The organism is Plantactinospora endophytica (assembly GCF_016862915.1).
GTDB classification, from domain to species: Bacteria; Actinomycetota; Actinomycetes; order Mycobacteriales; family Micromonosporaceae; genus Plantactinospora; species Plantactinospora endophytica.
Map to the genome: position 1 here is coordinate 517,815 of NZ_BONW01000016.1, position 57,039 is coordinate 574,853.

The 57,039-nt window shown below is 70.7% G+C and carries 51 protein-coding genes (1 of these 51 cut by a window edge); 23 read left to right on the forward strand and 28 right to left on the reverse strand.

The features are described from left to right. On the forward strand, nucleotides 1-2,525 hold the final stretch of the coding sequence (locus Pen02_RS18130) for an RHS repeat-associated core domain-containing protein (protein ID WP_203867223.1). It extends 3,802 nt beyond the left edge of the window; the window shows 2,525 of its 6,327 coding nt (coding positions 3,803-6,327); its start codon lies beyond the left edge, outside the window; the stop codon is at nucleotides 2,523-2,525. Here Pen02_RS18130 and Pen02_RS18135 read toward each other — a convergent pair. Further along, nucleotides 2,516-5,446, reverse strand: a complete 2,931-nt coding sequence (locus tag Pen02_RS18135; RefSeq protein ID WP_203867224.1) for an AfsR/SARP family transcriptional regulator — start codon at nucleotides 5,444-5,446, stop codon at nucleotides 2,516-2,518. The genes Pen02_RS18130 and Pen02_RS18135 overlap by 10 nt on opposite strands. A gap of 151 nt (nucleotides 5,447-5,597) precedes the next feature. On the opposite strand from Pen02_RS18135, the gene Pen02_RS18140 reads away from it, so the two are divergent. Next, nucleotides 5,598-6,464: an AfsR/SARP family transcriptional regulator gene (locus Pen02_RS18140; protein ID WP_203867225.1), complete on the forward strand. Its 867-nt coding sequence runs from the start codon at nucleotides 5,598-5,600 to the stop codon at nucleotides 6,462-6,464. A 188-nt stretch (nucleotides 6,465-6,652) separates the two neighbouring features. Beyond that, a complete protein-coding gene (locus Pen02_RS18145) occupies nucleotides 6,653-6,862 on the forward strand; it encodes a hypothetical protein (RefSeq protein WP_203867226.1) in 210 nt (69 codons plus the stop codon). 33 nt (nucleotides 6,863-6,895) lie between these two features. Here the strand turns inward: Pen02_RS18145 and Pen02_RS18150 are convergent, their stop codons facing one another. Together Pen02_RS18150 and Pen02_RS18155 are read right to left on the reverse strand one after the other, a co-directional pair. Next, complete coding sequence (locus Pen02_RS18150) at nucleotides 6,896-7,099, reverse strand: DUF397 domain-containing protein (protein WP_203867227.1); 204 nt, start codon at nucleotides 7,097-7,099, stop codon at nucleotides 6,896-6,898. Continuing rightward, a complete protein-coding gene (locus Pen02_RS18155; RefSeq protein ID WP_239140935.1) occupies nucleotides 7,092-7,778 on the reverse strand; it encodes a DUF5753 domain-containing protein in 687 nt (228 codons plus the stop codon). The genes Pen02_RS18150 and Pen02_RS18155 overlap by 8 nt, the downstream gene beginning before the upstream one ends. Here Pen02_RS18155 and Pen02_RS18160 point away from each other — a divergent pair. Together Pen02_RS18160 and Pen02_RS18165 are read left to right on the forward strand one after the other, a co-directional pair. Next, nucleotides 7,707-8,906, forward strand: a complete 1,200-nt coding sequence (locus Pen02_RS18160; protein WP_203867228.1) for a zinc finger-like domain-containing protein — start codon at nucleotides 7,707-7,709, stop codon at nucleotides 8,904-8,906. The genes Pen02_RS18155 and Pen02_RS18160 overlap by 72 nt on opposite strands. Before the next feature lie 125 nt (nucleotides 8,907-9,031). Continuing rightward, nucleotides 9,032-9,439 (forward strand): GntR family transcriptional regulator, encoded by a 408-nt coding sequence (locus tag Pen02_RS18165; protein WP_203867229.1) that lies wholly within the window; start codon nucleotides 9,032-9,034, stop codon nucleotides 9,437-9,439. A 105-nt stretch (nucleotides 9,440-9,544) separates the two neighbouring features. Here the strand turns inward: Pen02_RS18165 and Pen02_RS18170 are convergent, their stop codons facing one another. The 7 genes from Pen02_RS18170 to Pen02_RS18200 form a co-directional block, all read right to left on the reverse strand. Next, entirely contained in the window at nucleotides 9,545-10,756 is a 1,212-nt protein-coding gene (locus tag Pen02_RS18170; protein ID WP_203867230.1) for a S8 family peptidase, read from the reverse strand. Between the two features lie 251 nt (nucleotides 10,757-11,007). Further along, nucleotides 11,008-11,802 (reverse strand): ABC transporter ATP-binding protein, encoded by a 795-nt coding sequence (locus Pen02_RS18175; protein WP_203867231.1) that lies wholly within the window; start codon nucleotides 11,800-11,802, stop codon nucleotides 11,008-11,010. Further along, on the reverse strand, nucleotides 11,799-12,605 hold the full coding sequence (locus Pen02_RS18180; protein WP_203867232.1) for an ATP-binding cassette domain-containing protein: 807 nt from the start codon (nucleotides 12,603-12,605) through the stop codon (nucleotides 11,799-11,801). The genes Pen02_RS18175 and Pen02_RS18180 overlap by 4 nt, the downstream gene beginning before the upstream one ends. Beyond that, nucleotides 12,602-13,417: an ABC transporter permease gene (locus Pen02_RS18185; RefSeq protein WP_203867233.1), complete on the reverse strand. Its 816-nt coding sequence runs from the start codon at nucleotides 13,415-13,417 to the stop codon at nucleotides 12,602-12,604. Before Pen02_RS18185 ends, Pen02_RS18180 begins: the two co-directional genes overlap by 4 nt. Continuing rightward, nucleotides 13,414-14,379 (reverse strand): ABC transporter permease, encoded by a 966-nt coding sequence (locus Pen02_RS18190; protein ID WP_203867234.1) that lies wholly within the window; start codon nucleotides 14,377-14,379, stop codon nucleotides 13,414-13,416. The genes Pen02_RS18185 and Pen02_RS18190 overlap by 4 nt, the downstream gene beginning before the upstream one ends. A gap of 10 nt (nucleotides 14,380-14,389) precedes the next feature. Then, on the reverse strand, nucleotides 14,390-15,889 hold the full coding sequence (locus Pen02_RS18195) for an ABC transporter substrate-binding protein (RefSeq protein WP_203867235.1): 1,500 nt from the start codon (nucleotides 15,887-15,889) through the stop codon (nucleotides 14,390-14,392). 34 nt (nucleotides 15,890-15,923) lie between these two features. Further along, nucleotides 15,924-16,631 carry a DUF1684 domain-containing protein gene (locus Pen02_RS18200; RefSeq protein ID WP_203867236.1) on the reverse strand — a complete coding sequence of 236 codons (708 nt, stop codon included), beginning with the start codon at nucleotides 16,629-16,631 and terminating at the stop codon, nucleotides 15,924-15,926. Between the two features lie 603 nt (nucleotides 16,632-17,234). Between Pen02_RS18200 and Pen02_RS18205 the strand changes: the two genes are divergently transcribed. Further along, a complete protein-coding gene (locus Pen02_RS18205) occupies nucleotides 17,235-18,482 on the forward strand; it encodes an FAD-dependent oxidoreductase (RefSeq protein ID WP_203867237.1) in 1,248 nt (415 codons plus the stop codon). An 8-nt stretch (nucleotides 18,483-18,490) separates the two neighbouring features. Next, the gene (locus tag Pen02_RS18210; RefSeq protein WP_239140917.1) at nucleotides 18,491-18,979 is read left to right on the forward strand and encodes a MarR family transcriptional regulator; all 489 of its coding nucleotides are present in this window, start codon (nucleotides 18,491-18,493) and stop codon (nucleotides 18,977-18,979) included. A gap of 209 nt (nucleotides 18,980-19,188) precedes the next feature. On the opposite strand, the gene Pen02_RS18215 is transcribed toward Pen02_RS18210, so the two are convergent. Then, nucleotides 19,189-19,869, reverse strand: a complete 681-nt coding sequence (locus tag Pen02_RS18215; RefSeq protein ID WP_203867239.1) for a hypothetical protein — start codon at nucleotides 19,867-19,869, stop codon at nucleotides 19,189-19,191. 157 nt (nucleotides 19,870-20,026) lie between these two features. Between Pen02_RS18215 and Pen02_RS18220 the strand changes: the two genes are divergently transcribed. Beyond that, a complete protein-coding gene (locus tag Pen02_RS18220) occupies nucleotides 20,027-22,102 on the forward strand; it encodes a hypothetical protein (protein WP_203867240.1) in 2,076 nt (691 codons plus the stop codon). 60 nt (nucleotides 22,103-22,162) lie between these two features. Here Pen02_RS18220 and Pen02_RS18225 read toward each other — a convergent pair whose 3' ends face one another. Beyond that, complete coding sequence (locus Pen02_RS18225) at nucleotides 22,163-22,768, reverse strand: YdeI/OmpD-associated family protein (protein ID WP_203867241.1); 606 nt, start codon at nucleotides 22,766-22,768, stop codon at nucleotides 22,163-22,165. Nucleotides 22,769-22,956: 188 nt separating this feature from the next. Between Pen02_RS18225 and Pen02_RS18230 the strand changes: the two genes are divergently transcribed. Both Pen02_RS18230 and Pen02_RS18235 read left to right on the forward strand, forming a co-directional pair. Then, nucleotides 22,957-23,232: a hypothetical protein gene (locus Pen02_RS18230; protein WP_203867242.1), complete on the forward strand. Its 276-nt coding sequence runs from the start codon at nucleotides 22,957-22,959 to the stop codon at nucleotides 23,230-23,232. Nucleotides 23,233-23,579: 347 nt separating this feature from the next. Further along, entirely contained in the window at nucleotides 23,580-23,999 is a 420-nt protein-coding gene (locus tag Pen02_RS18235) for a hypothetical protein (RefSeq protein WP_203867243.1), read from the forward strand. Nucleotides 24,000-24,204: 205 nt separating this feature from the next. On the opposite strand, the gene Pen02_RS18240 is transcribed toward Pen02_RS18235, so the two are convergent. From Pen02_RS18240 to Pen02_RS18260, 5 genes are all read right to left on the reverse strand, one after another. Beyond that, entirely contained in the window at nucleotides 24,205-25,089 is an 885-nt protein-coding gene (locus Pen02_RS18240; protein ID WP_239140918.1) for a DinB family protein, read from the reverse strand. A 236-nt stretch (nucleotides 25,090-25,325) separates the two neighbouring features. Beyond that, the gene (locus Pen02_RS18245; RefSeq protein ID WP_203867244.1) at nucleotides 25,326-28,202 is read right to left on the reverse strand and encodes a tetratricopeptide repeat protein; all 2,877 of its coding nucleotides are present in this window, start codon (nucleotides 28,200-28,202) and stop codon (nucleotides 25,326-25,328) included. Further along, nucleotides 28,199-28,615: a hypothetical protein gene (locus tag Pen02_RS18250; protein WP_203867245.1), complete on the reverse strand. Its 417-nt coding sequence runs from the start codon at nucleotides 28,613-28,615 to the stop codon at nucleotides 28,199-28,201. Before Pen02_RS18250 ends, Pen02_RS18245 begins: the two co-directional genes overlap by 4 nt. A 254-nt stretch (nucleotides 28,616-28,869) precedes the next feature. Beyond that, nucleotides 28,870-29,580 carry a DUF6193 family natural product biosynthesis protein gene (locus tag Pen02_RS18255; protein ID WP_203867246.1) on the reverse strand — a complete coding sequence of 237 codons (711 nt, stop codon included), beginning with the start codon at nucleotides 29,578-29,580 and terminating at the stop codon, nucleotides 28,870-28,872. Nucleotides 29,581-29,744: 164 nt separating this feature from the next. Next, on the reverse strand, nucleotides 29,745-30,485 hold the full coding sequence (locus Pen02_RS18260; RefSeq protein ID WP_203867247.1) for an SDR family NAD(P)-dependent oxidoreductase: 741 nt from the start codon (nucleotides 30,483-30,485) through the stop codon (nucleotides 29,745-29,747). A 70-nt stretch (nucleotides 30,486-30,555) separates the two neighbouring features. Between Pen02_RS18260 and Pen02_RS18265 the strand changes: the two genes are divergently transcribed. Continuing rightward, on the forward strand, nucleotides 30,556-31,479 hold the full coding sequence (locus tag Pen02_RS18265) for a LysR family transcriptional regulator (protein WP_307837720.1): 924 nt from the start codon (nucleotides 30,556-30,558) through the stop codon (nucleotides 31,477-31,479). 90 nt (nucleotides 31,480-31,569) lie between these two features. On the opposite strand, the gene Pen02_RS18270 is transcribed toward Pen02_RS18265, so the two are convergent. Further along, the gene (locus tag Pen02_RS18270; protein WP_203867248.1) at nucleotides 31,570-32,163 is read right to left on the reverse strand and encodes a hypothetical protein; all 594 of its coding nucleotides are present in this window, start codon (nucleotides 32,161-32,163) and stop codon (nucleotides 31,570-31,572) included. 130 nt (nucleotides 32,164-32,293) lie between these two features. On the opposite strand from Pen02_RS18270, the gene Pen02_RS18275 reads away from it, so the two are divergent. After that, a complete protein-coding gene (locus Pen02_RS18275; RefSeq protein ID WP_203867249.1) occupies nucleotides 32,294-32,503 on the forward strand; it encodes a hypothetical protein in 210 nt (69 codons plus the stop codon). Nucleotides 32,504-32,815: 312 nt separating this feature from the next. Continuing rightward, entirely contained in the window at nucleotides 32,816-33,076 is a 261-nt protein-coding gene (locus Pen02_RS18280) for a hypothetical protein (RefSeq protein WP_203867250.1), read from the forward strand. 129 nt (nucleotides 33,077-33,205) lie between these two features. On the opposite strand, the gene Pen02_RS18285 is transcribed toward Pen02_RS18280, so the two are convergent. Next, entirely contained in the window at nucleotides 33,206-34,105 is a 900-nt protein-coding gene (locus Pen02_RS18285) for an SDR family NAD(P)-dependent oxidoreductase (protein WP_203867251.1), read from the reverse strand. Between the two features lie 261 nt (nucleotides 34,106-34,366). On the opposite strand from Pen02_RS18285, the gene Pen02_RS18290 reads away from it, so the two are divergent. After that, nucleotides 34,367-34,792, forward strand: coding sequence for a hypothetical protein (locus Pen02_RS18290; protein ID WP_203867252.1), 426 nt, complete (start codon nucleotides 34,367-34,369; stop codon nucleotides 34,790-34,792). A 6-nt stretch (nucleotides 34,793-34,798) separates the two neighbouring features. Here the strand turns inward: Pen02_RS18290 and Pen02_RS18295 are convergent, their stop codons facing one another. Continuing rightward, nucleotides 34,799-35,662, reverse strand: a complete 864-nt coding sequence (locus Pen02_RS18295; protein WP_203867253.1) for an SDR family NAD(P)-dependent oxidoreductase — start codon at nucleotides 35,660-35,662, stop codon at nucleotides 34,799-34,801. Nucleotides 35,663-35,842: 180 nt separating this feature from the next. Here Pen02_RS18295 and Pen02_RS18300 point away from each other — a divergent pair, with 180 nt between their 5' ends. Beyond that, on the forward strand, nucleotides 35,843-36,847 hold the full coding sequence (locus tag Pen02_RS18300) for a ketoacyl-ACP synthase III family protein (protein WP_203867254.1): 1,005 nt from the start codon (nucleotides 35,843-35,845) through the stop codon (nucleotides 36,845-36,847). 59 nt (nucleotides 36,848-36,906) lie between these two features. Here Pen02_RS18300 and Pen02_RS18305 read toward each other — a convergent pair whose 3' ends face one another. After that, a complete protein-coding gene (locus Pen02_RS18305; RefSeq protein ID WP_203867255.1) occupies nucleotides 36,907-38,331 on the reverse strand; it encodes an FAD-binding oxidoreductase in 1,425 nt (474 codons plus the stop codon). Beyond that, nucleotides 38,331-38,756, reverse strand: a complete 426-nt coding sequence (locus Pen02_RS18310) for a hypothetical protein (protein WP_203867256.1) — start codon at nucleotides 38,754-38,756, stop codon at nucleotides 38,331-38,333. Before Pen02_RS18310 ends, Pen02_RS18305 begins: the two co-directional genes overlap by 1 nt. A gap of 314 nt (nucleotides 38,757-39,070) precedes the next feature. Between Pen02_RS18310 and Pen02_RS18315 the strand changes: the two genes are divergently transcribed. From Pen02_RS18315 to Pen02_RS18350, 8 genes are all read left to right on the forward strand, one after another. After that, nucleotides 39,071-40,696, forward strand: a complete 1,626-nt coding sequence (locus tag Pen02_RS18315; RefSeq protein WP_203867257.1) for an ABC transporter substrate-binding protein — start codon at nucleotides 39,071-39,073, stop codon at nucleotides 40,694-40,696. Beyond that, entirely contained in the window at nucleotides 40,693-41,649 is a 957-nt protein-coding gene (locus tag Pen02_RS18320; protein WP_203867258.1) for an ABC transporter permease, read from the forward strand. The genes Pen02_RS18315 and Pen02_RS18320 overlap by 4 nt, the downstream gene beginning before the upstream one ends. A gap of 3 nt (nucleotides 41,650-41,652) precedes the next feature. Then, nucleotides 41,653-42,513 (forward strand): ABC transporter permease, encoded by an 861-nt coding sequence (locus Pen02_RS18325; RefSeq protein WP_203867259.1) that lies wholly within the window; start codon nucleotides 41,653-41,655, stop codon nucleotides 42,511-42,513. Continuing rightward, complete coding sequence (locus Pen02_RS18330) at nucleotides 42,510-44,135, forward strand: dipeptide ABC transporter ATP-binding protein (RefSeq protein ID WP_203867260.1); 1,626 nt, start codon at nucleotides 42,510-42,512, stop codon at nucleotides 44,133-44,135. Before Pen02_RS18325 ends, Pen02_RS18330 begins: the two co-directional genes overlap by 4 nt. 93 nt (nucleotides 44,136-44,228) lie before the next feature. Continuing rightward, on the forward strand, nucleotides 44,229-44,849 hold the full coding sequence (locus Pen02_RS18335) for an NADPH-dependent FMN reductase (protein WP_203867261.1): 621 nt from the start codon (nucleotides 44,229-44,231) through the stop codon (nucleotides 44,847-44,849). A gap of 99 nt (nucleotides 44,850-44,948) precedes the next feature. After that, nucleotides 44,949-45,494 (forward strand): hypothetical protein, encoded by a 546-nt coding sequence (locus Pen02_RS18340; RefSeq protein WP_203867262.1) that lies wholly within the window; start codon nucleotides 44,949-44,951, stop codon nucleotides 45,492-45,494. Between the two features lie 168 nt (nucleotides 45,495-45,662). Continuing rightward, nucleotides 45,663-46,490, forward strand: coding sequence for an SAM-dependent methyltransferase (locus Pen02_RS18345; protein ID WP_203867263.1), 828 nt, complete (start codon nucleotides 45,663-45,665; stop codon nucleotides 46,488-46,490). Nucleotides 46,491-46,981: 491 nt separating this feature from the next. Continuing rightward, nucleotides 46,982-49,783, forward strand: a complete 2,802-nt coding sequence (locus Pen02_RS18350; RefSeq protein WP_275413587.1) for a LuxR family transcriptional regulator — start codon at nucleotides 46,982-46,984, stop codon at nucleotides 49,781-49,783. A gap of 48 nt (nucleotides 49,784-49,831) precedes the next feature. Here Pen02_RS18350 and dpgD read toward each other — a convergent pair whose 3' ends face one another. The 6 genes from dpgD to dpgA all read right to left on the reverse strand — a co-directional run bounded on the left by dpgD (nucleotide 49,832) and on the right by dpgA (nucleotide 57,009). Beyond that, nucleotides 49,832-50,629 carry an enoyl-CoA-hydratase DpgD gene (dpgD, locus tag Pen02_RS18355; RefSeq protein WP_203867265.1) on the reverse strand — a complete coding sequence of 266 codons (798 nt, stop codon included), beginning with the start codon at nucleotides 50,627-50,629 and terminating at the stop codon, nucleotides 49,832-49,834. Between the two features lie 13 nt (nucleotides 50,630-50,642). Then, the gene (locus Pen02_RS18360; RefSeq protein WP_203867266.1) at nucleotides 50,643-52,085 is read right to left on the reverse strand and encodes an aldehyde dehydrogenase family protein; all 1,443 of its coding nucleotides are present in this window, start codon (nucleotides 52,083-52,085) and stop codon (nucleotides 50,643-50,645) included. 48 nt (nucleotides 52,086-52,133) lie between these two features. Further along, the gene (locus tag Pen02_RS18365; protein ID WP_203867267.1) at nucleotides 52,134-53,762 is read right to left on the reverse strand and encodes a thiamine pyrophosphate-binding protein; all 1,629 of its coding nucleotides are present in this window, start codon (nucleotides 53,760-53,762) and stop codon (nucleotides 52,134-52,136) included. Further along, complete coding sequence (gene dpgC, locus Pen02_RS18370) at nucleotides 53,759-55,078, reverse strand: (3,5-dihydroxyphenyl)acetyl-CoA 1,2-dioxygenase DpgC (RefSeq protein ID WP_203867268.1); 1,320 nt, start codon at nucleotides 55,076-55,078, stop codon at nucleotides 53,759-53,761. The genes Pen02_RS18365 and dpgC overlap by 4 nt, the downstream gene beginning before the upstream one ends. Continuing rightward, a complete protein-coding gene (gene dpgB, locus Pen02_RS18375; RefSeq protein ID WP_203867269.1) occupies nucleotides 55,075-55,758 on the reverse strand; it encodes an enoyl-CoA-hydratase DpgB in 684 nt (227 codons plus the stop codon). The genes dpgC and dpgB overlap by 4 nt, the downstream gene beginning before the upstream one ends. A gap of 153 nt (nucleotides 55,759-55,911) precedes the next feature. Further along, entirely contained in the window at nucleotides 55,912-57,009 is a 1,098-nt protein-coding gene (dpgA, locus tag Pen02_RS18380) for a 3,5-dihydroxyphenylacetyl-CoA synthase DpgA (RefSeq protein WP_203867270.1), read from the reverse strand. Nucleotides 57,010-57,039: the final 30 nt, after the last annotated feature.

Here is a 57,039-nt window from a genome sequence, read left to right on the forward strand (position 1 = left end):
TCCTCGACGTCGAGGGGAAGATGGTCGAGTTGCGCCAGTACTCCGGCGGGGCGCCGACCGGGGCGTACGACGCCACCCGCTACACCTACACCAGGGCCGGGCAGCTCTCCTCGGTGACCGACCCGGCCGGCAACGTCTGGCGGTACGGCTACGACCTGCGCGGCCGGAAGATCCGTACCGAGGATCCGGACGCCGGCACGGTCACCTACACCTACGACGAGGACGACCGGCTGGTCTCCACCACCGACGGGCGCGGCCAGACGGTCGCCTACGCCTTCGACGCCGTCGGCCGCAAGACCGGCGCTTACGCCGGCAGCCTCGACGGGACCCGGCTGGCGTCGTGGAGTTACGACACCGCCCCGGGCGGGGTGGGCCTGCCCGCGACCAGCACCCGCTACGTCGACGGGCACGCCTACACCACGGAGGTGCTCGGCTACGACCAGGCGGGTCGGCCGACCGGCACCGCCGTGACCGTCCCGGCGGTCGAGAACGGGCTCGCCGGCCGGTACGAGAACCAGCTCACCTACAACGACGCCGGCCAGGTCGCCACGGTACGTATGCCGTTCGTGGCGGGCCGCGGCAGCCTCGGCGGGCTGCCCGACGAGACGCTGACCTTCGGCTACACCTCGCTCGGACTCTCCGCCACGCTGACCGGGCTGGGTAGTTACGTGGCCGGATCCCGCTACACGGAGCTTTCTGAGCCGCTGGAGCAGACGTTCGGCGCGGCCGGGTCGCAGGTGTGGCAGACGTTCGGCTACGACGCCGCGACCCGGCGGGTGGTGCGGGCGCAGGTGACCCGGCAGACGGCGAGCGAGCAGTCGGTCGCCGACCGCCGCTACGAGTACGACCAGTCCGGCAACCTGCGCTCGGTCGCCGACACCCCGGCCGGCGGCACGGCGGACACCCAGTGCTTCCGCTACGACCACCTGCGCCGGCTGGTGTCGGCCTGGACCCCGACCGGTGGCTGTGCCGCCGCGCCGAGCACCGCCGCGCTCGGCGGCCCGGCGCCGTACTGGCACGACTACAGCTACGACGTGGCCGGGAACCGGCTGTCCGAGGTGCGGCACGCGACCGGCGGCGACAGCACCGCGAGCTACACCTATCCGGCGGCCGGCACCGCGCAGCCGCACACGGTACGCACGGTCACCCGGACCGGTCCCGGCGACCCGGGTACCGACTCCTACTCGTACGACGCCGCCGGCAACACCACCGCTCGACCGGGGCAGGTGTTGACCTGGGACGCCGAGGGGCACCTGGCCACGGTGACCGCAGGCAGCGCGACGACCAGCTTCGTCTACGACGCCGACGGCAACCGGCTGCTCCGCCGCGACCCGGGCGGCACCACGCTCTATCTCGACGGGATGGAGTTGCGCGCGGACTCGGGCACCGGTGCGGTCACCGGCACCCGGCAGTACCGGTTCGGCGGCGAGACGGTCGCCGTGCGTACCCCGGCGGGGTTGAGCTGGATCGCCACCGACCTGCACGGCACCGCAGACCTGGCGATCAACGCGACGACGCTGGCCGTGACCGTGCGCCGGCAGCTGCCGTTCGGGGCGCCGCGCGGGGCGACCCCGACGACCTGGCCGGACGAGCGCGGCTTCGTCGGCGGTCAGCGCGACCCGTCGATCGGGCTGACCCATCTCGGTGCCCGCGAATACGATCCGACGATCGGCCGGTTCATCTCCGCCGACCCGGTCACCGACGTCGAGGATCCGCAACAGCTCCAGGGCTACGCGTACGCGGAGAACAACCCGACCTCGTTCAGCGACGCGGACGGGCGCAAGACGAAGAAGCAGCAGCAGACGCAGGTCCTGGCCGAGCTGAAGAAGCTGACGAAGCAGGCGTTCCGTGACCCGGACGGGCTCTACGAAATCCTGCTGAAGCTGGTCGACCTGCTGAAGAAGGACCCGTACAGCAAGGAGGTCCGCACTCAGCTCACCGAGATAGCGAACATCATCAACGCCGAGGTCGACGACATCTACAAGGAACTGGGCGCGAAGTCGCTGAGCAGCCAGGCCAAGGAGGGGCTCAAGGCGCGGATCCAGACCCTGGCGAACTTCATCACCTCGCTCGGCGAGCTGGTGCAGACGGTGCTCGGCAAGCAGTTCGCCAACTGGCGGGCCCGGCAGAACACGGAAGCCAGCATCGCCGGCCGCATCGAGGCGGGGACCGGTGCCGACTGTCAGAAGACGAACGGCGGGTTGGTGGTCTGCGGCGGCGTGAAGATCACGTTCAAGGGGCGGGAGTACACCCACGGGAACGTCTTCCTGACAAAGCGGCCTACCAAGGACGTGCTCAAGGACAAGCTGCTGCTGGCGCACGAGGTCCGGCACGCCACCCAGTGGGCGCTGTTCGGCAAGTTCTGGTTCCCGATCCTCTACGGAAAGATGGACGCCCTGTCGCAGCGGGCGTACGCGGTGTTCGGCCCGCGCGTGCTCGGCAAGCAGCGGTGCACGAGTCCTGGCGCCTGCTACAACCCGTTCGAGATGGACGCGAACCTGTTCAACGGCGGGTACTACAAGTGACGTGGGGCCGGGGCGGGGCCGGGGCGGGCGTCGAGCTTGCCCCGGACCGCCTCGGCCTCCGGTCGACCCAGCCGGTCGAGGATGGCCAGCGCCTCCTGCCAGGACCGGCCGGCGTCGGTGACCGCCCCGGCGGCGTACAGCGCGTCACCGAGATGGTGCAGCGACTCCGCCTCCTGGGTCCACCGGCCGAGTTCCCGGCACAGCGCGACCGACTGCCGCAGGTAGCCGATCGCCGCCATGTGGTCGCCGAGCAGGTGGTGGGCGTAGCCGAGGCTGTCCAGGGCACTGGCCTCACCGCCCCGGTTGCCGTTCTTGCGGTGCAGCAGGAGTGACTGCTCGCAGTGGTCGACCGCCTCCGGATAGTGGCCGAGCAGGGCGTGGCACCAGCCGACCGAGTTCAGCGCACTGGCCTGGCCGTCCAGGTGGCCGGCCGTGCGGAAGAGACGCAGCGCCTCCAGGTCGCTGCGCAACGCGCTCTCCGGATCGCCCTGACGCTCGGCCAACCAGCCCAGACTGCGGTGCGTGAACGCCTCCCCGACGGTGTCGTCGAGTTCGCCGAAGCGACGCAGCGCCCGCCGGTACTCCGCCCGCGCGTCGTCGTACCGCTCCAACCGCACGTACGCGGCACCGCGCAGGCGGTGGGCGTGCGCCTGGGCGGACCGGTCACCGAGGCGATCGAGCGCCGGCAGCACCCGCCCGATGGTGGCCGCCCAGTCGTCCCAGTGTCCCCGCTGGTCGAAGAAGTTCACCAGGGTCCAGGCGAGCTGCCAGGCGGAGGCGTCGAAACCGGTGTCGGCCGCCTGCGCGACCACGTCGATGAGTACGGCGTGCTCGGTGGCGAACCAGGCCAGCGCCGCGTGCTGGTCGACGAACTGCTCGGGGACCACACCGTCGCGGGGCGGCGCAATGGCGATCGGATCCCGCTGCGGCCAGAGCAGCCGGTCAGCGGCGCGGGCGGTGTGCAGGTAGTGGTCGAGCAGCCGGTGCGTGGCCGCCCGCCGTTCCCCTTCCGGATCCTCGCCGGCCAGCTCGATCGCGTAGGCCCGCAGCAGGTCGTGGCAGGCGTACCGGCCGGGGAACACCTCGGCGACCAGGTGGGCACCGGCCAGCTCGGCGAGGACCGGGCGCAGCCGGTCGGCCGGCTCGGCGGCGAGGCTGGCCGCCGCCGGCACCGTGACGCTGGGCCCGGGATGCAGGGCGAGCAGCCGGAACAGCCGCGCCGCCGCCGGGGTCAGGGTGTGGTAGGACCAGGAGAAGACGGTACGGATGTTGGTCGCCGGAGTGGTCGCCCGGAACCCGTCCAGGCCCTGCTCGGCGTGGTGCAGCTCGTCCGCGAAGGAGCCGAGCGGAAAGCGCGGGTTGGTGGCCGCCCGGGCGGCGACGATCGCCAGCGCCAGCGGTAGCCGGCTGCACCGGCTGACGATGTCCGCCACCGCGCCGGGCTCACCGGCCACCCGCTCGTCGCCGAGCCGGCGGGCCAGCAACTGCCGGGACTCGGCGACGGAGAGCAGGTCCAGGCCCAGCGGATGCGCCCCCTCCGTGGCGACCAGGTCGGCGAGCTGGTTCCGGCTGGTGACCAGCACGGCACAGCCCGGCGATCCGACCAGCAGCGGCCGGACCTGGTCGGCGTCGCGGGCGTTGTCCAGCACCACCAGCATCCGGCGGCCGGCGAGGGCGGCGCGGTAGAGGCCGGCCTGGGCCGCCTCGGTGAGCGGGATCTGCTGCTGCGGTACGGCCAGCGCGTCGAGGAAGCCGCGGATCGCCTCACCGGGGCTCAGCGCCGGACCGGTCTGGTCGAAGCCGCGCAGGTTGACGTACAACTGGCCGTCGGGAAACTGGTCCGCGACCGCGTGCCCGGCCCGGATCGCGAGGCTGGACTTGCCCACTCCCGGTGGACCGGTGATCACCACGGTCTCGGAGCGGCCGGTGAGGTCGCGCAGCCGCTCGCGGATGTCGTACAGCTCCACCTCGCGGCCGACGAAGCGGGCCTGGTCGGGCGGCAGCAGGTGCGGCACGACAGGTTCGGGGGGCGGCGGTGCGGCGATGCCGGTGGCGGGAGCTGCCGGGGTGCCGGGCGCCGGTGGCGCTGCGCCGGTGGCGCGGTCCGGGCCGGCCGCAGCGGCGCCGCCCGTCGTGACCGGCGGCTGGTTCAGGGGTACGTCCCGTTGCAGGATACGGCGCTGCAACTGTTGCAGTTCGGGGGCGTCGATGCCGCGCTCGCGCAACAGGACCAGCCCGGTACGGCAGAGCTGGGCAGCCTCGTCGACCCGCTGCTCGGCGTAGAGGGCGACGGCGAGCAGTCGGCGCAGCGCCTCGTCGTACGGCTCCTCGGCCAGCGCACCGGAGAGCGCGATGACCACCTCGCCGTACCGGCCGAGCGAACTCAGCGCCTCGGCGTGGGCGAGCCGGGCCGAGCGGTGCAGTGCGGTGAGCCGGGCAACCTCGTTCAGCGCGAACGGGCGGTGGGCCACGTCGGCGAAGGCCGGTCCACGCCAGAGTTCCAGGGCGTCGTGCAGCACAGTGACCGCCCGGGTTGTCTCGTCCGTCCCGCCCGCCTGCGCCAGTTGCAGGGCCTGCCGGTACTCCTGCTCGAACCGGTACGCGTCGACCTGCTCCGGGGCCAGGTCCAGCCGGTACCCCCGCCCGGACGGATTGCCGGCGCCACTGATGATGATGGCGGCGCCGGGGGAGTCCTGTCGCAGTGCCCGGCGGACGTGCGACACGTGACTACGCAGCGTCGCAGCGGCGGCGTCCGGGGCCGCACCGTCGCCCCAGAGCAGGTTCACCATCCGGTTCGCCGGCACCGACGTACCCCGGTTGAGCAGGAGGATCGACAGCACCTCGACCTGTCGCGGACCCAGCCGGACCGGGACGCCGTCGCGGAGCACCCGCACCGGGCCCAGCACCGAAACCAGCAGCATTCACCCTCCCACTTCGAAGCCCTGTCCGCCGCGACAGTGGAACCCCACGATGTTACCGATGCATCATCCACGGTCCTTCCACGCTTCTTCCACATCGGACGTGTGACCCTGGGGACACGGTGCTCCGGGGAGCGGGGAGGGAGCGGTCGCGATGGAACTCGCGGTCGGACTGTTGGGACCCTTCGACATCCGTCAGGACGGCATGTCGGTCGTGGCGCCGATCGGCAACCGACGCCGCATTCTCGCCCTGATGCTGCTCGACGGCGGTGCCGTGTCGCGTACCAGGTTGGTGGCCGAACTGTGGGGACGGGAGGCACCACCGTCGGCACCGGCCAACCTGCGCACCTACCTGTCCGGGCTGCGGGCGTGGTTGGCCGACCGCGCCGACCTGGTACGCGACGGCTCCGGGTGGCGGCTCGTACCACCGCCTCCGGTGCGGTTCACGGTCGACGTGACCGGCTTCCAGGCCGCGTTGGCGCAGGGGCGGCGGGCGGTGCAGGGTGGCGACCTGGCGGGGGCGGGTCGCCACCTGCGCCACGCACTCGGGTACTGGCGGGGAGCGCCGTTACAGGACGTGCCGCAGGGAGGGCCACTGGCCGCCCGAGCCGCCGTCCTGGAGGCGGAACGGTTCGCCGCCACCGAGGAGTACGCCGATGTGCTGGTGAACCTGGGGGAGTACGAGGCGGCTCGGGCGATGCTGCACGAGTTCCTCGGCGACCATCCGCACCGGGAGCGGGCCTGGGGGCAGTTGATGGTGGCGTGTTACCGGGGCGGTGACCTGGCGGGGGCGCTGGCGGCGTACCGGAGCGCGCGGGTCGCGCTGATCACCGGGTACGGGATGGAGCCGGGGGCCGAACTGACGGCCCTGCACCGGGCGATCCTGCAACGCAAACTGCCCGTCGAGCCGGTGCGGGCGACCCGGTATCCGCCCGAGCAGATGCCGCAACGACTTCTGGTGCGCGCGCCGGCCCGGACCGTACGCCGCCGGGAGGCGGCCGGCTCTGCGGAGCGCACGTGATCCCGGTCGCGTCGAAGTCCCCGCCCACCCTGAGCCGCGAGCAGTTGGTGCCCTCACGAACGAGAAGGAGAAACAGCATGGTTCGACGGCGTCTTGTCGCGGCTGCGGTCACCTCACTCGGGTTGGTGGCCGGAGCCCTCACGACCAGCTCCTCGGCCGCCTCGGCGGACGCGGTACAGGCTCAGCCCATGTGCTATGTCTGGGAAGACCACAACACCCACGGGGAGTTGTGCGAGGGATGGGGCAGCGGCTCGGAGTTCCGTGCCACGGCCAGGTGCAAGAACGGCCAGATGGCCTACGGGAACTGGTACGCCGCCGACACGTTCTACGGTACCTGGTCCTATGCCTACTGCTCCGCCAAGGGCGGGCTGGCCGACGGCTGGTTTCAATTACGCTGAGCTAGCCGACGGACATCTGTCGAGACGCGTCGGTCAGCGAGGAGCCGTCGTGTTCCGGACTCCGGCGACGAAGGCGGCCCAGGCGCACGGCGAAAAGGCGAGCGCCGGGCCGCCGTGGTCCTTGCTGTCGCGTACGGCGACGACGCCAGGCAGGTTGTCAGCGACCTCGACACAGTCGCCACCGTTGTCGCCGCTGCGGGTGCTCTTGCGCCACTGGGCGCCAGTCAGGTTAACCATGGTGGACCTCCGCGACGATCTTCTCGATCATGTGCCTCGATTGTCCCTCATCCAGAGCGAGCGCGGTTAGCCCCGCCCAGACGTTTTCGTAGGCGGCCAGTTCGCTCGGCCGATCGAGGTAGAGTGCCCCGGTCAGCGACTCGCAGTAGACAATTGGCGGCTCCGGAGTGTTCCGGTTGCCGGGCGGGAAGCTCAGCAGGACAAACGTCCCTGCGACCGCGCCGTAGTGCAGGCCAGTGGCTAGCGGCAGCACCCGGATCGAGAGGTTGGGTAGAGCGCCGATCTCCAGCATGTGGCGTAGCTGGGCGGCCATCGTCGCGCTGTCGCCAACGGTCCTCAACAGGGCTGCTTCGTGGATGATCACCTCAAGCCTAGGTGCGGCAGGCAAGCGTCTCGTCAGCAGGGATTGACGTTGGAGTCGGACCTCGACCAGGCGGTTCCGCTCCTCCTCGCTCATGGCCGATCGATGCTGGTATACCGCTAACGCGTAGCCCCTCGTCTGGAGCAGTCCGGGCACCAGGGCTTCGTCGTACCGCCGCTGCCGCGAGGCGCCGGACTCCAGGCCGACGTACAGCTCGAACCACTCGGGGATGGCGTCGCCGTACGCGTGCCACCAGCCCGCACCGGGGAGCCGCTGCCCGGCGCCTGCGCGATCTGGCGCGACGGCCACTGGTGGCACAGCAGCCTGCGCGTCGCCGGCTGGACCGAACGCCTCGTCGAGCAGGAAACCGGTCAACTGCTGCGCCGCCGCACCCAACTGTTGCGTCGCGGCTGGGAGCCGCCCGACCCATCCTGGCTCGGCGACGCCATCCCGCACACCCCGTGCCCCGACTGCGACCCGGCCAACGGCCGGCGGGCCTGCACCTGCGCCGTCGACACTTCCACGATCGACTCCGACTGCGGTAGATGCGGCGGCACCGGCCTGCGCCCCGGGCCGTCGACCTGCCACACCTGCCTGGACAGCCACCGGATCCACCAGGGACTGGTCGTCACCCTCACCGACCTCGACCATCAGGTCGTACACCTCAACTGGCGGGCCGGCGACGCGGCGTCCGCGCCGCCGGTCGGCACCGACCCCGACGGCACGCCGGTGGTCCGGCTTCCCGAGCGCTTCAGGTTGGAGACCCACGCCAGGACCCTCGGCGTACGTCCGGAGGACCTCACCGAAGCCGACGGCGGCTGGCCGGTCGACCAGCATCTCCGGCAGGGGTACGTCATCCTGCCCGCGACCGGCGTCGAGCCGCTGGCCCAGCAGCTCGCCCAGGCCGGCCGGGGTCGACCCGCCGCCCGGCTGATCGTGCTCGCCGCCCCGCCCGAGGTCGCCACGCTGCCGCAACTGATCCGGCTCGCCCACGCCCTCAACCTCGCGGTCGACGTCTCCGTACGCGACAACCGCCGGCACCACACCGCCGACCCGCGCCCGGACCACGACATCTCCTGGTACGTCGAGATCACCGTCGCCGCCCCGGCACAGCCGGCGCAGGCGGTCGACGTCCCGAGCCGACCCACCCTGGCCGGGGCGATCGCCTACGCCCTCGACTACCTGCCGAGTGTGCTCGCCGAGGCGACGCCGGACGACCCCGTCCAGCCGATCGCGACGCCACGGGCGCCGATGTCGGAACCGATCGCCGATCCGGAACCGATGCTGCTCCGGCTCGGCGCACACCATCCGGGCCAGTGGGTGACCGTTCGCGTCGCCCCCGGTGGCTGTCGCATCGACCTGCACGAGCGGGAAGGCGCCCGCCCCCTGAGTACCAGCACCGATCTGGCTGCCGCGCTCACGGCTCTCGGCGGGACAGCGGCCTGACGCCTCGTCGTACCGGTCAGCCGGTGTAGGCCTCCGGGTCGAAGCGCCTCCCGCCGGCAACCGATCCGGGGAGGAAGAATATGGCGGATCATGCGGGGACAGGGCTCACTACCCGAGGAGGGGGCATGGCGGGAAGAGGTTCGTCGGGTGCGGGTGCGGGGATCGTCATCGACGCGGCCTCGCCGGTGCCGCCGTTCGAGCAGCTCCGGGTGCAGCTCGCCCGGCAGATCCAGGCCCGCACGCTGGCCGTGGGTACCAGGCTGCCGCCGATCCGCCAGTTCGCGACCGAACTCGGTCTGGCCGCCAACACGGTGGCCCGGACGTACCGGGAGTTGGAGGAGGCGGGGCTGATCGAGACCCGTGGCCGGGCGGGGTCCTTCGTGTCGGCGGCCGGCGAGCAGGGGCGTGAGCGGGCGCGTCGCGCCGCCGCCGAGTACGCGGCCGTGGTCGCCAGTGTCGGCATCGATCCGGACGAGGCCGTCCGCATCGTCCGGGCAGCCCTGACCTCGGGGACGGGCGCACCCGACCGATGACCCCTCCGGTACCGGTCGACACGACAACCGCCGCCCGCGCGGACGTGGCCCGTACCCGGGGGAGCGGGACGGGCCACGCCCGCGAGGGGCGCCCGGTTGTCGGTGTCAGCTGCCGAGGGTGTTGATGTAGAGGAGGCGGTTGGGGGAACTGGCGCCTGGGTTGGTCACCACGTTGGGGGTGCTGGCGGCGATGACGGCGGCGTTCACGGTGGCCGGGCTCGCGCCGGGGTTGTTGCGGAGGTAGATCGCCGCGGCTCCGGCCACGTGTGGTGCGGAGAAGGAGGTGCCGCTGCCGGTGTACGTGGCGGCGTTGCTGGTCCGCCAGGCCGAGGTGATGTCCACGCCGGGGGCGAAGAGGTCCAGGGCGGTGCCGTAGTTCGACCAGCTTGCCCGGGTGTCGGTGCGGTTCGTGGCGCCGACGGTCAGCGCCTCGGTGACCCGGGCCGGGGAGGTGCCGGTGGCCGGCACGCCCGAGTTGCCCGCCGCGATGGTGTAGGTGATGCCGGCGTTGATCGATCGGCGGACGGCGGCGTCCAGGGTCGAACTCGCGCCGCCGCCGAGGCTGAGGTTGGCCACTGCCGGCCGTACCGCGTTCGCCGTGACCCAGTCGATGCCGGCGATCACTCCGGCGGTGGTGCCGGAGCCACTGTTGTTGAGTACCCGGACGCCGACGATGCTGGCGTTCTTGGCGACCCCGTACGCCGTGCCGGCGGCGACCCCGGCGACGAAGGTACCGTGACCGTTGCCGTCGTCGCTGTTGTAGTCGTTGTCGACGGCGTCGTAGCCGTGCGACGCGCGACCGCCGAAGTCCTGGTGGCTGATGCGTACCCCGGTGTCGATCACGTAGATCCGGACTCCGGTGCTCGTGCCGTAGGTGAAGGACTGGTTGAGCGGCAGGCTTCGCTGGTCGATCCGGTCCAGGCCCCAGGAGGGCGGGTTCGACTGGGTGGCCACGGCGTGGATCGCCTGGTCCTGTTCCAGGTAGCTGACCGCCGGGTCGGCGGCCAGCCGTCGGGCCGCCGATTCGCTGAGCGTGGCGGAGTAGCCGTGCACCGACCGGCCGAAGACACGGGTGACCTTGCCGCCGTAACGGGAGGTCAGGCTGCCGGCGGTGGCGGGATCGAGTTGTTGGCCGTCCTTGAGTACGACGATGTAGCTGCCGGCGACGGCGGTCGGGCTGGCCGCGCCGAGGATCGTGCCGGTTGCCGGAACCGCTGCGCCGGCCGGGATCGCCACGGCGACGGACATCGTGCCGGCGAGGGCGACGGCGCCCAGGGTGGTGAGGATCCGACGGCGGGTGGGGGGACTGGAACTCATTGCTGCTCCTCCTTCGACCGTGCCGGTCGCCGCGGTTTCGGGCGACCGGCACGGCTCGCGTCGTCCGTCGGCGCTGTGCGATCGCCGAGGACCGTGTGGTGACTGCGCCTGGTTGGGCGCGGCAATGACGTTAGGGAGGCACCGTCGATCGATGGTTTACGATCCTTGATATGTCTGTTATCAGGCGGGGTCAAACGTAATCTGAAACGTTTTCGCCTTGACTCCGGTCACCGCTGTAACAAATCCCGGGCTCACGCCGGCCCGGCTCGTCCCGGCGCAGGCGACTGCGGCACGCTGGCCGGCGCCGGCAACCGTGGCACGCTGGCCACCAGCCGGCGGGTGTACGGATGGGTGGGGGAGCCGAGCACCGAGGCGGTGTCCCCGCGTTCGACGACGCGGCCCTCGGAGAGCACCACCGTCTCCTGGCACAACAGCGCGGCCACGGCGAGGTCGTGGGTCACCATGACCACCGTCAGGTTGCGGGTTTCGCGCAGTTCGGCGAGCAGGTCGACGATCCGGACCCGGGTGGTGACGTCGAGCGCGCTGACCGGTTCGTCGGCGAGCAGCAGCCGTGGACGGCACACGATGGCCCGGGCGATGGCGATGCGTTGGCGTTGACCGCCGGAGAACTCGTGCGGGTACCGGCGTACCACGTCCTCGGGCAGGCCGACCTCGCGGAGCGCGTCCACCACCCGTTCCGGTGCGGCGTCCAGGCCCAGCGACCGCAGAGGTTCGGCGACGATCCGCCCCACCCGCTGACGCGGGTCCAGCGACGAGTACGGGTCCTGGAAGACGGTCTGCACGCCGCGCCGGAACCGCCGCATCAGCGCCCGGTCGCCGAGCCGGAGCGGCGCCCCGTCGAAGAGCACCTCGCCGGCGGTGGGTCGGAGCAGCCCGAGCAGGATCCGCAGCAGGGTGGTCTTGCCTGCCCCGGACTCGCCGACCAGGGCGACGCCGCGTCCGGCGGTGACGCCGACGTCGATGCCGTCGAGCACGGCACGTCCACGGGGATATGTGAAGCCGACCTCGCGCGCCTCCAGGATCATGGCTGCCTCCCGTCCAGGGCCGCGTCGAGTTGCCGCGCGCTGCTCAGCAGGGCGCGGGTGACCGGATGGTCGGGCGCGGTGACCACCTCCGTGACGGTGCCGGACTCGACGGCGACTCCCTGGGCGAGTACCAGTACCCGTTCGGCGACCCGGGCCACCACCGCCAGGTCGTGACTGATGAACAGCAGCGCCATGCCACGGTCGGCGACGAGCCGGTCGAGCAGCGCCAGCACGTCCGCCTGGACGGTGACGTCCAGCGCGGTGGTGGGCTCGTCGGCGATCAGCAGCGCCGGCCGGCAGGCCACGGCGGCGGCGATGGCCGCACGCTGGCGCTGCCCGCCCGAAACCTCGTGCGGGTAGGCGCGGGCGATGCGGTCGTCCAGACCGACCTCGGCGAGCGCGGACAGGACGGCGTCGCGCAGCGCAGATCCGCGCAGTCCCCGGGTACGCCGGATGGCCCAACCGACCTGGTTGCCGATTCGCATCAGCGGATCCAGCGCGGTCAACGGCTCCTGGAAGACCACGGTCGCCACCCGGCCGCGCAGCCGCCGCAACGTACGGTCCGCCGCGCCGACGACCTCGGTGGGCTCGCCACCGGCCGGCTGGAGGCGGATGCTGCCCGACGCACGCAGCCCGGCGGGCAGCAGCCCGAGTACGGCCAGGGCGGTCAGCGACTTTCCGGAGCCGGACTCCCCGATCAGTCCCAGCCGCTCGCCCGGGGAGAGTGCGAACGAGAGCTCGGAGACGAGAGCCCGACCGTCCGTGCCGGAAATCGTGAGCATGTCGACGGTGAGTAGGTTCATGACGCCCGCCCGGCCAGCGGATCGGCGACCTCGCGCAGGCCGTCGGCGACCAGGTTGGCGCCGACGACGAGGACCACCAGGGCCAGACCCGGCGCGACGAGGCCGGCCGGTGCGGTGAGCACCGTCGACTGCGCCTCCTGGAGCATCCGGCCCCAGGACTGGTTCGGCGGCGGCGGGCCCAGCCCGAGGTAGGACAGACTCGCCTCGGCCAGCACCGCGAGACCGAACTGGAGTGCCAGGTTGACCACCAGGGTCGGCCAGACGTTGGGTAGCACGTGCTCGGCGACCACCCGTGGCCACGACGTGCCCGAGGTACGCGCCGCGGTCACGAAGTCCAGTGCCAGTACGCGTTTGACGAGGATCCGGGTCAGCCGGGCGACCACCGCCGACATGGCCAGCCCCAGCGCCAGTACCGCCGAGCCGAGCGAGGCGCCCCGGGCCGCGACGACGAGCATCGCCAGCAGCAGGGTCGGGAACGCGATGACGACGTCCAGCGTCGCGGCGATCCCGTCGTCCAGCCAGCGCTGGGCGAACCCGGCCGCGAGCCCGGCGGCGAGGCCCAGCGTGCCGCCGATCGCCACGGCACCCAGCCCGGTCAGCAGTGCGATCCGGGCGCCGACCATCAGTTGGGTCGCCAGGTCGCGGCCGAGTCGATCGGTGCCCAACAGGTGCGCCCCGCCGGGCGGCGCGAGGCGGCCCCCGGAGGTGTCCGAGACCGCGAACGGGGTCCACAGCAGGGAGAGCAGTGCGACGGCGCCGAGGAGCCCCACGAGGACGGCTCCGGCGACCAGGGACCGGCGGCGTCGGGTCACCGCGACCTCCCGGACGAGGCGCGGCGCAGCCGTGGATCGAGGAGGCGCTGGGCCAGGTCGGCCAGGAATCCGATGACGAGCACGGTGACCGTGCTGACGAAGAGAACGCCCTGGATCACCGGGTAGTCGTGCTGCATGATGCCCTTCACCAGCATGCTGCCGAGCCCCGGCAGCGCGAAGACGCTCTCCACCACCACCGTGCCGAGGAACGTGGTGGCGAGTTCGATGCCGAGGATGGAGACGACCGGTCCGGCGGCGTTGCGCAGCCCGTGTCGCCACATGGCCTCGGCGGACGAGGCGCCCAACGCACGGGCGGTGCGCAGGTAGTCGCTGTGGAGTACGTCGAGCGTGGCCGAGCGCACGTAGCGGATCAGCGACGCCGACATCACCAGCGCCACGGTCAGCACCGGCAACGTCAGGGCGGTCAGCGCCGCCCCGGGGTCCGCCCAACCGGCTCGGGGGAACCCGCCGGAGGGGAACACCCGCAGCCGCAGCGCGAAGACGAAGACCAGCAGCATGCCGACCCAGAACACCGGCACCGCGATCCCGAGCTGGGACAGCGCGGAGATGGTGGCGCCGTACCAGGTACGGGACCAGCGGGCACAGAGATAGCCGACCGGCACCGCGATGACGATCGCGAGCGCGAAGGCGGTCAGGGCCAACGGCACCGTGACCGCCAGCCGGTCGGTGATCTCCGGGCCGACGGGCAGGGTGGAGACGAACGAGCGACCGAGGTCGAGGCGTACCAACTGGCCGAGCCAGGTGACGAACTGCTCCGGCAGCGGTCGGTCCGAGCCGACCTGCCGCCGGGCGGCCTCGATCTGCTCCGGCGTCGCGTCCACGGTGAGCAACGCGTTCGCCGGATCGCCGGGCAGCACCCGCAGCAGCAGGAACAGCGCGACGCTGGCGAACAGCAGCGAGGCGACCAGTAGGCCGCCCCGCCGCACCAGGTACCTGACCATGTGGTGCCGGTCAGCCTTCCTGCTTGGTGATGCCGTAGACGTAGAACTGGGAGTTCAGGCCGTTGACGGGATATCCCGACAGGTCGGCGGAGGCGACCACGATCTGCGGGTAGAGGTAGAGCCAGACGCTCGCCGCGTCCTCGGCGATCTGCCGGTTCACCTGCTTGAGCAGCGAGGTCTGCTCGTCGGCCGTGGTCGCCTGCTCGGCCTGGGTGACCCACTGCGTCACCTGCGGGTTGCGGTAGCCCCAGTAGAAGTCGGGGTTGCCGTACCAGACCACGTCGCGGTCGTTGACGTGCTCCTGGAGCGTCGCGGTGAAGTCGCGCTTCTGGAACACCTTCGTGTACCACTCGTCGGCGGTGATCACGTTGATGTTGACCGTGATGCCGACCTTGGCCAGCTCGGACTTGAGGAACGTGGCGACGGTCGGGTGCGGGTCGTAGTTCGGGGTGTCCAGCGTGAAGCTGAACCCGTTGCCATGCCCGGCCTCGGTCAGCAGGCGCTTGGCCAGCTCCACGTCGTACGGGTTGGTCTCGGCGAGGTCCTCGAACCACGGGTCCTTCGGCGGCACCATCGACCCGATCAGCTTGCCGTACGTGCCCCAGATCGACTCGAGCAGCTTCTTCCGGTCGACGGCCGAGTAGACCGCCTTGCGCACCTTGACGTTGTCGAAGGGCGCCACCCGGTCGTTGAAGGCCAGCAGCAGCTTGGTCGTCGACGCGCCGTCGTTGACCTTGTACTCCGGGTTGCCGGTGAACTGGCTCAGCGCGTCCGGGCTCTGCTGACTGGTGATGATGTCGATCTGGTTGGTCAGCAGCGCGTTGTTGAGCGCACTGGCGTCGGTGAAGTAGTGGAACACCACCTCCTTGTTCGACGCCCTGGTGCCCCAGTACCCGTCGAACCGGGCGAGGCTCAACGTCGACCCGCGCTTCCACTCGGTGAACCGGTACGGGCCGGTGCCGTCGGCGGTCGTGGTCGGGCTCTGGTTCTGCGAGTTGACGATCCAGACGTAGCTCAGGTTGTAGACGAAGGAGATGGAGCGGGTCTTCAGCGTGACCACCAGAGTGCTGTCGTCCGGTGCGGTGATGCCGCTGACCGGTCCGAAGCTGCTCTTGCGGGCCGACTTCGAGTCGGGCGCGATGACCTTTTCGAGGCTGTACTTGGCGTCCGCCGCGGTGAGCGCCTTGCCCGAGTGGAACGTGACCCCGGTACGCAGCTTGAAGGTGTAGGTGAGGCCGTCGCCGCTGACGGTGTAGTCGGTCGCCAGCAGGTTCTCGGTCTTGCCGTCGTCGGTGAGCCGGAACAGCCCTTCGTAGACGTTGCCGTTGAGGGCCTCGGTGACGCCCTGGCCACCGCCACCGGTGTTGTCCAGGTTCTGCGGCTCGTACAGCGAGCCGACGCCGATCGTCGCGTCGGCGCCGGCTGCCGCCGACGGGGTGTCGTCGGCGCCGCAGGCGGCCAGGCTCAGCCCGAGTGCGACGGTGACGGCGGCGGTCAGTATTTTCCTCACGGGGATGTGCTCCTTGACAGGGTGCTGGATGTCCTCATTCGACGGTGAAGCCGTCGCGGAAGACGGGCAGTCGTTCGCCGGCTTCGACGGCGAACGGGAAGCGGTTCTGCGGTGGCGGAAGCGGGCAGTTGAAGTGGGCCGAGAAGCCGCACGGTGGGGTGTGGGCCCGGTTGAAGTCGAGGACGGTGCGGTCGGAGCCGGACGGTCGGGGCACGAAGAGGAACCGTCCACCGCCGTACGTCTGGCGGCCGTTCGTGAGGTCCCCGAAGACGAGCAACAGGGTGCCCTCGTCGTCGAACGCGTGCACGGTGTACTCGGTGCCCGCGATGGTCACCTCGATGTGTCCGGGCACCGGCAGGTCACGCGTGGCGCCGTTGTCCCGGCGGTGCGCGAACGGGACGCGGTGGTCCAGCCCGGCCGGCACGAAGCGGGCCGGCACCACCCACCCCGGGTCGTACGGGTACGGGTCGGTGCCCACGAAGTGCGTGATGGCGGCCGAGCGCGGGTCCCAGCGGCGGATGCCGTGCCGGGGCCGTCCGGTGACGGGGTCGACCTGGCGGATCGTGGTCGTGAGTACCCCGTTCCCCTCCGGCTCCGGCGGCGGTTCTTCGCCCTCGGCGAGCCAGCGGGTCTCGACGAGGGCGAGCTTGCCGGTCGGCGTGGTCAGCGCCGCCTCGCGGGCCTGGTGCCAGGCATTCCACTCGTCCTGGGCCGCGTCCTCGGCGGCCAGTTGAGATGACATCGCAAGCTATCCGATCGGGTTTGTAGGGATTTGGTCGCCGGTATTCCGATTCCCGCTCCCGGAGCGATGGATCGGTGGGGTGCGACGTAAGGGGCGCTAGGGTCCGATCGGTGTCGCCCGCGCCACAGCGCCGGGCTTCGTCGGCCTCGGACCCGCCACGACGCCGCCAGGTGAGGCGGGGGCGCTCAGCGGACGGAGGTGCCCGGACAGGCCGCGCTGACGGCACGGCCGAAGTCGATGTGCCGGCGCATCCGCAGCATGACGGCGCCGCTGTCGGTCCGCACGCCGTCACCTCCCAGTCATCGGACGGGCCTTACAGTCCAGCGCAGTCTAGGCACCGCCGCGGCGGCCGGACAAGCGAGCGCCGAGGAGATCCGCATCATGTCGGCCGGTCCGGCCTGCCCGTCTGCACCGTGCCGCTGCTCGTCCTGCTCGTCCTGCTGGTGTGCGGGCTGCTGCTCGCCCTGCTGGCTACCGGGGACCGGGACCGCGTCCAGGACGCGATAATGCGGCGAACCGCACCGAGGTGGCCGGCCGGGCGCTTGGCGGACCGTGACGTGCCGGCGGCCTTGCCCAAATCATCTTAGTCATTAAGATAATCGCATGGGCATATCGACTGACTTCTCGGTGGCAATCGCCGGCGCCGGCCTCTCCGGCCTCTGCCTCGCCCAGTACCTGGTGCGCGCCGGCATCGACGTGCACGTATACGAGCGGGACCCGGGCCCCTTCGTCCGGCGGCAGGGCTACCGGATCATCCTCGACCGGTACGGGCTGGAGGCGCTGCGCAGGAGCCTGCCCCGCCCGCTGTACCGTCTGGCGCTGACCACCGGCGACGAGCCCGGCGGGCACCTGCGCTTCACCGACAGCCGGCTGCGGGACGCATTCACCATCACCTTCAAGGACGAGCCGCACGCGACCCGCCAGGTCGACCGGCTGACCCTGCGGTCGATCCTCCAGTCCGGGCTGGACGGGCGCATCCACTACGGCAAGGCCGCCGTCGCGGTGGACAGCGGCGGCCCGGCCGGGCTGCGGCTGCGGTTCTCCGACGGCAGGGCAGCCACGGCAACCGTCGTCGTGGGCGCGGACGGCGTCGGCTCGGCGCTGCGCGCGCAGCTCATGCCGGACGCGGACCCGGCGAGCACCCCGATGGCGGGCATCTACGGCCGGTCACCCCTGCGGCGCAACGGCGAGAGCGTCATCCCGGACGCGCTGCGTACCAGCGGGGTCCTGGCCATCGCCGACCGGCCGGGCCGCGCTTTCTTCTTCACCTCGATGCGGTTCGGCGAGAACCCACGGGAGGCGTTCGCGCGCCTGGCACCCGGCAGCTATGCGCCCACCGGCGACGACTACGTCATGTGGGGACTGCTGCTCCGGCAGGAGGAGGTGGCCGTCGGCGTGCGCGGGAACCCACTGGCGCTGTGGAAACTGGCCACCCGGATGAGTGCGGACTTCCACCCGCTCGTCCGGCGGCTGGTCGACACGGCCGAGCTGGACGCCACGGTGCTCAACCTCTTCGCCAGCGGCCGGCGTCCGCGCCGGTGGGCGGTGCCCCGGGCCACCCTGATGGGTGACGCCGTGCACGTCATGCCGCCGTTCGGCGCTCACGGCGGCAACACCGCGCTCCGTGACGCCGCCCTGCTCGGCCACCGGCTGGTCGAGGCCCGGACGAGCGGCGCGCCGGTGGAGGAGGCGATCGCCGGCTACCAGGACGAGATGGTGCCCTACGCCTTCCGCGCCGTCGACACCGCCGCCGGGCTGATGCGCCGCCTCACCGGGGCCGCGACCGCACCGCACTGGGTGCTGACCCGCGTGTTACCTCGGCTGCACCGGGTCACCGTACCGGAGGCATGATTGCCGACATGCCCCACGAGCCGGCCAGGGCGTCCGCGATCGCCGACCTCATGCACGCCGGGCGGGAGACGTCGCGGCTGTCCATGGTGTTCCGGTACGCCATCGCGGAGCGGCTGGGCCTCACCGTGAGCGACCTGGAGTGCCTGGACCAGCTGGCGGACGTCGGATCCGCCACCGCAGGGCAGATCGCCGAGCGGACCAACCTCACCACCGGGGCGGTGACCAGCATGCTCCGCCGGCTCCAACAGGCAGGCTACGTCACGGCCGAGCGCGATCCGGCGGACCGGCGGCGGGTGATCGTCACCCTGCGGCCGGAGCGGATCGCCGAGTTGGAGCGACCGTACGAGCGGTTCGCCGAGCGGGCGGAACAGCTCATCGAGGGCTACAGCGTCGAGGAAATCATGCTGCTGGTCCGGCACTATGACCGCATGCAGGCGATGTACCTCGCCGAACTGGACCGCCTCCGCAGCGGCGACACCGCGCAGCCGTCCGCCTGAGTGCCGATTCGATCCGCCCGACCGGGTTGGCGGAATAACGGCCGGCAGGGATGCCGCGTTCAGCATGGCACCCTTGCCAACACGACGTGCTCCCGGCGAACTGCGCCGACCATGGCGAATTCGGATGCGCCAGCCCACAGGTACAGGTGGCGCCACCCGAGTCGGACGAAGGTGCCACCCGTTGGGCTGCGCTGAGCGTCGTCACCCGTTCAGTGCGGCTGGGCTCCGTCGTGCAGGCCGGCCGCTCGGCGCCAGCGGGCGACTTCGGCTCCGTGTCCACCGGTGGCGGTCGCGGTCCTGACCGCCACCGGATCTGCCTTGCCGGTCAGTAGGGCCAGGGGCCAGGTCGGCACACCGCCCGCACCGTCGTAGGCGGCCCAGGTCCACGGACCGTCGAAGCGCCACGCCCGCCCGCCGGCGTCGGCGACGTCGTCGCCGGGCTCCAGGAAGGCGTACGGCCGGAAGAGCGGTTCGAGCGTGAACGGCACACCGGCGTCGGGTTCGATGCTGGTGCCCTGGAACTCTGCCGCGGGGTCCGGTGCCTCACCGACGGGCAGTACGAGCAGGCTCAGACTGGGGCGGGGCAGCCAGCCCGTCTCCTGCGGCGGGTCGTACCTGTGGACGTTGACGACGTGGATGACCCGTGCCGGGATGCCGACCCGGCAGGCCTCGCCGGGTACGAGGTCGAGGGCGGGTGGGTCGCTGGCGTACAGTTCGCCCGGGTCGGTGCGGTCCAGGGCTACATTGCCGTTCCAGCGCAGTCCTTCCGCGTCCGGGTCGATCTCCCACCAGGGCCATCGCACCGTGAGGTAGAAATCGTCGATGCTGGTGACGACGGTCGGCGTGAACGGGCAGGAGATACGCAGCACGTCTCCGACGCGATAGGCCATGAGCGGCAAGGCTAGCGCGAGTGCCGGGCATCACGTCCGGCCGTACGGTGGTCGACCGGTACGCGACGCTCCGTCGCGGGGGTGGCGGCATGAGGTCGTTGCTGGGCAGCGGGCCGACTCGCCCAAACTGTCGGTGGGGCCGGGCATAGTGCCGCGCATGTTCAGCGGGATTCGCGATGTCGACTGGGCGTCGATGTCTCATGCGTACGGTTCAGCCAAAGAGGTGCCGGCGCTCCTGGAAGCACTGCGGTCTCCGGATGCCGAGGAACGGGGCGCGGCGCTGCGCGACTTCTACGGCAAGGTTCACCACCAGGGTGACGTCTACCCCAGCACGACGGCGAGCCTGCCGTTCCTGCTCGAGCTTGCCGGTGACCCGGCGACACCGGACCGTGACAGGATCGTCGCGCTGCTGGTCAGCATCGGCGAGGAGGCGGTCGGGCGATGCGAGGTCGACTACGTCGACGCGGACTATGTGGACTACGCGGGCGCTGCGGCGTTCCTACGGGCACACGCAGAGGCGTTCGTTGACCTTGCCGGGGATGCGACCTGCCGGGTGCGTCAGGCTGCCATTCCCAGCCTTGGCCTGTTTCTCGACGATGCCAGCCGGGCCTTCGACCTGCTTCAAGACCGGGCGGCGATGGAATTCTGCTTGCTCGAACGCCTCCTGGTGACGCAGACGGCGGTTACGTTGGCCCGACGACTTCCGGTGACCATGCCGGCGGCGGAAGCGTGGCTCGCCGGCCTGGCTGCGGACCCGGCCGGTGAACCGGAGTTCCGGCTCGCGGCGCTTATCCACCGGGCCGGGTGCGCCCCGGATGCGATCAGCGACGATCTCGTACCAGCGGTGGTCGGGCTGTTGCGCGAGATCGCCGACGCGGCACCGCCGGAGCAGCCGTGGCCGGAGCCGCCGCCGGTCGCTCCGCCGGCTCCGAATGTGCCGCCGTTCGTCGCCGCCGCGTTCGAGGATCTGGACCGCGTCAACCGGCGGTACGCAGTGACCACGGAACTGTTGCGAACGCTGCACACACTGCTGGACGCGCGGGTTCGGCAGCGTACCGACCTGCTGGTCGAGCAACTGGCCAGTCCTGATCCCGGCGTCCGGCTGGACGCGATCCGGATGGCAGACGATCTCGTCGGAGCCTGGCGTGGTGACCACAGCGCCCTGATCCGGCTGGTCGCCGCCCAACTCGGCGCAAGCAACCTCGAAGTCGCTGCGGAGGCGGCAACGCTGCTGGAGAAGGACTGCGCGATCGCAGAGTCGGCCCGGGAAACCATGGCCGCCCTACTTACCGATCACGGGCCGGACGGTTGGACCAGTCCGCGCCGGCATGTGCGCCGGCTGCACCAGAAGACGGGCATGGCGTTGGCCCGGCTCGGGGACGTACGGGCACTGCCCAGCCTGCTGACGGCGTTGGACAGCGACGTCGACGCCTGGCTCGCCGTCCAGGTGGCGGGAGCGCTGCCGCAGGCTGCGGATCAGTTGGTCCCTCGCCTCCGTGACCGGCTGAGCCGCGCCGACCTGTCCGCGCAGTGGCCGTCCAACGCAGGAGGCATCCTGTCCGCTCTAGCCAAGCTCGGCGACCCCAGCGCACTGCCAACAATCACCGAGACGCTCGCTGCCGCCGCCGAGCGGCAGAACTGGGACGTGGTGAAAGCGGCTCTGACGGCGCTGCGGGCGTTCGGGCCGGCGGCGGCACCCGCGCTCGCCGCGATCAGGTCGTTGGTCGCCGTCGACGATACGTGGACCAGGTCCGAGGCTGTCGGCACGCTCTGGGCGGTCGGCGGCGACCGCGACGAGGTACTGCCGCTCGCTCTCGCGCTGCTCGACACCTTCGCGCTGCGGGAGGCGGCCGAGGTACTGGGCCAGATCGGTTCGCCTGCCGCGACTGCCCTTCCGCGCCTACGCGAACTGTTGACCGACAGGTACGAGTGGAATCGCGTGTACGCCGCCGCGGCGATCTGGGACATCGCCGGCGAGCTGGAAGCCCCAGTCGTGCTGAACACCCTCCTTCAGGCATGGCAGCGAAACCCGGCGACGGGAAACCGTGTCGCGGCCTGCCTGAAACGGATGGGCTCTGCCGCCGCACCAGCGTTGCCACATATCCGCGCAGAGTTCGCCCGTGCCGAGCGGGGCGGCCGGTTCGGGAGCGCCGCCAACGACCAGGAGATGCTGCGGCATCTCGCCGAGGTACTGCCACGCGCCGACGCCGAACTGACGCAGCGTGACCCGTGAGCGAGGTCGTAGATGCCCGGTCGCCAGCATGTTGGTGCACGTAATCATGAGAATGTTCGATTACGGCGACTGCTGAGGCTTGGCCTTCTGTGGGTAGATCGTTTCGTGGCGGGCCAGCATGGCGACGAACTCGCCGATCTTCCGCTCACGGGTCTGCGCCCGTTTGACGGCGTTGACGCGGTGGATGAGCGCGAACCGGTTGGTCTTGGTGAGTACGTCGAACATGGCCTGGGCGGCGGGGTCGGCGGCGATGGCGGCGAGAAGATCCGCCGGCACCTCGGCCTCCGACGGCGGGGCGTACGCAGCCGCCCATCGTCCGTCCGCTTTCGCGGCTTCGACCGCAGCGTAGCCCGGGGGCAGCATCCTTCCCTCGGTTTCGAGGCGGGCCACGTGGGCGACGTTGCGTTGTGACCAGGAACTGCGGGGCCTGCGGGGCGTGAACCGGATCCAGGAGGTTTCCTGATCCCTTTTTCGGGCCTGCCCGTCGATCCAGCCGAAGCACAGGGCCTCGTCGACCGCCTGCTGCCAGGTCAGGGTGGTGATCGTGCCGCCCTTTCTGGTCAGGGCGAGCCAGACGCCGGGCGAGGTGGCGTGGTTGGCCGACAACCACTCGCGCAGCGCGTTTGCGTCCGCGACGATCAACTCATCCAGTTCGGTGCTTGCCATGACGGCAGGCTAGCCGCTGTGCCGTGGCCGCAGCCTCTGCCTGTTGGCCCGACTCGCCGGGCTGCCGGCACGCCGATCGGTCCGCGGACCGTCGGGGGCAGGACCTCGCTGCTTGGGACGGCTGACGTTGGTGCCCGGTTCGTCAACTTCTCGCCCTGGCCGTCCGACGTCGGCCGTAGCATCGGGCGATGACCACCTCCGCTGACGCGGTCACCCACGCCATCGCCCTGGTCACCCTCGCAATCGAGGCCGGCGCCGACGGCGACGCGCTCGCTGACCGCATCGCGCCCCTCATCAACGAACGTACGGCCGGTACCTCCATCAGTGGCCTGATCGTTCTGGCTACCCTGCTTGCCCAACTCGCCGCCAACCGTGGCGGCGACACTCCAGCGGAGGTCCTGGAGGAGGTGGGCATGGCCGTTGCGGTGCACGATTCCGAGCGCGGCCCCAACTCGGGGGACTGACCGCCGGGCGTCCGATTCGAGTACTCCAGGAGCAGGCTCCCGTGTTCGCACAGGCCCGCAGGTCCAGGGGCGAATCGGAGCCACAGTGACCCACGATGAACATGATCGGTCTCAAGGGCATGATCGGCCGGCTCGTCGGCACGTGCACGCTCTCTCGCGGCCGGCTGACGTCAGACGACAGCGTTTACGGAAGGTGCCGAGGGTTGCCGCCCGGGCGCCCGCAGTGCGGCGGACACGGAGCCAGGTCCGGACGTCGCTGACGCCGAAGGTGGTGACGGAGCGTGGCGGTGGTGGCGTGCACGGTCGGCGGTAGCTGAGTGCACTGCGACCGGAGGCATACTGATGAGGTGAGATCGCGGTTCGACCAAGCATCGGCGGAAGCGGCCGAAGCGCGCGATGACTGGGCTACGGCGATCGCCACGGTCAGTGAGTTCGCCCAGTGTTACAGCCGTGACCCTCACCGGCACAACGCGCACCTGTGGCACATGGATCTCCTCGTCAAGGCCGGACTGCTGCGCGAGTTGGTCGATCGAGCCGAGATCGACGTGCACGCACGACGCAGGCTGGACCGGTTTCTGTACGAGGAAGGCCGCGACGGTGAACTACGTGAGCGTGCCCAGCGCGGTGACAAGAGCGCCCTGTACTTCCTGGTGCGCCTGCTCTCCGAGCGAGACGGGTATGCGGCCGCTATGCGTGCGGTCAGCGACATCGATATGACCGACACCTACGCCATCGAGGTGGCACATCGGGCGCCAGCGAACGGGTAGTTCGGAGCCGCATTCTCGGCAGCAGGCCGCACAACGCACCGACCTCGGCACGTCCGCGCTGTCTGCCCTCACGATCGGTGACGTTCGTTCGGCGACGAATCCGTGCATGTGACCTTGGCTTCGGGCTGCGACGCCGCTGGCAGGACGCAAACGGGATCTCAGCCGGATGGGACAGCATTGGCCGGTTGCGCAACGAACCGCGTCCTCAGGCGAACTCGCGCGCGGTGGATTCCAGCCTCTCGCGGTAGGCGGCCCACCAGGCCTCGTCGCCCTCGACCACGTCGTCGCCGGGCCGCCGCCAGCCGACCTGGCCGTCGACCAGTTCACGCACGATGTCGGCGTGCCCGGCGTGCCGGTTCAGTTCGGCGAGCACGTGCACGAGGATGAGATGCAGCGTCACCGGCGTGTGTCCCCACCACCGCACCGAGCCGGGCGCGTCGATCGGGAGCGTTTCGATCGTGGCGTCCGCGTGTGCCCAGACGCGGTGCCACAGGCCGATGATGTCGTCGCGGGACTCGTCGGCCGTGGCCCACATGTCCGCGTTCGGCTCGGCGTCCTCGTCCAGACCCGCGACGGGTTCGGGATAGGGCCGGTCGAACACCTCGCCGAAGTACCCGGCGGTCACCGAGGCCACGTGCTTGACCAGCCCGAGCAGGTTCGTTCCGGTCGGCACGAGCGGGCGCCGCACGTCGTACTCCGACAACCCCTCGAGCTTTCCGAGCAGCGCCTCGCGCGCCTCCCGCAGGTAGCGATGGAGATTCGCCTTGGCGTCGAGGTCTCTCATGCCACCCAGGATCTCACTGACCCGCCCGTCGGGATGTCCTGTACGTCCGCGTCGGAACCGTGGCTCTGTGGCGGTCACGTGATCGCGATCCCGTGACAATGCCGTGCCGATGCGTCGATGCGGGTGGTAACGGTGGGTAGCGCGCGAGTTGCGACAGATCCGGTCGTCCCATGCGCTGAGCGGATCTCCGCTGTAGATGCCCTCGTCGAAGTAGCCGACCCAGATGGTGCCCGGCTCGTCGACGGCAAGACAGTGAACCGCCGACCCCCGTCCTTCCGCAACATCGGACGCGCGCGTCGTCGGCACCGCTGGATAGCAGGTCTCCGAGGGCGGCTGTATACCGAGCGTGGCGGCTCTTCGCCTGCTTGCGCCCACGGCCTGCGGCAGATCCGTACGTCTGATCTTGCTGCCGGGTGATCACTGACATACGAGTTGGTGTTGCTCTATCACACCTTGTGGAGGTCACATCTCTAGCGGCAACGACACACCCACGCGGCCACTATTGATCGGTGGATACGGGCCGAGTTGATCGGTTTGGCAGGCTAGTCGTTGATTTCGGTGGCCAAGGTTTTGGCTTCGAAACTACCCAGGCGTTGGAAGATTGACAGCGCGCGTCTGAGGTCGTCCTGTCCGTCGGCGGAATTCGTAGCTTCGGCGCATCGGCCCAGACCTGCGAGAGCGCGCGCCTCTTCCAATGGATTGCGCACCTCGCGGGCGAGGTCGAGGGCGAGGCGGTGGTGTTCGCGTCCCTGCCCTGGATCGCCAGAACTCAGAAGCATGGACCCGTAGTGATTGAGGACCTCGGACTCGCCATTGCGGTCGCCGATATCCCGGAAAATAGCCAATGCCTGTTCCAGCAGAGTTCTGGCCAGCGGGTAATCGCCTGTAGCAGACCGCACGGCGCCTAGCTCGCCGAGCGCAGTGGCCCTTCCCAGTTCGGCGCCGAGGTCCTGGAAGACTTCTATGGCCTGCTCCAGCAACTCAGTGGCCTGCGCGTAGTCATCCGTTAGGCGGTGCAGGTTGCCCAATCCAGCGAGGGTGTAGGCCACGCCGCCGCGGTCACCCAGATCGCGCCGGATGGTCAGGGTCTGCTCCAGTAGAGCAGCAGCCTGCGCGAAGTCGCCGGTCACTGCGCGAACATGTCCGAGTTGGCCGAGGCTGTAGGCCTCGCCGTGGCGATCACCGAGCTGGCGCCGGATGACCAGCGATTGCTCCAGCAGCTCGATTGCCAGCGGGTAGTCCCCGGTCTGCCGCCGTAGGTACCCGAGCTCAGCGAGGGCCCATGCCTGGCCAACGCGTTCGCCGAGTTCCCGGCGGATGCTGAGCGACAGTTCCAGCAGCTCGATAGCCAGCCGGTAGTCGCCGATCAGACGCCGCAGGACGCCCAGCTCCCAGAGGGTGTATGCCTCGCCGGTTCGATCGCCGACGTCTCGGCGGATCGCAAGGGCGCGCTCTTGTAGTGCAGTGGCCTCGGGGTACCTGCCGGTGGCACGGCGCAGAGCGCCCAGTTCGCCGAGCGTGGTCGCCTCGCCGTTGTGGTCCCGGAGTTCCTCGAAGATGGAGAGAGCCCGTTCCAGCAACGCGCTGGCCTGCGGGTAATCGCCGGTCCTCAACCGCACGGTGCCGATTTCGCCGAGCGTGTAGGCCTCGCGGCTGCGGTCTCCGAGGACGCGGAAGATGGCCAGCGCCTGTTCGTGGAGGGCAGTGGCCCCTTGATAGTCGCCGATGCGTCGCCGGAGCGTGCCAAGTTCGCCGAGTGCTGCGGCCTCGCCGCTCTGGTCTCCGAGGGCGCGGAAGGCGGCAAGTGCCTGTTCCTGGAGGCGAGTAGCTTGCGGATAGTCGCCAGTGACCAGTCGAAGGGCGCCGAGTTCGGCGAGGTTCCAGGCCTCGCCGCGTCGATCCCCGAGTTCCCGCCGGACGGCCACGGCCTGTTCCAGGAGGCTGGCCGCATCCGTCCAGGGGCCATCTCGGCGCAGGAGTGTGGCAAGACTGGCGGCGAGGTCGACCAGTCGGGTGCGCTGCTCGGTTCGCTGGGCGTGTTGCAGGCAGGCGACGAGGTTGGCGCGTTCGGAGCGAAGCCACGTCATCGCGGCGGCGCTGCCGGGCAGGTCGGGGATGTGGATAGCCCCTGCCGGCTCGTGGGCGCGTGGTGGGGGCGCATTGCGGCGGGGTAGCTGAGCATCCGCCAAGGCGGCGGTGTACTGGTAGTAGTCCAGCAGCCGGGCGAGCGCCTCATCGCGTTCGGCTGAGGTGGTGTGAGTACGTACGTAAGCGGCGACCAGATCGTGCAGTTGGTAGCGGCCATGCGCGGGTTGGTCTATCAGACGGTAGGTATGTAGGTGGTGCAGATGCCGCCGTACGACGTCCGGGCGCAGGTCGGTTAGCGCCGCAGCGCCATAGACATCGATATCGGCCCCCGGAGTCAGGCTGAGCAGCCGCAGCACGCGTTGTTCGCTGACGTCAAGGCGCTGATAGGACAGATCGAACGAAGCGACGACTCCCGGGTCGGGGCCGTCGACGTATGCATCGATGCCGGCCAGCCGGTCCTGGCTTGCCTCCAGTTCGGCGAGCAGTTCGGCGATGCTGATGCCGTCGTCTGGGTCCATACCCGCGGCCACGATGGCGATGGCAAGCGGCAGGTATCCGCACAAACGGACCAGTCCCACCACCGCCGGCTGCTCGTGGGTGGCTAGGGCGCGGGGGCATACGCGTGCGAACAAGGCCACCGCGTCGGGCTCAGGCAGGAGCCCGAGGAGCATCATGGTGGCGCCGTAGTCGCGTCGCAGGCGGGTCAGCCGGCGCCGGCTGGTAACCAGGACCAGGCAACTGGCCGATCCGGGCAGCAGTGGGGCGACCTGGTCTGCGGTAGCGGCATTGTCCAGCACCATCAGGAACCGCTTGTCGGATGTCCGGTCACGCCATTTCGTGGCCCGTTCTTCCAGGCCGTCGGGGATCTGGTCGGCGGTCATCCCGGTAGCTGACAACAGGGTGGCCAGGGCATCGGCCGGATCGACGGGGGCGTGAGCTGGCGTGTGGGCATGTAGATCGACGAACAGTTGCCCATCGGGAAAGCGGTCGGCAACCTTGTGTCCGACGTGGACGGCCAGCGCCGTTTTGCCCACTCCCGGCATGCCGTCGACCGCATGAATGGCCACGACCCCACCACCACCGTCACGGCCGATTACGGTATCGGCTATCCCTCGAATCTGGTCTTGCCGGCCGGTGAAAGTGGCGATGTCCGCCCGCAGCGCACGCGCGACTCTCACTGGCGCCGCGACCGGCAGGGCGATGATCTGCACCGTTTGGTTGAACTGGTCACCAACGAACTGATTGAAGGTGCTGGCGCCGTGAGAGGCTCCGTGCAGGTGCGTGCTGCCGCGCGGGTCGCGCGGCTCGGCCGATGCGGGCGACTCGGTCAAGGTCGGATGGTGTTGTGTTGGTCGCCGACGAACTGGTTGAAGGTACTATTATCGCGAGATTCACCACTCATCGTGATCTGTCCGATACGCGCCCGGTCGGCGGGCGCCAGCATCGGGAGTAGCGTCTCGTTCAGGATCCGCTGCAGCTCAGCGGCGAGAGTCGGGTCGTCGAACAGCAGTTCTTGCAGCCGGCCCTGCCACACTGCGGCCAACGCCCGCTCGCCATCGGTCCGGTCCGCCTCGCGGGCGTCAAGGATGCGCTGGCGCAATGTCACCAACTCGCCGTCGATGGCCTCCGCCCCGGAGTTGCGCCGCCGCCAGAGTTCGGCAACCGCGGTGCGGGCCCATTGCCACGTGTCAGTCGCCATGGCCGCGACCAGGGCCGAACCGAACGCCGCAACGACTGGATCCATGAGCGGTCCCTCTCATCCGGACAAGCATGGTGCCCAGAACGATAGTGGGCTACACCAAGGCGCGACCATGCTCCGTCCGGCGGTCTGTCTCGATACGACCGGCGTGCTCCTAGACCAAGGAGCGTGTTCTGGCTGAAACCGATCGCAGCGGCTCGCCGTTCACCCAGTATTCGCAATTCTGCTGAAAGCCGGGGAGTTACCGGATAAGGCTCGAATGCTGAGAGGATCTTGCCAACCAGTGGGCTCATCGGCGATCAGAGTCCTTGATCAAGTGCACCCTCGGGCAGTTCGGCCAGCAGGAGCCGGAGTGCGCCGGCCGCGTCGTAGGCGCGGCCGTCACGCGTTCGCACCACGTAGCGGTCGGGGGTCGCTACCGCGGCGACCACGGGAAGATCCAGGCTGTACGGCCAGTGCTGGTTCCTGCTGAAGCACAGGGTCCAATGGCTGGTGTACGGGTGCAACGCGCGTAGTCGCGGTTCGTGGAACGCCAGGGCGAGAAAGGAGCGCAGCCGGATGCCCTGCGGTTGTGCACAGTGGTTCTCGTACAACCACAGCCAGCTCGACTCGCGGCGGTCGCCGCGTTCGCGTGCCTCGGCCAAGGCTACCGAGCCGAGGAACGGCCACACTGCCGCGACCTGTCCCGGCCGGGTCCCGGACAGCCACGACCGGGCCGCGTCGGCCGCCGCCGCCAGGTCCGGAGCGTAGCCCTGGAGGAGGGTGTACCGGCCGGCGCGTAGCGCGAGGTGGAATCTCCGCTGCCACGGGCTCAGCAGCAGGTCCGCGCGCAACTCGCCACTTTCCACCCGCGTCGTGCGATGAGGATTTCCGCCCTCCCGCGTGGTTACCCGAAGTGGTAGCGCCATCCGGTCGAACTCGGCCTGCCACGCGCGACTCGCGCCGCCCACCGCGACGATCTCCGGGTACCAACGCCCCGCCTCACCCCAGACGTCATGTGCATCAGCCACCGCTCGATGATGCGTGGGCGCCGCGCGCCTCTGCCACACCAACGCCGCACGTCGGTTGACGCCTGGTCACCGACGACGAAACCCTGGCGACCGGCAGCGACGGCCGCCCCCGGCGACCGGCTTCCGTAGCGGCCGGGCAGGGGGCCCGTAGCCAGCTCGTTGGGTCACCAGGGTTCGACGCCCTCGGCACCGAAGAACCCACCGGTCGGCCCGTCGGGTCCGATCGTGGCGTACCGGACCACGATGTTCGCCCCCTCGGCTGCGCTCAACTGTCCCTGGTGCCCGTTGAGATCGGTGGCGCACCACCCCGGGTTGACCGCGTTCACCAGGATCTTGTCCGCCTGCAGCTCCTTGGCGTACTGCACGGTCAACGAGTTCAGTGCCGTCTTGGACGGCACGTACGTCGCTGACGGCGGCATGACGTCCCACTCGCCACTGGCAGCGCGCTGCAGCGACCCCACGGAACTGGACACGTTGACGACCACTGCGGCGCCCGACCGGCGGAGCAGCGGCAGCATCGCGTTGGTGACCGTGAGAACGCCGAAGACGTTGGTCTCGAACACCGACCGCAGCCGGTCCAGGTCCATCACCGACGGCTGTCCCGGACGTCCGCCGGTGATTGCCGCGTTGTTCACCAGCACATCCAGCCGGCCGTACTCGTCATCCACCCACCTGGCCGCCTCGGCCACCGATGTCACGTCGGTGACGTCGAGCGCCACCGGATGCACGTCCAGGCCGTCGGCGCGCAGGGCGGCCACCGCGTCCGCGCGTCGTTGCTCGTCGCGCGCGGCCAGCAGCACTGTCATCCCTCGCCGCGCCAGTTGCGCGACGACCTCCCGCCCGATCCCTTTGTTCGCGCCGGTGACCAGCGCGATCCGCCCGGCCGTCCCATCCTTGTCAATCATGTCCACAGCCCATCAGGAGCCGGCGTGACGATCCATGACCGGTTGGGTCGGCAACCGATACCCTGCGGGTATGGAACGGCTGGAGACCCGCGAGTTGGCCTACTTCGTCGTCGTTGCCGAGGAGCAGCACGTCGGTCGGGCCGCCGAACGCCTCGGCATGGCTCAGCCACCGCTGTCCCGGGCGATCAAGAAACTCGAACGTCGCATCGGCGTCCCGCTGCTCGAACGCGCTGGGCGGGGCATCCGGCTCACCACTGCCGGCGAGGTGCTCAGGCGGGAGGCAGGCAAGGTGCTCGACGCCGCGGCCGCCGCCGGCCACCGCACCCGCCGCGCCGGCGAGACCGGACCACGGCTGGTGCTCGCGATGAAGCCCGGCGCCGACGCGGGCATGCTCCCGGACATTCTCGCCGCGTACCGGGCACAGCCCGCCGCCGCCACCGTCGACGTCCACGTGTGCGGTGTCGGCGAGCAGGCTGGCCTGTTACGCGCCGGCGCCGTCGACATGGCGCTGATGGTCCTGCCGTACGACGATACGAGCGGCTTCGACACCGAACTGCTGCGCATCGACGGGCAGATCGCCATCCTGCCGGCCGGTCACCAGCTGGCCGGTCGGCCCTCGGTCCGCCTCGACGACCTGCAGGGCGAGACACAGCCCCGCTGGCCCGGCATGCCCGGCACCGGCCCCGTCGTACGTGATGCCGCCCAGTTGATGCAACTGATCAGCCTGGGCGAGACAATCGCGATTGTGCCCGCCGCCGCCAAGGCGCACCTCCGGCACGACCTGGTCGCGGTACCCGTCCTGGACGCCGAACCGATCTCACTGGTACTCGCCTGGCCGGAGCACACCCGCTCCGCCACCCTCGCCACCTTCGTCCGTACCGCCGCCGAGGTTGCCGCCGATCAGCGGCCACGGGACCGTCTCACCGGCGGTGTCTCCGGTGACTCGGTCGGACGACGACGGATGGCTGACTCAGCCCTCTTGCGCTCGAAATGATGCGGACCAGGGCGGACGACCGCCGGAACCGGCGTCTGGCTATCCAGGTAAGTGAGCCGATCGCTCGGTCTGCGGGCTCTGTCGCTTCACTCAGACCGTAAGGGAGAGGCCCTGCCGCAACGTGTCGGCGGCGATCCGCGTACACCGGAGCAGATGGCTGTCGCGTGCCGGCCGCAACTCGGTGATGGTCAGCTCGAACCGTGCGTCGTCGCGCGACTGCTGGTCGACCGACCGGGCGGCCAGCACCAGCGGCCACTCGTCGTCGAGCCACAGCATCATCTTCCGGGTGCTGTGCCGGGAATAGTTCACCAGCAGGCGCGAACAGCGGCGCCCGGCGATCCGTTCGTGTCCGGGCAACTCCTGAACCTGGATGTCCTCGTTCTTGCTGAACCACGAGGTCGGGGCAGCCACCATGCCGGCCGGCTCCCGCATCCAGCCGGCCTCGTCGGTATGGATGCGTACGTCACCGTCCACCACTGCGGCCTGCCTCTCGGCGTCGCCCACGAGACGGGTCGTCCCGATCGGCTGCTCGAGGAACCACTGCCGGTCGGGCAGCCGGGTCAGAAGAAAGCTGCCGTGCTGCGGCTCGGCGAGCGGCGGCCGATTGGTCCAGGTGCCGTACAGCTCCAGAGCCGGGATCTCCGCGGACCTGAGCAGCCGCTCCGTCACACGTGCCCAGCTCACGACCCTGCCCACTTCCTCCACCATGCGGGGAGAGTACCGGACGACGCCGGTCGCCTACGGTGCCCGCGAACGGCCGCCTGCCAGCGCGCCGTCCAAGGCTGACCTGCGTTCACAGCAAGGGAGGCGGTCGTTGTCTGAATCCGCTATCGCGCATCCCGGCGAGCGTCAGTGGTTCGAGGTGTTCCGCAGCCTCGGCGTGGTCTGCGTACCCGTCCCGGACGCGCCGCCAGTTACCCTGCTGATCGCCTGGCCAGCGGGAAGCCGCAGCGCCGACCTACGCAGGTTCGTCCGATCGGCGACCACGGTCGCGGCCGGCCGACCGACCGCCGTCACGTCCTAACCCGACTCTGCCGGCGTCGCACACCTGCGTCGTCAGCCGTGGTGCGGCGACCGCCTGCGATAGGGGTTCGGATAAGGGTTGGCCCCCCTCTGGCTCCGCTCTAAATTGATGAATACGGTGTGGTTTCGACACCGAAGTCACCCGAAGTAGCAATGCCGCTCTTCGAGGAGAGGCCATGCGCGATTCCAGCGGAATGTTGCCGGGAAAGCTCCTTGTGAGGGCGTGATGAGTCGTCCTGCCTTCCGATTCCTGCGGGCAGTGCTGCGCCTCTGGGTCGAGGGGCTCAGCAGGCTTCCGGCCCTCCTGGCACCGATGGCGCCGCCGATCGGGGCCGGGTCCGAGCGGGTGAGTGACGCGGACGCGGCGGACCGGGAGACTCCACCGCACGTTCCGGCGAACCTGCCGTCGGGTCATCCGGAACGGATGCCGGCCAATCCGTTCGCCTTGACCGCCTTGGAACGAACGCTGTGGGACGACCTCCTGGCGGCGGACATCGACGTGCGAACCGGTCACCCGCAGGTGGACCGCACCGCCGACGAGCGCCGTGAACAGTCGCGGGAGCCGCGTGAGTAGTCACGTGACCAGACTGAGCTGCGCGGACGTCGGCCGTCGTGGTCAGGCCGGCGTCCGTCGCTGCGGTGAAGGTGTGCCGCATGGTGGCGCATCCCCCCGCGACGTCGTGGGAGGATGCGCCACGTGGCGTCAGCCCGGGTTGCCAGAGGTGTCGAGTGCCGGCAGCAGCCGGGTGTCTCCGTAGTTCTTCAGCACGAGTTGCCGGGAGACTTCGGCGAGCCGGCGCGCCTTGTCCGGGTCGAACGTCTTGATGCCCAGGTCGACCTTCTTGCTGCGGTCGATGGCGGTGAGGCGCTCGGCGGGCGGGTTGTCGATCAGCTCGACCATCGGGGCGATCGCCTTGTCGACGGGCTTGGCGGCGACCTTGCTCAACAGCGTGATGATCGTCCGCACCGGCTCCTTCACGTCGCCGATGCTGCCGAGGGTGGCCGTGAAGCCTGGGTGGTAGAGGACGTACCGGGCCTTGCTGCTCGGCTGCTCGGCGAAGGCGCGGCCCAGCAGGTCATTGGCCCGGCCGCACTGGGCCTGCGCGCGAAGCACGCTGTAGCGCCGCTCGGCCTGTAGATCGTCGAAGTTCACCGAGCCGACCTTCAAGCCGGGGGAGGCGAAGTTGATGATGACGGGGTTGTCGGCCGCGTCGAACTGTTCCCGTAGGCCGTGCCCCAGCAGGTAGCGGCTCAGGTAGTACAGGCTGAAGGTGAATTCGAGTCCCTCCGCCGACTCCCGTCGCTGCGGACTCTGTCGGTTGGCGCACAGCACGAGCGCGTCGACGGCCGGATGCTCGGCGGCGATCTGCCCGACCACCTGCTCGACGGTCGCGATGGAGCTGAGGTCGGCCCGCAGGAAGTGGAAGCGGGAGCCCGCACCCAGCCGAGCGGCCTCGGTCGCGACCGCCGCTCCCTTGGCTTCGTTGGTGCCGATCGCCACGACGGTGTCGCCGCGTTCGAGCCGGGCGAGGGCCGTGCCGCGCCCCATGCCGTCGGTCCCGCCCGAGATGACGATCGTCTTGCTTCCAGGTTGCTGCAGCATGTCGGCTCCTGTGAATACCGTTCGTTGCGAAGGCACGCACCACGGATGGGTTCCAGGTGTGCCCTGAAATTGTGGTCCGTTCTGCCGACCTTGGAAAGAAGGCACACTTGTGTGGGATACGTACCTCGGTGTTCCTTCCCTGTTGAGGCCGTCCGTGTCCCGGCGTGGGCGTGGCTAGGGGTGCGGACAAGGGTTGTCCGTGCTGCGGTGCGCGGTAGCGTCGACCCGGTATCCGGGGATCTCTCGCAAGGGATGTGGAGAATGGGTCGCTTCGCCTACGTCAGTACTTCCGGTCGGCAGCCCGAGCCCGAGGAGAAGGATATCGAGATCACCATCACGACGCCGGACGAGATCTGCCGGGGCGATATTCTCAACATCGAGGTCACTCTGTGGACGCTGGAGGGTGTCTTCAAGGACTTCCCCACCCGCGACATCAGAGGCGAGGTCACCATCGTGGTCGGCGGGGCGGAGGAGCGGGAGCTCGTCGCCGTCGGACTGACCAACGCCAACTACGTCTTCAAGGGCAAGAACGTGCTGATGACCGGCGGGCACGCGGAGTTCGTACCGGTGGAGGCCGGGACCTACACCTTCGCGCCGGACGAGATCACGGTCACCACGTCGGACTATCCGCTGCGGAGCATCCCCAAGCAGCCGCATTCCCCGGACAGTAAGACCACCGTGACCTGACAGCGGTCAGGGCAGCAGGTCGACCCGGCCCATCCCGGACAGCAGCCGCTCGGTCTCCGCGTGGAGCCGGGCGGCGTCGGACGGGTCGTAGCCCGGGGCGAGCAGCCGGCTGGTCATGCGGACAGGGCGGGTACCGCGAAAGGCGCTGAGCCGCTCGGCGGGCGGATCGGCCAGCAGCCGTAGCAGCGGGGCAACGCCGGCCTCGACCGGCTTGCCGCGCAGGGTCAGGGCCGCGAGGGCGAACAGCCGCCACGGATAGCCGAGCTCGCGCTGCAGGTTGGTGCGTACGACGTCCGGGTTGAACAGTACGTACGGGATGTCCCTCGTGTCGGGTCGCCGGGCGAAGGCGACGCCCAGCAGGTCGGTGGCGCGGCCGGCCTGGGCCAGCGCCCGCAGTCCGCCGCCACCGGCCCGGAACTGCAGGTCGTCCCAGCGGATTCGCCCAGCCGGAGTGCCGGTGCCGCAGACGTTGACCACCAGTGCCCGATCGGCCCGGCGCAGGTGCGGGAGCAGGCCGTAGGTCAGGGCGAAGCGGCTCAGATAGGTCAGCGCGAAGTTGCGTTCGACGCCTTCGACGGTGTGTCCGAGCCGGGTCAGGTAGCGCTGGGCGCACAGCACCAGCCGGTCCAGCCGGTCGAAGCGGGCCCGTACGGCGTCGACGACCCGGCTGTTCTCGCTCATCAGCCGCAGGTCCGCGCACAGAAACGTTGCTCGCCCGGAGGCGCCGACCTGGTCCGCCGCAGTCAGGAAGGCATCCCCTTTGGCCTGGGTGCTGCCGACGACCACGACGTGATGACCGTTGGCCAGGGCGTCGAGCGCCACGACGCGGCCGACGCCGTCCGTGCCGCCGCTGACAAGATGGTTCGCCATCGGATTTTCCTGACGTCGTCCGGCCGCATTACCACCGCAGTATTCGGTGGTAGGTCTCGCCGGGACACCCCTATGCGGCCCCTAACAAATGACGGATGTGTTCCGGCGCACGTTACGATTTCTTCGCCCGGCCCTTTTCTGCCGGCATGAATGGTGATCGGACGAGAAAGCGAGCGCTTCATGCTGCGTGATGTCTATCTGGCCGGGATCGGTTCGGCCCTGCCGCCAATGGAGTCGGTCGACGCGGCCGTTGCCGCAGGGCGGTACGAGGCGGAATTGGCGGCGAGGACGCAACAGGTCTCGGTCACGGTCGCGCCCGACGGGACGGAGTCGCCGGATCTGGCCGTCGACGCGGCACGGCTGGCACTGCGGCGGGCAGGGGGAAATCCGGCACAGGTCGCGATGCTGCTGCACGGCATGTTGGCCCCACCCGTCGCCATGTGGCACGGCGCGGGCTACATCCATCGGCAGCTCGGCCTGCCGGCCGGCGGGTGTGCGGCGACCGACCTCGACGCCGGATGCGCCACCGCCCTGATCGGTCTCGAGACGGCCTCGGCATACCTGCGCAGCCGCGACGAGGACGAACTCGCCGTGGTCACCGCCGCCGACTGCTGGCGGCTCCCCATGGTCGACCGCTGGCGCACCGCCGCCTGTCCGTTCGGGGACGGCGGGGTGGCGGTGGTGCTCTCTTCCCGGGGCGGGTTCGCCCGGATCGCCGGCGCGGCGTCGCTGAGTGAGCCCTTCCTGGAGCCGATCAACCGAGGGTACGACCCGTTCACGGCGGACGGCGCCGGGCACACCAGGCCGATCGTCCTGCGGGACCGGGGCGGCCGGGGCGACGACAAGGTGGCGCAGTGGAGCGCGGTGGTGAAGGCCGTGCAGGGCGTGGTGTCGGAGGCGGTCCGGCGGTCGGGCATTGACATGTCGCAGATCGACCACTTCGTCTGCCCGTTCATCGGCTACGAGCAGATCGCAAAGCAGTTCCTCGAGCCGCTGTCGTTCGACATGGGCGCGGTCCCGTGGGAGTTCGCCCGCCGGGTGGGGCACATCGGCGCGGCAGACCCGTTGGTGGGGCTGGACCACCTCATCCATACCGAACGCGTCTCCTGGCGGTACATCCTGGTGCTGGGTGCGGGGCTGGGCGGCATCTTCAACGCCATGGTCATCGAGAACACCGAGGCATGACGGAAGGGCCCGGATCCGGGAGTCTTGCGGATCCGGGCCCCGTGCCGCTGCGGGAGCGGTCAGCTCCCGATGCTCTGCGGGTGGGTGAAGACGCCGGTGGGGTCGTAGGTTTTCTTCACCTCGACCAGCCGATCGTAGTTCTCGGCGTAGTAGGACCACTTCCAGTCGTCCAGCGTCGGGTCCGGATAGTTGACGTAGGAGTGCCCGTTGGAATGGGGGTCGAGCAGGGCGAAGCCCTGATCGGTCCACTGTTCGGCGGCGGTGGTCTCCTCCTCGCCCGGCGTCTCGTTGTCGCCGACGAGGGTGTATTTGACCAGGAACTGCGCGTCGCGATGCGGGTACGCGGTCTCGGTCGCCGCGACCCGGTTGGCGGCCCCGCCGAGCGCGGTCAGCGCGAAGTAGCGGAACTGGCCGGCCCGGCGCTCGTCGTCGAAGACCGCCAGAGCCTGCTCGGTCAGCGACCGGCTGATCGGGTCGGTGAAGAGTCGGTGCCGCTCGCGCAGGAACCCCTGCCGGGGCAGCATCGCCTCGGGGGTGGTGCCGACGCGCCGGCGCTGGCCGGGCGTCATGCCCTCGCAACGATAGAGCTTGAGCATGGCATCGGCGTACGGTAACTCGTCGGCCTCGACGGATACCGGTGCGGCCCCGGCGGCGCGACACAGTTCGGCCAGGGCCTCGTCGAACCGTTCACGCGGTCCGGCGTACCCGCCGTGCAGCATGACGAACGGGACGGCGCCCGGTGCCGCGTCGGGCAGCACCGAGCCGATCTCCGAGGCGAGTTCGGCCGGGCCGTCCACCATCCAGTGCTGCCACTGGTGGAGGACGTCGAGCGCGTGCTCCCAGGCCCAGACCACGGTGAAGTTGACCAGGCGCGGCACCTGGACGGGGGTCACCTCCAGGTCGACGACGATGCCGAAGTTCCCACCCCCGCCGCCGCGTAGCGCCCAGAAGAGGTCGGGTTCCCGGTCTGCCGAGCAGGTCACGACCCGCCCGTCGGCCAGGACCAGCCGGGCGGAGACGAGCCGGTCGCTACCGACGCCGTGGCTGCGGGTCTGCCATCCGAGGCCGCCGCCGGAGAGGAAGCCGGCGGGGCACACGGTCGGGCACACTCCGGTGATGACCTGACGATCGTGCGGCGCCAGTTCGAGTACGACGTCGACGGCCTGCGCGCCGGGGCCCATCCGGACCGTACGGTCGGTCAGCCCGACGGCGTTCATCCGCGACAGGTCGACGACCAGCCCGGTGGTGGTGGACCAACCGGCGAAGTTGTGGCCGCCGCCACGCGCGGTGAGCGGTAGGCCCTCGTCGCGGGCCAGGGTGAGGCACGCCCGCACGTCGTCCTCGTCGGCGCAGTACGCGACCGCGGCCGGATGGACGCTGTCGAACTCGGCGAGCTGCAACTGCCGTGCGGTCCGGTAGGCGGCGTCGTCGGGTAGCACGAGTTCCCCGGCGAGGCCGGCGCGCAGGCGTTCCCAGTCGACCATCAGACGACGGTGGTCTTGCTGTCAGCCGGGTTCGGGTCCTTGGGGACGCTGGTCAGCGGGTAGTCCGACGTGGCGACCGTGATTTCGCCCGGTGCGAAGGTGTAGGTGCCCGGCTGGGTGGGGGTGATCTCCGCGTGGCCCCCGGTCAGCAGGACGTTCTTGCCCGCGAAGACGTGGTTGGTGTTGGTCAGACCGACCGCGACGACCTGCTGCGTCTCGGGGCCCTCGACGAGGATGACGACCTTGCCCTTGATGTCGCCCACCGGGCGGTCCTTGATGGTGCCGTGCAGGGTCCGCAGGGTGACCTCGATGTTGAGCGTCTCGCCCGTACGCACCTCGTCCGGTGTGGTCACGGTGATCTCGATGTCGCTGAGCACGGGCTCGGGCTGGCGGGTGGAGCTGCTGTAATAGGCGAACCGACCCATAATTGGTTTCCTCACCGTAGGCGGCCAGTTGGTGTGGGCTTTCCGTCGCGGTACGCCAGAATCGCGATTCACGTGGCGGAACCGTGCGACGGAGCATCGTGAAAAACGCTACCGACGGGCAAGGTATCGGCAACCCTTAGCCGTTCTTTAGGGGTGCTGCGGTGGAGCGGCGGCCGGCCGGAGCCGGCCGACGCGACGCCGGGGACGGCGCGGAGTCAGGGGTGGATATAGGGGTTCTGTGCCACTTGCGGCGGGGTAGCGTCCGCTCCATCGCCGTATCTCCGGCCCGGGTGCCGGTGAAAGGACGGGCCGGCTTGAGCGCGACAGGACGGGCGCGGCGCTGCGGCGCCGCAATGATGCTGGCGGCAGTGGTGGCGCTCGGCGGGTGCGGGGACGATCCCGCCACCTCGGCCGGCGGCAGACTGACGTACGCGATCAACCAGGAGCCGTTGTGCCTCGATCCGCATGTGGCCAGTCAGTCCGTGACCACCGCGGTCGCCCGGCCGGTGGTCGACTCGCTGGTCTGGCACGACCCCGACACGGGCGCGCTGCGCCCGTGGCTGGCCACCTCCTGGACGACCTCGGCGGACCAGCTCGGCTGGACGTTCGTGCTGCGTGACGGGGTGCGGTTCAGCGACGGAACCGCCTTCGACGCCGAGGCGGTGCGGGTGAACCTCGACCACGTCGTCGACCCCGCGACCAAGTCGCTGGGGGCCGCGTCGATCATCGCGCCGTACTACCGCGACACCCAGGTCGTCGACGCGCGGACGGTCACCGTGCGGTTGCGGCAGCCGTTCGCGTCGCTGCCGCTGCAACTGTCCACGGTGGCCTTCGGCATGCAGTCGCCGGCCTCGCTGGCCAAGGGCGTCGCCGCGACCTGTGTGAGCATCGTCGGCTCCGGGCCGTTCGTGATGGAGGGCGGCTGGCGCAAGGGGCAGGGCGTCGACTACAAGCGCAACGACGCCTACGCCTGGCCGCCCGAGGGCGCCGCGCATCGCGGCCCGGCCCGGCTCGACAGCCTGCACATCAAGCTGATCACCCAGGACGCGGCCCGGATCGGTGCGCTGACCAGCGGCCAGGTGGACGTCGTCGCGCGGGTGCCGGCCCTGGACAGCAAGCGGATCGAGAGCAGCGCGCGGGTGCTGCGGGCCGAGGCGCCGGGGGAGAACTACAGCCTGTACCCGAACACCGCGTCCGCGACCTTCTCCGACGTCCGGGTCCGGAAGGCGTTCCGGGCCGGAATCGACTGGGACACGCTCGTGCAGCGGCTGTTCGCGGGGGCCTACCGGACGGCGTTCGGCCCACTGTCCCCGGCCACCCGGTTCGCCGCCGCCGACGAGGACACCGCGGTGCCGTACGACCCGGCGCTGGCCGCGAGGCTGCTGGACGAGGCCGGCTGGAGCGCGCGGGACGGGGAGGGGTACCGGGTCAGGGACGGCAAGCGGCTGACCGTGCGGTACTCCTCCTCGCGGGCCGCCGAGTCCGCGGAGAACATCACTCTCAGCGAGCAGGTGCAGGCCGAGGCACGCAAGCTCGGCTTCGACGTACGGATCGTCGACGTGCCGATCAGCCAGGTCATCAACAACGCCCAGAACGGCACGTACGAGCTGATGGGTACCGGATTCGCGGGGCCGGACGCGGACGTGCTGCGCAAGTTGTTCGGCAGCGACGGCGTCGCCGTGCCCGGCAGGATGGGTTCTAACATCGCCAAGTACCGCAACCCGACGGTCGACGCGATGTTCGTGGCGGCCCAGCGCACCACCGACGAGGCCCGGCGCGCCGCGACCTACGCCGAGGTGCAGCGGCAACTCGTCGAGGACGCCGTGGTCTTCCCGGTGTACGCCGCCAACACGGTGATCGCCACGTCCCGCTCGGTGCAGGGCGTCACCTTCGACGGCGAGGCGTCGCCGAACTTCTACGCCGCGACCCGGACCCGATGAGGCGCGCGTCAGCCCGGCTCGGGCACGCGCTGCTGGTCCTCTGGGGCGCGCTCACCCTGACGTTCCTGGCGCTGCACCTGGGCCGGGGCAGCGTGGTGGACGCGATCGTGGGCAACAACACCCAGGTCACCGACGAGGTACGGGACCGGATCGCCCGTGAACACGGGCTGGGCGAGCCGCTGTGGTGGCAGTACCTGAGTTACCTCGGACGGTTGCTGCGCGCAGACCTGGGCACCTCGTACCAGTTGAACATGCCGGTCCGGGACGCGATCGCCGCGCAGTTGCCGCCGACGCTGCAGTTGATGGGCGCGGCGACCGGCATCGCCGTACTGACCACCCTGGCCGTGGCGGTGGCGACGACGCGGCGTCCGTCGTGGATCCGTGGGCCGGTCACGCTGCTGGAGGTGGCCGGGGTCGCGTTGCCGCAGTTCTGGTTGGCGATCCTGCTGCTGACCGTCTTCTCGTTCGGGCTGCACTGGTTCCCCGCGTTCGGCGACGGACCGGCGTCGCTGGTGCTTCCGGCGGTGGCCCTGGCCGTACCCATGGCGGGGGTTCTGTCGCAGATCCTGCGGGACGGCCTGGAGCGGGCGTTGGAGCAGCCGTTCGCGACCACCGCCCGGGCCCGGGGCCAGGGGGAGCGCGGTGTGCTGCTGCGGCACGCGTTGCGTCATGCCCTGCCACCGGTCGTGACGCTCTTCGGCCTGCTGCTGGGCGGGATGATCGGTGGCACGGTGGTGGTGGAGCGGGTGTTCTCGCGGCCCGGGGTCGGCGTGTTGCTGCTCAACGCCGTCACGGGCAAGGACATCCCGGTCGTGCTCGGCGTGGTCGCGCTGACCGCCGCCGGCTATGTGACGCTGAACGCGCTCGTCGACCTGCTCTACCCGGTCCTCGATCCGAGGCTGAGGGCCGCCGGCCCGGCGCCGGCCGTCCCCGGCCTCCGTGTGGAGGGTTGACCGGTGGCCGTCGCCGATCTGCCGTCGGCCGAGCTCGCCGTCCTGAGCCGGCGCCGTCCGCGTAGCGCCGGACCGGTGCTCGCCGGGGCGTTCCTGGCGCTGCTCGCCGTCGCGATGATCGCCCCGGAACTGCTCGCGCCCGGCTCGCCCGACGCGACGTCGACGGCGGACATCCTGCGCCCGCCGAGCGCGGACCACCTGTTCGGCACCGACCAGAACGGCCGCGACATCTACCGCCGAATCGTGTACGGCGCCCGCGACTCGGTCTTCGTCGGGCTGGCGGCCACGGCGCTCGCCCTGGTGGCGGGAGTGCTCGTCGGCGCGTTCGCCGCGCTCGCCGGACGAGCCGCCGACAGCGCGGCGATGCGCCTGGTCGAGGTGCTGCTCGCGGTGCCCGGCATGGTCACCGCCCTGCTGGTGGCCGCGGCGCTCGGGCCCGGCTCCGGCACCGTGGTCCTGGCGATCGCGGTCATCGGTGTGCCGCCGTACGCCCGGATCGTCCGGGGGCAGATCCTGCGGCTGCGCGGCTCCGGCTTCGTCGAGGCGGCCGTGGCGCAGGGACTGGGGCCGGTCCGGGTCGCGTGGCGGCACATGATCCCCAACGCGCTGCCGCCGGTTCTGCTGCTCGGCACGATCGGTACGGGCGCCGCGATCGGTGCCAGCGCCGCCCTGAGCTTCCTCGGGCTCGGCCCTCGGCCCCCGGACCCGCAGTGGGGTGCGATGCTCCAGCAGGGTCAGGACTATTTCGCGGTCGCGTGGTGGACCGCGACCGTACCCGGGGTGGTGCTCACCCTGACGGTGTTGTCGGTGACCACCGTCGGGCAGTATCTACAACGTCGTTTCGAGGGCCGGGTGCCCGGGTGAGCGCCGTACTGACCGTGCGGGACCTGACGGTCTCGTTCGACTCCGGCAGGCGTCGGGTCGACGCGGTACGCGGGGTGTCGTTCGCCCTGGAAGCGGGCAGGTGCCTGGCGATCGTGGGCGAGTCCGGCTCCGGCAAGAGCGTCACGGCCCGGGCCCTGCTCGGCCTGGCCGGCGACGGCTCCACCGTCCGCGCCTCCACTATGGAACTGGACGGGACCGACCTCACCCGGCTGCGGCCCCGACAGTGGCAACGGCTCAGAGGACGCGTGATCGGGCTGATTCCTCAGGCGGCGCTGGTCGCGCTCGACCCGCTGCGCACCGTCGGCCGCGAGGTGGCCGAGCCGCTGCGGCTGCACCGCACGGTGCCGGCCAGCGGGGTCGGCGACCGGGTGATCGGACTGCTCGGCGCCGCCGGTGTGCCCGCGCCGGACGTCCGCGTCCGACAGCGTCCCGGGGAACTCTCCGGCGGCCTGCGTCAGCGGGTGCTGATCGCCTCGGCGATCGCCTGCGACCCGCGTGTCGTCATCGCGGACGAGCCGACGACGGCGCTGGACGTCACCGTGCAGGCGCAGATCCTGGAACTGCTGGCCGGGCTGAGGCGGACGGGCACCGCGATGCTGTTGATCAGTCACGACCTCGCCGTCGTGGCGCGGCTGGCCGACGAGGTCGTCGTGATGCGCGGCGGCCGGGTCGTGGAGCGGGGTCCGACGCGGCGGGTGCTCGGTACGCCGGAGCACGAGTACACCCGGATGCTGCTCGACGCGGTGCCCGGGGCCGGCCGTCCGCCGCCGCTGCCCGATGCGGCGGCGCGGCCGGTCGTGCTCCGCGCCGAAGGTCTGGTGAAGACGTATCGGCTGCCCGGTCGCGACGGGTCGTTGCGGGCGGTGGACGACGTCTCGCTGACCTTGCGGGCCGGGGAGACGCTCGGCGTGGTGGGGGAGTCCGGTTCGGGCAAGTCGACGCTGGCGCGGCTGGTGACCGCGATGACCGCGCCCGACGCCGGCCGGGTCGAGCTGCTCGGCGGCCGGTGGCACGACCTGGGCGAGCGGGAGCGGCGCGGGCGGCGGCGGGAGATCCAGACCGTGTACCAGGACCCGCTCAGTTCCTTCGATCCCCGGCACACCGTCGGCCGGATCCTGCGGCACGCGCTCGAGGCCGCCGGGGACCGCAGTCGTACGGTCGGGGACCTGCTGGAGCTGGTGGGTCTCGATCCGGAGTTGTCCCGGCGGCATCCCTCCCGACTCTCCGGCGGCCAGCAGCAGCGGGTGGCGATCGCCCGGGCCGTGGCGGTGCGGCCCCGTGTGGTCGTCTGCGACGAGCCGGTGTCCGCCCTGGACGTCAGCGTCGCGGCCCAGGTGCTCCGGCTGCTGACCGACCTACAGCGTGAGCACGGGTTGGCGTACCTGTTCATCTCCCACCACCTGGGGGTGATCCGCGAGATGAGTCACCGGGTGCTGGTGATGAAGGACGGCCGGGTCGTGGAGTCGGGTGCGACCGACGAGGTGCTCGACGCGCCGCGCCATCCCTACACGGCGTCGTTGCTGGCGTCGCTTCCGGCACTGCCGCCCCGGGAGCCTTCTACCGGGGGTGTCCGCTCGGCACAACCCCTATCTACGTCGTAGACCGAGTCGGGTACGTCAAGGGCGGGGCAGGGGTGGTGGGCGGCGCCGCGCTCCGATCACATCTGGGGAATGGGTGTGCTGAGGATATTGGCGGTGTCGGGATCGTTGCGCCGGGAGTCGTACAACTCCGCCCTGCTGACGGCGTTGCCGGCGCTCGCCCCGGCGGGCATGGAGTTCGACCGTTTCACCGGCCTGGGCGAGGTGCCACCCTACGACCAGGACCTGGAGGCCGATCCGCCGCTCGCGGTGCTCCGGTGGCGCGCCGCCGTCGAGGCGCACGACGGGATCGTCCTGGCGACCCCCGAGTATCTCCGCTCCATGCCGGGCGTGGTGAAGAACGCGATCGACTGGGCGTCGCGTCCGGTGCACGCGCCGCCGCTGAGCGGCAAGGCGGTGCTGGTGCTCGTGGCCACGCCGGGGCGGGCGCTCGGTTACCGCAGCCTCGGCGACGCGCAGAGCCTGCTCACCGGGCTGCGCAACATCGTGGTGCCGGCCCCCGAGGTGGTGATCAACTCGGCGGAGACGGCGCTCGTCCCCGACGGCGACGCCTGGCGCCTGACAGACCCGCTCTCCGCCGCGTTCATCAGGCTGCAACTCGGGCTGCTGGCCGACATCCTGGAGTCGGGCATGGCGCGGCTACTGGAGGAGCGGTTCCGGGCGCGCAGCGCCGAGATCACCGCCGTGCTCGCCAAGGCGGCCGGTAACGGCCGGTGACCGGGGCTCGCGCTTTAGGGGTTATCGGCCCCACCGCGTTCACCTACGTTCGATGCCGGGCCGATCCGGTCCCGTACACCGAAGCCATGGAGGAACCATATGATCCGCTCCCGCGCGCTCACCGGGTTCGCTGCCATCGCCGTAGCCGTACTCGGAGTCGTCTCCACCACGCAGCCTGCGGCGGCCGGCGAGTCGGGCACCCAGCCCGTCATCACCGGGACCAGCACGGTTGCCTACAACTGTGTCGAGGAGCCCTACCCGGGCGGCGACACCACCTTCGACGTCACCTTCAGCGCGCCGTTGGCGGTCCGGGTGGGCTCGAAGGTCACCCTGCGCGCGACCGTCAAGGCCACCGTCACCATTCCGATCGACGTTCCGGCGAACGGTGTCGACGGCTCGGTCGAGGCGCTGCTCAGCGGCTCGCAGAGCGGCGTCGTCACCGCCACCGGGCTGACCAACACCGCGATCGTGCCTGCGGGTGAGCTGATGACGCTCACCGGCGGCACGGCCACGGTGACTCCCACGGCGCGCGGCGTCCTGCGCTTCACGCCGGGTGTCCTGGAGTCCACCAACTGGCTGGGCCAGCACCTGGTCTGCACGCCGACCGCGACGCCGGCGACAGCCATCTTCATCCTCGTCGGGTGACGACCGGCCGCCCCTGACACTGCCGTTGCGGTACCAGGGGCGGCTCAGGGGTCTCGCCTTCCGGGTGTCTTGTTAGCTTCGGCGCGATCGGCCGTCGGCGACGGCGGGCGCCGCGCCGCGGATCAGGTCCGCCGGCTGCTGGCGGCCTGGAGAGGAGAAGGGTCCGACTTGCGGCAGGACATCGTTCCCGACCCGCGCCGCGTGGGTGAGCTCTACGACCAGATCGACAACAAGGGCGTACTCCACTTCGGCTACTGGGACAGCCTCGACGACGACACACCCCTGGAGCAGGCCGCCGACCGTCTCACCGACGTCGTCGCCGAGAAGCTGGAGCTGGTGCCGGGGGCCTCGCTGCTGGACGTCGGCTGCGGGCTCGGTGTCCCCGCGCTGCGTATCGCCGCCCGCGCCGAAGTCGGCATCGTGGGTATCACGGTCAGTGCTGAGCAGGTACGCCGGGCAGGCGAACTCGCCACGGCGGCCGGGCTCGGCGACCGGGTCCGGTTCGAGTTGACCGACGCGATGGCCATGCCGTTCGCCAACGGTTCGTTCGACGCCGCGTTCGCTCTGGAGTCGCTCATCCACATGGACCGCCGGGCGGCGCTGCGCGAGATCGCCCGCGTGGTCCGCCCCGGTGGCCGGATCGTGCTCACCGACCTGTACGACCGCACCGGCGGCACGGCCGGCGAGGACTCGATGATCCACGTTCTTGCCCGGCTCTGGCTGATGAGTCCGCTGATCGGCCGGAACGACTACCTGAGCCTCGCCGCCGGTGCCGGCCTGGAGGTGGTGGAGGTGCTGGACGTCAGCGAGAACGTGCTGTGGAAGACGCTCCAGCAGCTCGGCGAGCGGATGACGGCCGGTGACCGGAGCCTGGTGCCGGACGTCGTCGTGGACGGTCTGGACGACCAGCGGCGTACGGAGATGACGACCGCTCCGGCCGTCCTGGGCGGCGAGCGGGACATCGGCTGCCTGCTGGTGACGCTGCGCCGGCCGTAGCGGCACAGGCAGCGCCCTGCCGCCGGTCGGCGGGTACGGCGGATCGCTGGTCCACAAGGTGGGAGGAAATGACTGTCGCGTCGAATGGACCAGGGCAGTTGTCGGGCGCGGTGGGGTGATGTAAACAATTCGTTTCTTGGCTGGCGAGGGACCTGTCGGGCCTCCACAAGGGATGCTTGTGTGCCCGGTGGATCTAAGCGAAGTGCTTCTATGTCGGATAGCGGTTGTGTACCGACGGGTAATTTCGGTTGACGGCACTGTGATCGACTGTCGGTTGTGGATCCCGGGGGCGTCGGGCGTACCGGCGGCTCCATGTCGGGGCTGTGACCTGCGGCTCACTTGCGGGTATCGATGCCGTAACCATCCGGTGGTAGGTTCGCAGCAGTCTGTATCGCTTCGGGTAGGGCGTTCCCGGACGAACGGCCTGGAGTTGAGGTCGTGCGCGAGGGTTCGCGGCGGTGCACTCGGCTGTGGGAGAAGGCATGTCGCCAATGGTCGATCGGAATCAGTATTCGGATCTTCTCGATGCTATGTTCTCCGATTGCGTCGGGGGAAAGGGTGGCGTTCTGGTAGTCGCGGGGGCGGTTGCGACAGGGAAATCAATATTGCTGCAGGAATTTGCCAACCGAGCACTTGAATCAGAAGCACTCGTACTCAGCGCGAACGCGTCCCGTGCGGAGCGGGCATTGCCGTTCGAGACCCTTGCCCAGGTCTTTCAACAGTTGGCCCGCTCGCCGCACCACCGCGACGAGGTCAATCGGCTGGTCAGCTCCGAGGTCGCCGCCATGGTGATCGCCGGCGCTCCCGCCCACGACATCGAGCGCGAATACGCCCGGGTCTTCCACGACCTGTGGCGGATGCTCTCCCGGGAGACGGCCCAGCGACCGGTCGTGATCGTCGTCGACGACGTGCACCACGCCGACGAGAGCTCCCTGCGCGGGCTGCTCTACCTGGCCCGGCGGGTCAAGTTCGCCAACTGTCTAATCGTGATCTCCGAGCAGGTCGGGCTGCCGCACAGCCAGCACCCCCTGCTGCACGCCGAGCTGTTCAACCAGTTGCACTGCCGTCGCATCCGCCTCGGCCCGCTCACGCCGGCCGGTGTCCGCGATCTGCTGGTCTCCCGTGGCCTCGCGCCGGAGGACGTGGCGTCGGACCTGGCCACCCAGTGCCACGCCCTGACCGGCGGCAACCCGTTGCTGGTCACCGGCCTGCTCGACGACCTCGCCGCAGCCGGTGCCTCCGGCGCGCTGCCCGCCGTCCAGCAGTTCGTCAACGGCGCGTTCGGCGAGGCGGTCATCTCCTGCATGCACCGCAGCGTTCCGGAGGTGCAACGGATCGTCACCGGGGCCGCCATCCTGAAGATGCCGACGCCGGAGAGGCTGGCGGCCCTGCTCGGCCTCGACGAGGGCACGGTCCAGCGGTGCGAGCCGACGCTGGCAGGAGCCGGCCTGACGTCGGACTGGTGCCAACGTCACCCGGCGATCCGGGAGGCGGTACTCGCCCAGCTCAGCCCACGGGAGAGCGGGCGACTGCACATCCGCGCCGCCGAACTGCTGCGCGACGAGGGGATGCCGAGCGAACTGTCCGCGGACCACCTGCTCGACGCCGGCGTACCCCTGCCCGGCTGGGCGGTGCCGGTGCTGCGTTCCGCCGCCGAGGACGCCCTCGCCGACGGCCGCCCCAAGGACGCTGTCCGCTGCCTCGAACTGGCCCGCGAGACCACCACCGACGCCGCGGAGCACGCCGCGATCCTCGCCCGGGTCACGCTCATCGAGTGGCGCGAGAACCGGCTCCTCGTGGAGCGGCGCTTCCCGCTGCTCCTCGAAGCGGTCGACGCCGGGCAGCTCGGCTGGGCCGACACCGCAGCCCTGGTGTACCTGCTGCTCGCCCACGGCCGCGTCGGCGAAGGCGAGAGGGTGCTCGAACGGCTCGCCGGCCGAGCCGCCCCGGCCGCCGTCGCCGAAACCTGCGGTGGGCTGCTGCGCGCCTGGCTCGTCGTCACGTACCCACGGTTGGCCGCGCACCTGCCCGCCGCCCTCGTCGACGGTGCGGCCACCGGCGCGATGCCGCAGCAGGGACCGGCCCGGGCGGCGATCGAGATCTGCGCCGCCGTACAGCAGGGCGAACTCGACGAGCGGTGCCTGCACCATGCCGAGCACCTGTTGGAGAGCTGCGACCTGGAGGACGCCACCCTGGCGCCGACGGTCATCGCGCTCGCTGCGTTGATCTACGCCGACAGGCTCGACGTCGCCGCCCGGTGCTGCGACGACCTGATGCACCGCGCGGCCGTCCGGGGTGCCGTCACCTGGCAGGCGGCCTTCGCCGCCTACCGCGCCGAGATCGCGCTCCGACAGGGTGACCTGGCGCTCGCGATGCAGCATGCGCAGCAGGCGCTGTCCAGCTCCGACGCCGACGGATGGGGCGTGATCGACGGCTGGGCGAAATCCGTGCTCCTGCTCGCGGCGACCGAATCCGGCAGGCTCGACCGCGCCGGCAGCGTCGTCCTGCAACGACTGCCGGAAGCCATGCTCGAGAGCCGGGCCGGCGTGCACTACCTGTACGCCCGGGGCCGGTACTTCCTCGCCCGTGGCCGGGTCCACATGGCACTCGACGACTTCCGGGTCTGCGGCGAACTGCTCACCGAGTGGAAGCTCGACCTGCCGGGATTCGTTCCGTGGCGGCTCGGAGTCGCCGAGGTGCACCTGCGGGCGGGCGAGACGGAGCAGGCCCGGCAGCTCGCCCAAGCGCAACTCGACCTCGCCCGCGATGTCAACCCACGGGTCGCGGGCATGGCGTTGCGGCTGCTCGCCGCGACCGTCTCCCGGCACACCGACCGGATCAGACTGCTCGAGGAGGCCGACGTGGCGCTCTCGGCGACCCGCGACCTGCTCCACCACGCCAAGGTCGTGATGGACCTGAGCCGGGCCTACACGCGCGCCGACGCGCTCGACGCGGCCCGCCTCGCGGAGACCCGGGCCCGCGACATGGCGCGGCAGTGCGAACTCGGCGACCGGGGAACGGCGGCCCTCGCCGAGCCGCCGTGGCCGGCACCCGGTACGGCGCGGGAACGGGTCGCGCCGGGCGAGACCACCATCCTGGAAGATCTCAGCGAGTCCGAACGGCGGGTGGCCGCCCTGGCGGCACAGGGACACACCAACCGGCAGATCGCGCGTCGCCTGTTCATCACCGTCAGCACCGTTGAGCAGCACCTGACCAGCACGTACCGCAAGCTGAAGGTGAGCCGGCGGGCAGACCTGCCGGGCAGCCTGACCCTGGTCAGCGTCGAGGGCTGAGCCGAACCGGCGGGCGCGACGAGTGTCGCGCCCGCCGGGATCTCTCCGCTACCGGGCCTGCCAGCGCGGCGACCGCTTCTCGGCGAACGCCCGAGGACCCTCCCTGGCGTCCTCGCTGTGCAACCGGATCTCCTCACACGGGTACCGCGTGGCGAACGCCTGCTCCACGGACAGGTCGAGTGAGGTGAGCACCGCCTGCTTGACGGCGCGGACGGCCAGCGGTGCGCAGGTCAGCAGGTCGCCGACCCAGGAGCCGACACAGTCGTCCAACTCCGCCGCAGGCACGACCTCGTTGACCAGTCCCAGCTCGTAGGCGCGGCGCGCGCCGAGCTGCCGGCCGGTCATCAGGTGACCCAGCGCGGTGCGTACCGGAAGCTGGCGACTGAGCCGGAACACGCCGCCCGCACCCGCGATCAGGCCGAGCCGCGCCTCGGGAAGCCCGAAACGGGCGTCGTCCGCAGCGATGATCAGATCGCACGCCAGGGCGAGTTCGAACCCGCCGCCCAGGGCGTAGCCGCGTACCCGGGCGACCAGCGGCTTGGTCAGGCCGAACCGTTCGGTCAGCCGGGGCCAGCCCGGTTTGCCTCGGCTGCCGAAGGTCGACGGCTTCGCCACGCCGGCGTCCTCGCGGGCCGCCAACTCCTTGAGGTCCTGCCCCACCGAGAACGCGCGGTCGCCCGAGCCGGTGAGTACGCCGACCCAGATCTCGTCGTCACGCTCGAAGTCGTCCCAGATCTCCGCGAGCTCCTCGTGCATCCGCAGGTTCATCGCGTTGAGCACCTCGGGGCGGTTCAGGGTGATCGTGGCCAGGTGCCCGGCCTTGCGGTACTCCACAGTGGTCGGCACCGGCGTCACCGCCTCAACCGGCGGCGGGCAGGGTCAGCCACTGCCATTGGGTGAACTCCTCGGTGTTACGCCCGATGCCGTGCCGGTGCCCGTTGCCGGACGCACCACGCCCCCCGAACGGGACGTACGCGTTGTCGTCGACGGTCGGGTCGTTGACGTGGACGATGCCGGTGGCCAGGCGGTCGGCCAGGGCGGCACCACGGGTTGCCGAGCCGGTGTACACCGACGCCACCAGGCCGTACTCGGTGAGGTTGGCGATCCGGACCGCCTCGTCCTCGTCGGCCACCACGATCACCGGCGCCACCGGACCGAAGATCTCCTCGCGGAAGGCGGGCAGCTCCGGCGTCACCCCGGTGAGTACGGTCGGCCGGTACATCAGCCCGTCGTGGCTGCCGCCCTCGCGCAGCATCGCACCGGCGGCGATCGACTCGCGTACGATCCGGTCGACCCGGTCCCGCTGCGCCAGGTCGATCAGCGGCCCCAGCCCGACCTGCTCGGTCCACGGGTCGCCGACGACGGCCTGCGCGGCGTGCCGACACAGCGCGTCCACGTAGCGGTCGGCGACCGCCTCGACGACGATGTGCCGGCCCGCCGACATGCAGACCTGCCCCTGGTGGAAGAAGGAACTCCAGGCGCCGGCCGACGCGGCCGCCACCACGTCGGCGTCGTCGAGGACCAACAGGGCGTTGTTGCCGCCCAGTTCGAGCGACACCCGCTTGAGGGCGCCGCCCGCCGTGGCTCCGATCTGCCGTCCGACGGCCGAGGAGCCGGTGAACGCGATCATGTCCGTGCCCGAATGGCGCACCAGGGCCTCACCCGCCTCCGGACCGCCGGCGAGCACGTGCAGTACGCCCTCGGGCAGGCCCGCCCGGTCGAACACGGCGGCCACCGCGTGCCCACCGGAGACCGCGGTGCGCGGGTCCGGCTTGAGGACGACGGCGTTGCCGAGCGCCAGCGCCGGGGCCACCGCCCGCAGCGCCAGCAGCAGCGGCACGTTCCAGGGACTGATGACGCCGACCGTGCCGACCGGGACCCGCCGCGCCACACTCCGCCGGCCGGCCGGGTCGGGCAGCAGTTCGCCGTGCGGGTACATCGGCAGGGTCGCGGCGGCCCACAACTCGTCGGCGGCGGACGCCACCTCGTACTCCGCCTTGCCCCGGACGGAGCCGCTCTCGCGGATCAGCCACTCCACCACCTCGCTGGTGTGCTCGACGAGCACCAGGGCGGCGCGGCGCAGCACGGCGGCCCGGTCGGGTGCCGGGAGGGCCTGCCACCCGGGCTGGGCGCGGGCTGCGGCGCGTACCGCGTCGTCGATGTCACCGGCGTCGCCGACTCCGACCTCGGCCAGGACCACGCCGGTCGCCGGCTCGACCACCTTCGTGCTGCCGCCGGCCGGCTCCCGCCAGCCGCCGCTGTACACCTTGCCGCCGGTGCGAGCGAGATCGATCAGGGTCACAACGTCTCCTGCGGTGGGAAGGTGTGGGGCCGGGTACGGGTGTCGGGCCTATCCGTGCCCGAGGATGGGTACGTCGATCAGCATCGGACGGCTGCGGTCCGGTGCACCGGTGATCAGGTCGACGAGCTCGTCGGTGTGCCCGACCCGGCGCGCGTCGATGCCGAAGAACGCCGCCGCTGCGGTGAAGTCGAGCGGCCCCAGGTCGAGGCCGGGGTAGTGGCCGGCATGCGTGGCGCGGCTGTCCCACCCGTCGAGGGTGTCCTTGAGCGTGCGGTACTCCCCGTTGTTCATCACCACGAACGTCACCGGTACGCCGTAGCGGGCGGCGCTCCACAGCCCCTGCAACCCGAACATGGCACACCCGTCCCCGAGTACGGCGACCACCGGGCGGCCCGGGTCGCCCAGCGCGGTGCCGACGGCGGCGCCGATGCCGAAGCCGAGCCCTCCGCCGACCGTGTGCACCAGTGAGCGGGGCCGCTCCAGCCGCAGGAAGCGGCGCAACAGCACCCCGGTCGTGATGGCCTCCTCGACCACCACCGCGTCGCCGGGCAGCGCGGACGCCACGGCGTGCGCGGCCGCCTCCGGGTCCAGCGGTGCCGGCCCGTACGCCTTCAGCGCGACGGTCTCCGCCGCGGCCCGCTGGCTGAGGTGCCGTTCCCGCAGCTCGGCGCAGCGCTGCCCAGTGTCGGGCTGGAGTTCCTGTAGCAGTTCGGCGATGCCGCGCAGGGTGGGCTCGATGGTGCCGACCAGGCCGAGTTCGACGGCGAAGTTGCGGCCGATCTCGGTGGGATCGGAGTCGATCTGCACCACCCGGGTGCCGGGTGCGATGGCGGGACCGGGGGAGTAGTGGTGCGGCATGAAGGCGTGGCACCCGACGATGAGGACCAGGTCGTGCGGGGCCAGCGTGTTGCGGATCTCGGCGTTGATCGGGGGTAGGGCGCCCGCGTACAGATCGTGCCGCATCGGGAAGTCGATGCCGTCGTGCATCGGCTGGTGGTAGACGACCGCGCCGATCGCCTCGGCTATCGCGACCAGCGCCTCGACGCCGCCTTCGCGCCCGACGCCGTCGCCCGCGACGATCGCCGGGTGCCGGGCCCGGGCCAGGATGCTGGTGGCGCTGGCCACCCCGGTGGCGGTGGGCTGTGCCGCGATCGGCGCGTCGAAGAGGCTGACGTCGGGTTGCTCGGCCAGCAGGTCCATCGGCACGGAGAGGAAGACCGGGCCGGCCGGCGGCAGGACGGCGAGCCGGAACGCGCGGCGCAGCATGACCGGCAGGTCCCGGGCGTGCTGGACGTCGAACGTCTCCTTGACCGCCGACCGGGCCAGTCCGACCAGGTTGCCGGAGAGCATCGGGTCCTGTGCCAGGTGCCGCCGGTCCTGCTGGCCGGCGGTGACGACCATCGGCGTACGGGACCGGCTCGCGTTGAGCAGACCCGAGAGGCCGTTGGCGAGTCCTGCCGCGATGTGCAGGCTCACGAACGCCGGGCGTCCGGTGGCCCGCGCGTAGCCGTCGGCCATCGCCACCACCGACCCCTCGTGGACGCCGAGCACGTACTCGATGTCCGGCTCCCCGACGAGCGCGTCCAGGAACGGCAACTCGGTGGTGCCCGGGTTGCCGAAGACGCGGGTGACACCCTCCTCGCGCAGGATCGTCAGCATCGCCTCGATGGGCCTCATCGGCGCTCTCCCGTGCTCCACCGGGCGCCGACCTTCGCCAGCACGTCCGGGCTGTACAACCGGTCGCCCTGCACGAGGGCGAACTCCGCCACAAACGTGCGGAACACGTCGACCGGCTCGTCGGCGAGGTTGAGCATGTGTCGGTTCGCGACGACGGCCGGGGCGGTCAGCCGCGCCGCCGCCCGGTCCGCGGCTGCTCCCACCTCGTCCGGGTCGACGATCTCCGCGCAGAGCAGGCGCGCTTCCGGTTCGACGGCGTGCAACCTGCGTCCGGTCAGGATGATGTCGCGGGCCAGCCGGGCGCCCACCCACCGCCCGAGCCGGAGGTTGGCCAGACCGGGCACGATGCCCTCCTGGGCGGCGGGCAGGGTGAAGTAGGCGTCGGCGCCGGCCACGACCTGGTCGCAGGCGAGCAGTACCTGCATTCCGCCGCCGATGGCGAACGTGTCGACGGCGGCGGCCCAGGGTTTCTCCGCCCAGCCGCCGTCCGCACCCGTCCACAGCCCCCGGACGATCTTGCTGAGATAGCCGAGTTCCCGGTCGAGCAGGAAGTCGATGTACGAGATCTTGCCCTCGTGCAGGTGCTTGAGATTGATGCCGGCGCTGAAGACGCGGCGTCCGGCGTACCGAGGATGGGTCATGGTCGTGCCGCGCAGCAGGCCGGCCCGGATCCCGTCGTCGAGCAGTACCAGGTCGACCGCGGTCTCCAGGTCGGCGGTGAGCTGGTCGTCCTCGGCGTTGAGGCAGTGCGCGTTGCACAGGGTGACTCGGCCGATGTCGCCGTCGCGTTCGAGTCGGACCGTGGCGAACTCGGCCACGCCACTGCGTCGGAAGTCGTCGAGCAGGGCCAGGGCGCGGGGCGTGGGCTGTCGCATGGCGTCGACGACGTGCCGTCCGACCGCCGGAACTCCCAGCAGTCCGTGCAGGAAGATGGCCTGGTCGATCTCCCGGGCCTCCTTGTGCGCCTGCCGGTGCGTACGCTCCTGCGCGAGCTGTTCCTTCGTGGGTACCAGGCCGGGAAAGCGGTCGGTCGCGGCTTCCGCGAGTTCGGCGATCCGCAGCCACCCGGTGCCGCCCTCGGTCAGTTCCGCGTGCACGGCCGGAGCGTGCGCCGCCATGAAGCGTGACCGTAACGACCGGCTGGACCGGTGCAGTCCGTCCGCGGCCTGCTGCTGCGCCGGTGTCCGGTCCGGGTTGGCGGGCAGTTCCGCCAGCCGGGCGTCGTCGGCGGCGGTATGCCGGCGTAGGGCGGCGGCGTCCGTGCGCAGGTCGCCGGTGATCCGCGGCGCACGCACCGGTGCGGCGGTAGCGGTCATGCGGGCTGGGTTCCCTTCATCCGCCGCAGCATCCGGTCGCAGGCCGCGAGATGGGTGCCGAGGGCGTCCTCGAAACTCACCGCGCTCGCCTCCATCAGCAGTCGTCGGCGGATCGCGAGCTCGCTGCCGGCCAGCTCGCGGGTTGCCGCCGTGCGTCGCGCCACGGCGTCGTCGAGATCCGAGGTGATCTCGTCGACCAGGCCCAGCCCGGCCGCCTCGGTGGCCGAGAGTTGCGTCCCGAAGAGCACCAGGCTGCGGGCGCGCGCCACCCCGACCTGGTTGGCGACGCGGTGCACGGCCATGCCGGGCCACGGCTCGCCGGTTCCTTGGACGAACCGCAGGCGCAGGTCCGGAGCCGCGATCCGGTAGTCGGCCGCGAGCAGCGCCTCCAGGGCCGGTCCCGCGCAGAGGCCCTCGGCGACGGCGATGGCGACGGCGTCCAGCCGTTCGAGCCGGCGCAGTGCCCGCTCCCACTTGTTGACCGTGTGGATGCTCAGCTCGGCGTCGGCGCCGCCCGGTTGCTCCCCGGTGAGCCGCAGGACCACCGTCGCGTCCGGTAGATCCTCGGCCCGGGCGCAGGCCCGTTCGACCTCCGCGATCAGCTCGGGGCCGATCCGCTGCCCGCTGCCGATCGACAGGTGTACGACCTGCCGCGTGCCGATCTCCGATATGTCCGTCAAAGTGCACCGCCTTCTCGGGTGTCGTCAGTGTCAGAAGGTGACCAGTGCGGTCCGGAGCCGTCTCGCCTCGACCGCCCTGCTTCGACCGGGAGACCCCCGATCCGTCCGAGCGGCGATCCCGCCCGTCACCCTCGCCGAAGCGCTGGAGCCGGCTCAGAACCGCAGCAGGGCCGACTCGATCGTCGACCCCGGGCCCATGGTCATCAGGACGCCGTACTCGCCGTGCTGGGTGACACCCTCTTCGAGCAGTCGACCGTAGGAGAACAGGAACGAGCCGCTGGAAAGGTTGCCGTAGTCGCGCAGCACCCCGGTCGTGTGCCGCAGCGCGTGACGGGTGAGACCGAGGTTGACCATCACCGAGTCGATGACCTTCTTGCCGCCCGAGTGCACGACCCAGTGGGCGATGTCGCTGCGGCGCAGGCCGGTACCGTCGAGCAGCCGGCCGATGACCTCCTCGGCGTGCGCGCCCACCACGTAGGGCACCTCGGGGTCGAGGAAGAAACTGAACTTGCCCTGCTGGTCGTCCCAGTCGTAGCGCATCGCGTCGACGGCCTCGGGGATGATGCAGCTCGCGAACTTGAGGACGGTGGGACCCGGTTCGAGTCCGGCCTCGTCGGTGATGAGGGCCGCGGCCGCCGCGCCGTCGCCGAAGAGACTGTTCACCACCGCGCTGCGCATGGTGCCGTCCATCACGTACGCGGCGGAGCACGCCTCGACGCAGACGATCAGCGCGAGCTGGCCCGGATGTGCGCTGGCCCAGCCCGCGACGGCGTTGAGGCCGTTGAGCCCGGCGTTGCAGCCCATGCCGACCACGTCGAGGCGGCTCGTCGTGACGCTGAGCCCCAACTCCTTGATGAGCAGGGCGCTGAAGCCGGGCGTCAGGAACCCGGTCGTGGTGATGCAGCACAGGTAGCCGACGTCGTCGAGTTCGTAGTCGGAGTCCTTGAGGCAGGAGAGGATCGCCCGCTTGCCCATGTCGATGCCGGTGAGCTTGTGCTTGCGGAGCAACTCGCCCTGGGTCTCGGTGGCCCGGGTGCCCTCCGGCAGCTCCGGGGGCAGGCTCAGGAAGCGCCGCTCGATCGCGCTGTTGTGGAAGACGGACCGGATTCGGCGGTCCGTGATCCCGTACATGTCCAGGATCTCCTGCTGCGAATACGAATCGGGCGGCACCGCAGCGCCCACGCTGACGATCTTCGGCGGGAGGTGTGCCCGGTCAGGGGTGAGGACCGGGGCGGGCGCAGGTAGCGTCATGAATCTTCTCCGCTTGAGAGAAATCCCGGT

Excerpts from the sequence above, each read along its gene's own strand:
- Pen02_RS18135 (WP_203867224.1), bottom strand. The coding sequence starts at position 5,446 with ATGCTGCTGGTTTCGGTGCTGGGCCCGGTGCGGGTGCTCCGCGACGGC.
- Pen02_RS18140 (WP_203867225.1), top strand. The coding sequence starts at position 5,598 with ATGGAACTCGCGGTCGGACTGTTGGGACCCTTCGACATCCGTCAGGAC.
- Pen02_RS18145 (WP_203867226.1), top strand. The coding sequence starts at position 6,653 with ATGTGCTATGTCTGGGAAGACCACAACACCCACGGGGAGTTGTGCGAG.
- Pen02_RS18150 (WP_203867227.1), bottom strand. The coding sequence starts at position 7,099 with ATGGTTAACCTGACTGGCGCCCAGTGGCGCAAGAGCACCCGCAGCGGC.
- Pen02_RS18165 (WP_203867229.1), top strand. The coding sequence starts at position 9,032 with ATGGCGGGAAGAGGTTCGTCGGGTGCGGGTGCGGGGATCGTCATCGAC.
- Pen02_RS18170 (WP_203867230.1), bottom strand. The coding sequence starts at position 10,756 with ATGAGTTCCAGTCCCCCCACCCGCCGTCGGATCCTCACCACCCTGGGC.
- Pen02_RS18175 (WP_203867231.1), bottom strand. The coding sequence starts at position 11,802 with ATGATCCTGGAGGCGCGCGAGGTCGGCTTCACATATCCCCGTGGACGT.
- Pen02_RS18180 (WP_203867232.1), bottom strand. The coding sequence starts at position 12,605 with ATGAACCTACTCACCGTCGACATGCTCACGATTTCCGGCACGGACGGT.
- Pen02_RS18190 (WP_203867234.1), bottom strand. The coding sequence starts at position 14,379 with ATGGTCAGGTACCTGGTGCGGCGGGGCGGCCTACTGGTCGCCTCGCTG.
- Pen02_RS18200 (WP_203867236.1), bottom strand. The coding sequence starts at position 16,631 with ATGTCATCTCAACTGGCCGCCGAGGACGCGGCCCAGGACGAGTGGAAT.
- Pen02_RS18205 (WP_203867237.1), top strand. The coding sequence starts at position 17,235 with ATGGGCATATCGACTGACTTCTCGGTGGCAATCGCCGGCGCCGGCCTC.
- Pen02_RS18210 (WP_239140917.1), top strand. The coding sequence starts at position 18,491 with ATGCCCCACGAGCCGGCCAGGGCGTCCGCGATCGCCGACCTCATGCAC.
- Pen02_RS18215 (WP_203867239.1), bottom strand. The coding sequence starts at position 19,869 with ATGGCCTATCGCGTCGGAGACGTGCTGCGTATCTCCTGCCCGTTCACG.
- Pen02_RS18220 (WP_203867240.1), top strand. The coding sequence starts at position 20,027 with ATGTTCAGCGGGATTCGCGATGTCGACTGGGCGTCGATGTCTCATGCG.
- Pen02_RS18225 (WP_203867241.1), bottom strand. The coding sequence starts at position 22,768 with ATGGCAAGCACCGAACTGGATGAGTTGATCGTCGCGGACGCAAACGCG.
- Pen02_RS18230 (WP_203867242.1), top strand. The coding sequence starts at position 22,957 with ATGACCACCTCCGCTGACGCGGTCACCCACGCCATCGCCCTGGTCACC.
- Pen02_RS18250 (WP_203867245.1), bottom strand. The coding sequence starts at position 28,615 with ATGGATCCAGTCGTTGCGGCGTTCGGTTCGGCCCTGGTCGCGGCCATG.
- Pen02_RS18260 (WP_203867247.1), bottom strand. The coding sequence starts at position 30,485 with ATGATTGACAAGGATGGGACGGCCGGGCGGATCGCGCTGGTCACCGGC.
- Pen02_RS18265 (WP_307837720.1), top strand. The coding sequence starts at position 30,556 with ATGGAACGGCTGGAGACCCGCGAGTTGGCCTACTTCGTCGTCGTTGCC.
- Pen02_RS18280 (WP_203867250.1), top strand. The coding sequence starts at position 32,816 with ATGGCGCCGCCGATCGGGGCCGGGTCCGAGCGGGTGAGTGACGCGGAC.
- Pen02_RS18285 (WP_203867251.1), bottom strand. The coding sequence starts at position 34,105 with ATGCTGCAGCAACCTGGAAGCAAGACGATCGTCATCTCGGGCGGGACC.
- Pen02_RS18290 (WP_203867252.1), top strand. The coding sequence starts at position 34,367 with ATGGGTCGCTTCGCCTACGTCAGTACTTCCGGTCGGCAGCCCGAGCCC.
- Pen02_RS18295 (WP_203867253.1), bottom strand. The coding sequence starts at position 35,662 with ATGGCGAACCATCTTGTCAGCGGCGGCACGGACGGCGTCGGCCGCGTC.
- Pen02_RS18300 (WP_203867254.1), top strand. The coding sequence starts at position 35,843 with ATGCTGCGTGATGTCTATCTGGCCGGGATCGGTTCGGCCCTGCCGCCA.
- Pen02_RS18305 (WP_203867255.1), bottom strand. The coding sequence starts at position 38,331 with ATGGTCGACTGGGAACGCCTGCGCGCCGGCCTCGCCGGGGAACTCGTG.
- Pen02_RS18310 (WP_203867256.1), bottom strand. The coding sequence starts at position 38,756 with ATGGGTCGGTTCGCCTATTACAGCAGCTCCACCCGCCAGCCCGAGCCC.
- Pen02_RS18320 (WP_203867258.1), top strand. The coding sequence starts at position 40,693 with ATGAGGCGCGCGTCAGCCCGGCTCGGGCACGCGCTGCTGGTCCTCTGG.
- Pen02_RS18340 (WP_203867262.1), top strand. The coding sequence starts at position 44,949 with ATGATCCGCTCCCGCGCGCTCACCGGGTTCGCTGCCATCGCCGTAGCC.
- Pen02_RS18350 (WP_275413587.1), top strand. The coding sequence starts at position 46,982 with ATGGTCGATCGGAATCAGTATTCGGATCTTCTCGATGCTATGTTCTCC.
- Pen02_RS18365 (WP_203867267.1), bottom strand. The coding sequence starts at position 53,762 with ATGAGGCCCATCGAGGCGATGCTGACGATCCTGCGCGAGGAGGGTGTC.
- dpgC (WP_203867268.1), bottom strand. The coding sequence starts at position 55,078 with ATGACCGCTACCGCCGCACCGGTGCGTGCGCCGCGGATCACCGGCGAC.
- dpgA (WP_203867270.1), bottom strand. The coding sequence starts at position 57,009 with ATGACGCTACCTGCGCCCGCCCCGGTCCTCACCCCTGACCGGGCACAC.